This is a genomic window from Aquimarina algiphila (assembly GCF_007489275.1).
Lineage (GTDB): Bacteria > Bacteroidota > Bacteroidia > Flavobacteriales > Flavobacteriaceae > Aquimarina > Aquimarina algiphila.
Genome location: NZ_VLNR01000008.1, coordinates 57,672 through 115,342, shown reverse-complemented (window position 1 = coordinate 115,342; position 57,671 = coordinate 57,672). Strand labels below are relative to the sequence as shown.

Annotated in this window: 37 protein-coding genes (2 of these 37 cut by a window edge); 23 read left to right on the top strand and 14 right to left on the bottom strand. The window is 33.0% G+C overall.

Annotation, left to right across the window (positions count from 1 at the left end; translation table 11 throughout):
- Positions 1 to 1,594, bottom strand: the 5' portion of a protein-coding gene (locus FOF46_RS05725) for a tetratricopeptide repeat protein (protein ID WP_143915790.1). 416 nt of this gene lie to the left of the window's left edge; the window shows 1,594 of its 2,010 coding nt (coding positions 1–1,594); it begins with the start codon at positions 1,592 to 1,594; its stop codon lies beyond the left edge, outside the window.
- A gap of 645 nt (positions 1,595 to 2,239) precedes the next feature.
- Here FOF46_RS05725 and FOF46_RS05720 point away from each other — a divergent pair.
- The 6 genes from FOF46_RS05720 to FOF46_RS05695 all read left to right on the top strand — a co-directional run bounded on the left by FOF46_RS05720 (position 2,240) and on the right by FOF46_RS05695 (position 10,738).
- Positions 2,240 to 3,046: a glycosyltransferase gene (locus tag FOF46_RS05720; protein WP_143915789.1), complete on the top strand. Its 807-nt coding sequence runs from the start codon at positions 2,240 to 2,242 to the stop codon at positions 3,044 to 3,046.
- Positions 3,047 to 3,154: 108 nt separating this feature from the next.
- Complete coding sequence (locus FOF46_RS05715) at positions 3,155 to 7,177, top strand: DUF6923 family protein (RefSeq protein ID WP_143915788.1); 4,023 nt, start codon at positions 3,155 to 3,157, stop codon at positions 7,175 to 7,177.
- A gap of 114 nt (positions 7,178 to 7,291) precedes the next feature.
- On the top strand, positions 7,292 to 8,545 hold the full coding sequence (locus tag FOF46_RS05710; protein ID WP_244299575.1) for an oligosaccharide flippase family protein: 1,254 nt from the start codon (positions 7,292 to 7,294) through the stop codon (positions 8,543 to 8,545).
- A gap of 110 nt (positions 8,546 to 8,655) precedes the next feature.
- Entirely contained in the window at positions 8,656 to 8,952 is a 297-nt protein-coding gene (locus tag FOF46_RS05705; RefSeq protein ID WP_109433973.1) for an STAS domain-containing protein, read from the top strand.
- 28 nt (positions 8,953 to 8,980) lie between these two features.
- A complete protein-coding gene (locus FOF46_RS05700) occupies positions 8,981 to 9,280 on the top strand; it encodes an STAS domain-containing protein (protein WP_143915786.1) in 300 nt (99 codons plus the stop codon).
- Positions 9,281 to 9,520: 240 nt separating this feature from the next.
- Positions 9,521 to 10,738, top strand: coding sequence for a glycosyltransferase (locus FOF46_RS05695; RefSeq protein ID WP_143915785.1), 1,218 nt, complete (start codon positions 9,521 to 9,523; stop codon positions 10,736 to 10,738).
- 95 nt (positions 10,739 to 10,833) lie between these two features.
- Here the strand turns inward: FOF46_RS05695 and FOF46_RS05690 are convergent, their stop codons facing one another.
- From FOF46_RS05690 to FOF46_RS05675, 4 genes are all read right to left on the bottom strand, one after another.
- Positions 10,834 to 11,661 (bottom strand): M57 family metalloprotease, encoded by an 828-nt coding sequence (locus tag FOF46_RS05690; RefSeq protein ID WP_109433976.1) that lies wholly within the window; start codon positions 11,659 to 11,661, stop codon positions 10,834 to 10,836.
- A gap of 415 nt (positions 11,662 to 12,076) precedes the next feature.
- The gene (locus tag FOF46_RS05685; RefSeq protein WP_143915784.1) at positions 12,077 to 13,624 is read right to left on the bottom strand and encodes a cellulase family glycosylhydrolase; all 1,548 of its coding nucleotides are present in this window, start codon (positions 13,622 to 13,624) and stop codon (positions 12,077 to 12,079) included.
- Complete coding sequence (locus FOF46_RS05680) at positions 13,621 to 14,847, bottom strand: hypothetical protein (protein ID WP_244299574.1); 1,227 nt, start codon at positions 14,845 to 14,847, stop codon at positions 13,621 to 13,623. Before FOF46_RS05680 ends, FOF46_RS05685 begins: the two co-directional genes overlap by 4 nt.
- Before the next feature lie 5 nt (positions 14,848 to 14,852).
- Positions 14,853 to 17,939 (bottom strand): hypothetical protein, encoded by a 3,087-nt coding sequence (locus FOF46_RS05675; RefSeq protein ID WP_143915783.1) that lies wholly within the window; start codon positions 17,937 to 17,939, stop codon positions 14,853 to 14,855.
- 173 nt (positions 17,940 to 18,112) lie between these two features.
- Here FOF46_RS05675 and FOF46_RS05670 point away from each other — a divergent pair, with 173 nt between their 5' ends.
- The 10 genes from FOF46_RS05670 (at position 18,113) to FOF46_RS05625 (ending at position 31,189) form a co-directional block, all read left to right on the top strand.
- A complete protein-coding gene (locus FOF46_RS05670) occupies positions 18,113 to 18,934 on the top strand; it encodes a dolichyl-phosphate beta-glucosyltransferase (RefSeq protein ID WP_143915782.1) in 822 nt (273 codons plus the stop codon).
- A gap of 413 nt (positions 18,935 to 19,347) precedes the next feature.
- Positions 19,348 to 19,905 carry an RNA polymerase sigma factor gene (locus FOF46_RS05665; RefSeq protein WP_143915781.1) on the top strand — a complete coding sequence of 186 codons (558 nt, stop codon included), beginning with the start codon at positions 19,348 to 19,350 and terminating at the stop codon, positions 19,903 to 19,905.
- A gap of 2 nt (positions 19,906 to 19,907) precedes the next feature.
- Positions 19,908 to 20,594, top strand: coding sequence for a tetratricopeptide repeat protein (locus tag FOF46_RS05660; protein WP_143915780.1), 687 nt, complete (start codon positions 19,908 to 19,910; stop codon positions 20,592 to 20,594).
- Positions 20,595 to 20,819: 225 nt separating this feature from the next.
- Positions 20,820 to 22,451 (top strand): S8 family peptidase, encoded by a 1,632-nt coding sequence (locus FOF46_RS05655; protein WP_143915779.1) that lies wholly within the window; start codon positions 20,820 to 20,822, stop codon positions 22,449 to 22,451.
- A 271-nt stretch (positions 22,452 to 22,722) separates the two neighbouring features.
- Positions 22,723 to 25,500, top strand: coding sequence for a CHAT domain-containing protein (locus FOF46_RS05650; RefSeq protein ID WP_167571753.1), 2,778 nt, complete (start codon positions 22,723 to 22,725; stop codon positions 25,498 to 25,500).
- 146 nt (positions 25,501 to 25,646) lie between these two features.
- Entirely contained in the window at positions 25,647 to 26,486 is an 840-nt protein-coding gene (locus FOF46_RS05645; protein ID WP_143915777.1) for a DUF2490 domain-containing protein, read from the top strand.
- A gap of 43 nt (positions 26,487 to 26,529) precedes the next feature.
- Positions 26,530 to 27,573, top strand: coding sequence for a P-loop NTPase family protein (locus FOF46_RS05640; protein ID WP_143915776.1), 1,044 nt, complete (start codon positions 26,530 to 26,532; stop codon positions 27,571 to 27,573).
- Positions 27,574 to 27,603: 30 nt separating this feature from the next.
- Entirely contained in the window at positions 27,604 to 28,065 is a 462-nt protein-coding gene (locus FOF46_RS05635; RefSeq protein ID WP_143915775.1) for a hypothetical protein, read from the top strand.
- Positions 28,062 to 29,396, top strand: a complete 1,335-nt coding sequence (locus FOF46_RS32490; RefSeq protein WP_244299573.1) for a DCC1-like thiol-disulfide oxidoreductase family protein — start codon at positions 28,062 to 28,064, stop codon at positions 29,394 to 29,396. Before FOF46_RS05635 ends, FOF46_RS32490 begins: the two co-directional genes overlap by 4 nt.
- Before the next feature lie 119 nt (positions 29,397 to 29,515).
- Positions 29,516 to 31,189 (top strand): ABC transporter transmembrane domain-containing protein, encoded by a 1,674-nt coding sequence (locus FOF46_RS05625; protein WP_143915774.1) that lies wholly within the window; start codon positions 29,516 to 29,518, stop codon positions 31,187 to 31,189.
- Between the two features lie 123 nt (positions 31,190 to 31,312).
- On the opposite strand, the gene FOF46_RS05620 is transcribed toward FOF46_RS05625, so the two are convergent.
- From FOF46_RS05620 to FOF46_RS05605, 4 genes are all read right to left on the bottom strand, one after another.
- Positions 31,313 to 31,567 carry a hexameric tyrosine-coordinated heme protein gene (locus FOF46_RS05620; protein ID WP_244299571.1) on the bottom strand — a complete coding sequence of 85 codons (255 nt, stop codon included), beginning with the start codon at positions 31,565 to 31,567 and terminating at the stop codon, positions 31,313 to 31,315.
- An 83-nt stretch (positions 31,568 to 31,650) separates the two neighbouring features.
- A complete protein-coding gene (locus tag FOF46_RS05615) occupies positions 31,651 to 32,493 on the bottom strand; it encodes a helix-turn-helix domain-containing protein (RefSeq protein WP_143915773.1) in 843 nt (280 codons plus the stop codon).
- A 117-nt stretch (positions 32,494 to 32,610) separates the two neighbouring features.
- Complete coding sequence (locus tag FOF46_RS05610; protein ID WP_143915772.1) at positions 32,611 to 34,116, bottom strand: aminotransferase class V-fold PLP-dependent enzyme; 1,506 nt, start codon at positions 34,114 to 34,116, stop codon at positions 32,611 to 32,613.
- A 192-nt stretch (positions 34,117 to 34,308) separates the two neighbouring features.
- Positions 34,309 to 35,037, bottom strand: coding sequence for a LexA family transcriptional regulator (locus tag FOF46_RS05605; protein WP_109433990.1), 729 nt, complete (start codon positions 35,035 to 35,037; stop codon positions 34,309 to 34,311).
- A gap of 335 nt (positions 35,038 to 35,372) precedes the next feature.
- Between FOF46_RS05605 and FOF46_RS05600 the strand changes: the two genes are divergently transcribed.
- The 4 genes from FOF46_RS05600 (at position 35,373) to FOF46_RS05585 (ending at position 39,024) form a co-directional block, all read left to right on the top strand.
- On the top strand, positions 35,373 to 35,651 hold the full coding sequence (locus tag FOF46_RS05600; protein WP_143915771.1) for a hypothetical protein: 279 nt from the start codon (positions 35,373 to 35,375) through the stop codon (positions 35,649 to 35,651).
- Positions 35,652 to 35,910: 259 nt separating this feature from the next.
- Positions 35,911 to 36,411 (top strand): hypothetical protein, encoded by a 501-nt coding sequence (locus tag FOF46_RS05595; RefSeq protein ID WP_143915770.1) that lies wholly within the window; start codon positions 35,911 to 35,913, stop codon positions 36,409 to 36,411.
- A 128-nt stretch (positions 36,412 to 36,539) separates the two neighbouring features.
- Entirely contained in the window at positions 36,540 to 38,285 is a 1,746-nt protein-coding gene (locus FOF46_RS05590; RefSeq protein WP_143915769.1) for a tetratricopeptide repeat-containing sensor histidine kinase, read from the top strand.
- The gene (locus tag FOF46_RS05585; RefSeq protein ID WP_143915768.1) at positions 38,278 to 39,024 is read left to right on the top strand and encodes a LytR/AlgR family response regulator transcription factor; all 747 of its coding nucleotides are present in this window, start codon (positions 38,278 to 38,280) and stop codon (positions 39,022 to 39,024) included. The genes FOF46_RS05590 and FOF46_RS05585 overlap by 8 nt, the downstream gene beginning before the upstream one ends.
- 122 nt (positions 39,025 to 39,146) lie before the next feature.
- Here FOF46_RS05585 and FOF46_RS05580 read toward each other — a convergent pair whose 3' ends face one another.
- The 4 genes from FOF46_RS05580 to FOF46_RS05565 all read right to left on the bottom strand — a co-directional run bounded on the left by FOF46_RS05580 (position 39,147) and on the right by FOF46_RS05565 (position 52,397).
- The gene (locus FOF46_RS05580; protein ID WP_143915767.1) at positions 39,147 to 39,848 is read right to left on the bottom strand and encodes a fibronectin type III domain-containing protein; all 702 of its coding nucleotides are present in this window, start codon (positions 39,846 to 39,848) and stop codon (positions 39,147 to 39,149) included.
- 65 nt (positions 39,849 to 39,913) lie between these two features.
- Positions 39,914 to 47,368, bottom strand: coding sequence for an MBG domain-containing protein (locus tag FOF46_RS05575; protein WP_143915766.1), 7,455 nt, complete (start codon positions 47,366 to 47,368; stop codon positions 39,914 to 39,916).
- A gap of 1,036 nt (positions 47,369 to 48,404) precedes the next feature.
- Positions 48,405 to 49,103 (bottom strand): hypothetical protein, encoded by a 699-nt coding sequence (locus FOF46_RS05570; protein ID WP_143915765.1) that lies wholly within the window; start codon positions 49,101 to 49,103, stop codon positions 48,405 to 48,407.
- A 63-nt stretch (positions 49,104 to 49,166) separates the two neighbouring features.
- On the bottom strand, positions 49,167 to 52,397 hold the full coding sequence (locus FOF46_RS05565; protein ID WP_143915764.1) for a T9SS type A sorting domain-containing protein: 3,231 nt from the start codon (positions 52,395 to 52,397) through the stop codon (positions 49,167 to 49,169).
- 400 nt (positions 52,398 to 52,797) lie between these two features.
- Between FOF46_RS05565 and FOF46_RS05560 the strand changes: the two genes are divergently transcribed.
- The 3 genes from FOF46_RS05560 to FOF46_RS05550 all read left to right on the top strand — a co-directional run bounded on the left by FOF46_RS05560 (position 52,798) and on the right by FOF46_RS05550 (position 57,027).
- A complete protein-coding gene (locus tag FOF46_RS05560) occupies positions 52,798 to 53,319 on the top strand; it encodes an RNA polymerase sigma factor (RefSeq protein WP_143915763.1) in 522 nt (173 codons plus the stop codon).
- 118 nt (positions 53,320 to 53,437) lie between these two features.
- Positions 53,438 to 54,343, top strand: a complete 906-nt coding sequence (locus FOF46_RS05555) for a FecR family protein (RefSeq protein ID WP_143915762.1) — start codon at positions 53,438 to 53,440, stop codon at positions 54,341 to 54,343.
- 17 nt (positions 54,344 to 54,360) lie between these two features.
- Positions 54,361 to 57,027, top strand: coding sequence for a TonB-dependent receptor (locus FOF46_RS05550; RefSeq protein WP_109434002.1), 2,667 nt, complete (start codon positions 54,361 to 54,363; stop codon positions 57,025 to 57,027).
- A gap of 10 nt (positions 57,028 to 57,037) precedes the next feature.
- On the opposite strand, the gene FOF46_RS05545 is transcribed toward FOF46_RS05550, so the two are convergent.
- Positions 57,038 to 57,671, bottom strand: partial view of a tetratricopeptide repeat protein gene (locus FOF46_RS05545; protein ID WP_143915761.1) — the end only. 1,001 nt of this gene lie beyond the right edge of the window; the window shows 634 of its 1,635 coding nt (coding positions 1,002–1,635); its start codon lies beyond the right edge, outside the window; it ends in the stop codon at positions 57,038 to 57,040.

Below are 57,671 nucleotides of genomic sequence, written 5' to 3'. Positions count from 1 at the left end.
TAAATAATAGATTCCTTGTATTCTCATCTGTCTGCGAAGTGTAAATATATTGTGTATACCAGCCTAAATTAAAATTAGTCCCTAAATTATAATTTAGGCTATAATTGTTCATTACAATTTCTCTGTTTAATAAATCTGCATTAAAATTTTGCAATTCTCTCTTGTACCCTATATCTAGGTTTTGTAATCTAAAAGGTTTTGTTTTTAATACTACCTCGGCGACCAACTCTGTATAATCTGCTGTAAATCCATCTGCATTTGTCAATCCTACCTTAGATTGCAAAGAAATATTTCCGTTGAATTTATAAAGAGTTCCTAACCAAAAGTCATTCGAAGTTGCTTCATTTCTAGTGACTGTATTTTTTGTTGTTCTATAATCATATTGGGCTTCTGTTTTAAATCTAGTGGATAAGGGAACTTCTACTTTTAAAGTAATGTTTACCGCTTCATTGTCTCCATTATCAAAAGTATATGCCGTTTTCTCCTCTATAAAAGGAGTATGGGATTTTTTTAATGTTTTGATTAGTTTTTCGGCATCTGGTTGTTTAGGATAATACTCCAGGGTTTTAAAAGCATAGGTATAGGATTTGATATCATCTCCAACAGCTCTATATGCGTTTGCAATACCCAAATTACCATCAAAAGAACCCGCTTCTTTTTCTAAAATCGTGTTATAATTTTGAAGACTGGTTTTAAAACGACTAGTATACATCCCGTGAGTTGCGTATAATGCCAATACTCTCGAATGATCAGGATACAATAGTTGTAATTGATCTATACTTTCTTTAGCATCCTTAAATTTTTTATTCCATAGTAGGGCTTGTATATATCGTTCTGCGGTAGACAGATAAAGTGTTTTATCATCATCTTTAAAATGTGCTGCTTTATTTTTTGCTTGACCAGCAATGAATAATGCCTTTTTCTCTTTATTATTTTTATGAGCTACCAAAGCTAGACCATTTAAAGATATGATACTGTCCTTAGGGCTAACAGCTAATGCTTTATATGTGTTTTTTGCTTTTTCAAGTTTATTGGTGATCAGGTAAATATTTGCTTTATTTAACTGTGTATCTTTATCATTAGGAAAGTCAATCAGGTTTTGATCCAATAGTTGTAGTGCCTCATCATATTTTTTGTCCTGAGCTATTGCATTAGCATACCCCAAACGAACATACTTTCTGGATAACAACGCATTTGCATTTCCTTTCTGTAATTGTAATGCTTTATTCACTAATATTAATGCTTTCTCATATTTCTTGAGATTAGAAAGTGTATTAGCATATCCCAATACTGCCGGGAAACTTGTATCATCCTCTTGAGTTAATTTTTCATAGAAACTCTCTGCTTTGGTAAATTGACGATCCCAAAGTAGCGATTCTGCATAATTTAATTTAATCTCAAAATCATCTGGATATTCTTGTAATAATGTTGTAAAAATAGATACTGCTTGCTTAGACTCTCCCAAAAGTCCTACTGCTCTCCCATAACATAAACGGGCGGTTTTGTTTTGAGGATATTGTTTTAGAATGTCTTCAAAAAATGTTTTTGCGTTAGCATATTTACCTGTTTCGAGATACTTAAAACCTTCTTGCATATTTTGAGCAAACAAAGATGAAAATGATACCAAAAAAAGGAAACTAAAAAAAAATGGTTTTAAGTGCATTATTTTGTGTACAAGTTGATTAATTATCGTTAAAGTAAGAATAACTAAAAAAATAGCGGGTAAAAACTCAATAAGTTTTATAAACTTTATATTCTACTCAACTCCTTTCTTAAGAAAACAGGTCTTTGTATTAACACAATTTTAAGTAATTATGTAAAAAATCAGGGGAAAAACCCCCTTAATTTAACACAAAAAACCGTTATTAATCTTTCATTTTATTAACATTTGTAAGATTTTACTTTCTTAAAAACAATAAACAAATGTTAAAGTTTCAGTGAAAACCGCACGAATATCGACAAAATACACTGTTTTTGGGCTTCACATAAATATTTTGTGGTTTTACCGTATTTAACTTTCGAAAACTGGTATTACTTTTACACCGTATTGATCACTAACTATTTATGATCAATTCAAGTTCAAAAGTAAATTCGTCAAAATGTAAAATAGTCTTCAAAAATCCCCAGAAGAATGTTTAACATAATTTAAAAGATCAGGGACCTAATAAAAAGAAAAGGTCACTTTTAAAAATTTAATACTTCTACTACCCCAAGAAGTAGCCCTAAATTTAAAATTGATATGACGAAAATTACCGGAATCATTGTTCCTTGTTATAATGAATATAACAGACTACCAAAGGAAAAATTTTGTAACTTCTTAACTAATAACCCTTCTTACCATTTATGTTTTGTAAACGACGGCAGCTCTGATAATACTTTAGGGATGTTAAATGAACTTAGACAATTCAACCCTCAAAAAATAACTGTACTCAATCTAGAGGTCAATCAAGGTAAAGCTACTGCAGTTCAAACTGGAGCTAATTATCTTGCAGATCTTGATTTTGTAGAAAACATTGCTTTTCTTGATGCTGATCTTTCTACATCATTAGAAGAAATGGATAATTTGGTACAAAAACTAAATAGTAATCCACAATTAACCATGGTCTTTGGATCTAGAAAAGCAGATGAGTCAGCTAACATCGATCGAAATATTATTAGAAAATTCTTATCTAATTTTGTTGGATTCTTCATTCGATTTATTCTTCAACTTCCTATAAAGGATACGCAATGCGGAGCCAAAGTATTTAGAAAAAGTATTATCGAGAATGTGTATAGCCAAAAATTCATAAGCAGATGGTTATTTGATATTGAGATTTTCTTAAGGTTAAAAAAACACATTGGATTAAAAGATCTTTTAAATACTATTAGTGAAGAACCACTGGATAGTTGGATCGAAGTAGAAGGTTCTAAAATCACTTTAAAAGACTCTCTCTTGATTCCTATCAATTTATTAGTAATCTGGTTTAGTTACTTAAAAATCAGAACTCGTATCAAAAGTGCTTCAACTATCTTTAATCTTAAAGCAGAATACAATATGGTAAAATAACTACTTTCTTCTTTTTAAAAACCGATTCAACCAAAATTCTAAATCATAAAAAACTGTCTTTAGTTAGTAATCTAACAATTACAAAAAAGACAAAAATCAATATATACTATGAAAAAGACCATCATCCTTTTGGTAATTCTTATAGCAAACATTACTTATGCTCAACAACCTTTTGATTGTAATGAAGGGAAGTTTTATCAAGTAATCTCTGGAGCATTGCGATCGTATGACCCTATAACAGGTACGTATTCTGACCCACTCCATACACATTCTGCGTACAATGCAGGAGGATATAACCCTATAGATAACTTTTTATATGCGATAAGAAATAGTGACAAGCATTTATTACGTATCGGAACTGACCTTATAGTAGATCTGGGATCAGTAGCGCCTAATGGAGGTATCAATTTTGGAGGCGGTTATGCTGCCGATGTTGATAGCGAAGGAAATTTATGGGTCTTTCAAAATTCATTGGATAAACAATCTTTTCATAAGATTATTAATCTACAGAGTTATGATGGTTCATCCTCTCCTGTATTTGAGATTGTAGTTTCTGATCAACCATCGCCAACGCCTTGTGCCGATATTGTATTTATTGATGGCAATCTATATGGTGGTGCCAAAGGAAAAGTATTCAAATGGGATCTTTCCTCGAATACCCCGACTTTTAGTAGTAAAACTGTAACTGATTTACCAAATCATACGTTTGGTGCATGCTATACTGATACCAGTAACAGGTTATACGTATCCAGCAATAATGGAGGATTACATCTGGTAAATGACTATGAAACTGTTACTCCTTATGCCACATTATTAAATAATACCGAGGTTACTAATTCTAATGATGGATTTAAATGTGCTAGTGGTGTATCCCCTATTGATGCTGATCAAGATGAAGTTCTGGATCCTTATGATAAGGATACTGATGGTGATGGAATTCCTGATATCGTAGAAGGTGGTGGTGTTGATCCATATGGAGATGATGATACTGATGGGATTTTTAATTACCTGGATCCTGATTTTGGGAATACTTGTAATAGTGGAGTTTCTCTTGCTTTTGATACCGATCGGGATGGTGTCCCAAATGTATTAGATCTTGATAGTGATAATGATGGGATATTTGACATTGTCGAAGCCGGTTTGGGTAGTTATGATACTAATGGAGACGGTTACTTTAATGCTCAAGATGCTAATTTTGTAGACTCTGATCTCGATGGAATAGCTGATATTGTAGATATTGATCAAACTGGAGTTGCCTTCTATCCCGCTGATACAGATGGTGATTTAATTTATGACGCCTATGATATTGATGCCGATCAAGATGGTATTATTGATCTTATCGAAGGACAAAATAGCCTTAATTTTATCTCTCTTTCTGGTTTAGATACAGACAGGGATGGTATGGATGATGCTTTTGATCCTGATCAAGGAGGTACTCCGCAAGGATATATAAATACAGATGGCACAGATAATCCAGATTTTTTAGATACCGATTCTAACAATGATGGCATATTAGATATTGTAGATGGATATGACACCAATAGTGATGGCACAGCCGATACAGTTGCCATAGGAAATGATTTTGATCAGGATGGTTTAGATGATAATTTTGATCTCAAAGAAACTGTATTCGATTCTGATAATGGTAATCAAACTCCGAGTAGTTTTCCTGTATTGAGTATTGGAGAACGATACCAATATCCAGGGACATATGATGGTAATGGAACTCCTAATTATTTAGGAACAAATGAAATATTATCTACAGATTACTTAACGCGAATCAATGACGCATTACCAGAAGGAAATTCTGTCCCTAATCTCAATCCTAACTACATTTATTCTGGATATGATACTAATATCATCATAGAAAACACAACAAATATTTCAGTTACTTTTATCGGTGAAAACACAACTTATAAGAATACACTTGGATTTTACACTTACAACATTAATAATCCTTCTACTACCGCACCTAACCCCGAAGACATAACCATTGTTTTTCCAAACACTTCTGAAGTAGGAAGCGATGGTGGTTTAAATATCGGTAACACTGTGAATTTGGGTAGTTTCCCAACTGATACTGGTATTGCCTGGGTATTACTCGCAGATGGGTGGAATGGCACAGCTATAGATACCGGATTATGGCAAATTTACTCTAATCCAGATTATAACCCAGAATGTGATGAGACATTACGACCGCACAATATCTTATTGGCAGATACTGCTAATGAAACTATTGTTCTTGGTTTTGAAGATACAAGAAGGGACTACCCTGCTGCTGACCATGACTTTAATGATGTATTGTTTCATGTAAGCGCTGATCAATACTCGTCCCTAAAAACTACAAACATCCCCGAACTAACCGAAGAAGGTGTAGTAACATCAGGTAATGATGGTGGGCTAGAAAGTAATGGTGATCTTGCCAACTTGATTGCTAAGAGAAATTTTTTAAGATCAAAAACGAATACAGTATATAATCAAAAGAAATTACAACAACGTTTCGCTCCAGGTGCAAAATCATATAAATCCGGTAGCAAGGACTTGAGTATCTATTTCCCAAAAACTGGCGCTTCAGGAACCGAAACTTCTTTTGTATCTAGTCCAGATGATTTAATTGGTATCACCAATGCAACCTCTGTTTTTTCAATTGATTATTACAATCAAGATCAAAGAGTTGGTGCAGCCTTAGCGATGGCTACCAATGGATCAGTTTATGATCACTCAAAAACGATATGTGATCGACTTAATGGTTCTGTTTTAGAAGATATCAGGACTTTAAAAGTGAGAAATCATACCTTGGTAAACACCAAAATCAGAAGAGTTACCGGAGAAATTGAACAAGCTTTACATTTCTCAGTGAGAATAGACGAATTTCAAAATGAACTCTATAGTTTATGGAATATCGATCAATATCCTGAAGGTGATTATCTCAACTTCCAGATTTGGGGTGGATCTATACCACAAGTAGCTACTATTGCAAATAGCATCATCGACAAATTAATCGATCAAAAGTCATTAGGCAAAACATTTATTCCTATTAATATCCCATCAGTATTTGTACAAAAGGGATTCTATAAAGATGGAAAGCTTGTTCTGGACATTGTAAATAAATCTCAGGTAAGTCAATTTAACTTTAGAGGGAATAAAAGAGCTACAGAATTATCAAATGAAGAGTTAATTATAAAAACTGTAGCATTATCTGGTAAATACAAAGAAACGACCACTATAGAGACGGGGTACTTATTTGATATTGGTTTTGCTATTACTGGTGACGATCCCAATAAGGCAGATGTATTATACTTAGCTGATGGCCCATGGGGAATCGACTTCTTAGAACAAGGAGCAACCATAACCAATTTTGATATTGGTAAAAATACCAAAACTCAAAATAAAGAGAACGAGTATACCGTAGAACGAGATGTTAAGGTAAGCGGTAACCTTAAGGAAACTATGAATTTGTTTAGAAACATCCTTGGTGGTGATCTTACATTAAATGTTTCTGAGTATGAAGCTGTACAATTCGAATTGTTCTCTGATCAGGATGTAGAAGTTATATTAGTTACCAAAGACCTTACTGATTGGAATGAAAGGCTTAGATATACTATAAAGGCTAATGATACAAAACAAAAATACACTATTCCTTTTTCAGACTTTTATAGTAAAGCAAAACAGACTTTTGCAATTGAAGATTTAAGAAGTGTTGTATTCTCTATTCAGGGAGATTATGCAAGTTTCACTTCTTTTGATCTAGAAGTAGCCAAACTTAAGTTTACTACTGATGAAAAAGAACTCGAAGAGGTTACCGATCCTGTTACAATCAATAATAATAATAATAATAATAATGACATTGAAAACATTATAATAGATGATAGTGAAACTTCTATAATCAATTCTCCAAATCCATTTAGCACACAAACGACAATAAAGATGCCTAAAGCAAATCAAAAAATAACAATTTCTGTAATTGATATGTTAGGTAGAATTGTGCAAGAGGAGGAATTAGGAAGTATAGGAACCCCATCAAAGAATTTTATTTTTACAGCAAAAAATTTAAGACAAGGAGTATATAAATATATCATAAGAGGAGATAACTTCAAAAAGAGGTACGAAGGAAGTTTCCTAATAAAATAACAATCAAAAATTACTATGCTTTATAAAAACATAAGGCATAGTAATTTTATAAAAAAAGAAAGTATCTTTAAGAACACCTATACATCCCCAAAGAATAAAAATCAAACCTAATCAATGGTAATTAATAGCTCTCTTCTAAAAAAACTAAGCGCTGAGCAAAAATTTATGATCAGTGTTATTATCGTTAATGGAGGGAACTATCTATACAATCTGCTTTTAGGTAGAATCTTAGGGCCTGAGGAGTTTGCTGATGCTGCATTATTAATTACCTTCCTTCTAGTATTATCATTTGTAGCGATGACATTTCAATTATCAACTGCAAAATTTTCTGTGATTTTTGAAAAAGAAATATTCAAGAGTTTTATTAATATCACTTATAAATATTCGAGTATTACCGGAATTATTTTTGGAGTTCTCATGATTGTTTTTTCAAAACAACTTCAGGCAATTTTTAATACACAATCTTCGACCATGTTTATCCTCTTTGGAATTGGTGTTCCTATTTATTTTATCATGAGTGTAAATAGAGGTGTTTTTCAGGGAAGTAAAAAATTTGATAGCCTCGCCATTACTTATCAGGGTGAGATGATAAGCAGGCTTACTATTACTCTTATTTTAATTTATACAATTACTTTTCAATCTTCTGTTTTGGTAGCTTCAGGTATCGCCATTTCCTTTTTATTTGGTTTGATCCCTTTTCGTTCGAGAGATATAGAAGTAACCAAAAAACACAAATTACCAAAGGCAGAGTCAAAGTACATTACCAAATTTTTTATCTTAACGGCATTCTACGAACTCACCCAGATCATCATTAATAATAGTGATATTTTGATGGTTAAACACTATTTTGAGACCTATGAAGCTGGATTGTATGCTTCGTTAGCTCTTATAGGCAGGGTGGTATATTTTGTAGCCTGGATGTTTGTCATGCTGTTATTGCCCAAAGTCGTACAAAAACAAAAAGATGGAGAATCTCATGCTCCGATACTATTTAAATATGTACTTTATATCACATTATTGTCTGCAGCAATTGTACTAGGATGCTTCCTATTTCCAGAGTTTGTAATTAATATCATGTTTGGTCCAGAATATATAAGTGTTGCTCCACTACTTTGGAAATATGCTATTGCAACCTCTCTTTTTGCTATTTCTAATATTTTTGCATATTACTTCTTATCCTTAGATCAATATATACCCGTCATATTATCGGCTTTACTTGGAATTTCTCAGGTAGTATTGATCATATTCTTTCACAACACATTATCAGAAGTTGTTATTATGCAAATCATAGCCATGGCTATTCTTCTCACATTTCAATTATTCTTTTTTATAAGCTATCAAAAATTATCTAAAAAAGAGCTCAACTAACGATTAAATCAATTCGTCGAAAGATACCTGCAACTCAACAGAATTGCATCAATAAAAAGAAAAGATTGATCGATCTTTAAACATAACAGTAACCTTTAAAACAAGATATTATGGCCTTGCAAATTACTAAGAACCACGAAATTTTTGAAATCAAAGGAAGTATAGTTGCAGAAAATGCGCAATCTCTTCAACATCATTTTGAGCAGTTGTTATTTAATTGTGATAAAGTAATATTATGTATTGATAAAGTCAAAAAAATTGATGCCTTTGGTGTTACTGTGCTCACCAAATTATTTAGGAATGCTATGAAAAATAATAAGATATTTTTCATCATAGGAAAAGGAAACAAAAAAGTAAGTAAAGCTTTTGGTAGCGTAAGTTATATCTTAAGAAATGACTTTGTATAAAATATAACCTCCCCAAAATACCCATGTTATGAAACTACAAATTATAAATGCTTCAGGAAAATTTGAAATCATAGGAAACTTCACCTTAGAAAATACCGAAACAGTAAAAGATCATTTTAACTATTTACTAGATCATTATGAAGAAGTAGTCATGTCACTAAGAAAAGTAAAAAAAATTGACCAAAAGGCGATAAAAGTTTTAAAGGATATTTATGCAAAAGCAAATAGAAGAAGTAAAATACTCTTTGTACTAGGTAAAGAAAATAAAATAATTATCAACGCTTTTCAAAAAAATAAAGTAAGTCATATTTTTAGAGAAGATTATTAATGGTTCGTATGATAATAACTTTTTACAAAAGTTGTCTAAAAAACACCGAAGGTGCTTATTATTATAAGATTTCAGTTGCTTTTTTAACAAGGTTATTATAAATTGTATCTCAATTAAATTAAAAAAGACGTACTACCCCATTCGTCCTAAAATCTTGAAACCTATACTACCCCATAAGATTTCTTTACGATTTTACTTCGTCTCTGTCTAGTTCAAAAAAAATAACACAAACATTTACAGATGAAATTAGCTATTGTAACTGCCTACCCACCTAGTAAAGTAACCTTAAATGAGTATGCATATCACCTGGTAAAATATTTTAGACAGCATACCGAGGTTTCTGAAGTTATTTTATTAACCGATATTACTCCAAAAGAGGCTGATGTGCAGTTCGAAGAAAAAGGATGTAAGATTACGGTTAAGCAATGTTGGAAATTTAATAGCTATAGCAATATTTTCTCTGTAATGAAAGCTGTAAAGCAAACAAAACCAGATGCTGTATTGTTTAACCTTCAGTTCATGAAATTTGGAGATAAAAAAATAGCCGCTGCACTTGGGTTATTGCTTCCGAAACGATGTGTTTTAAAAAAAATACCTACCATAGTTCTATTGCATAATATCATGGAACAAGTAGATCTGGAAAATTCTGGGTTCACAAAGAATAAAATTTTACAGAAAATTTACAATGGAATTGGAACCATGCTTACACGGTTTATTTTATCTGCTGATATTGTTGCTGTAACCATTGATAAGTATGTACATATCCTAAAAGCAAAATATAAAGTTGAAAACGTAGTACAAATTCCTCATGGAACCTTTGAACTCCCTGAAGAGCCAAAATATATTCTTCCTGAGGGACCATTACAAATAATGACCTTTGGAAAATTTGGCACCTACAAAAAGGTTGAGATTATGATCGAAGCGGTCGAAAAAATCCGTTCAAGAACAGATGCTAATCTCGAGATTGTAATTGCAGGAACTGATAACCCAAACGTTCCTGGATATTTAGAATCAATGAAAAAGAAGTACGCTCATGTACCTCAACTCACATTTACTGGTTATGTAGATGAAGTCGATGTACCTCGTATTTTTACTGAAAGCGCTATGGTTGTATTCCCTTACACTTCTACTACCGGTAGTTCTGGAGTATTACATCAAGCGGGGAGCTATGGAAAAGCTGTAGTGATGCCAGATTTGGGTGATCTAAGTATTTTAGTAAAAGATGAAGGGTATCAAGGAGAGTTTTTTGATGCCGAAAGTGTAGATAGCTTAGCTGATGCTATAGAAAAAATTGTTTTAGATCCCGAATATCGGAATGTATTAGAAAAAGCAAATTATAAAGCAGCAACAGCCTATCCAATGAGTAAAATTACTAACATGTATATAGACCAGTTTACATCTATAAAAGAAGAAAAAAAACCTAAGGTTAAAAATACATATGAACAAGCATCCTTGTAAAATATATCTTTAATTATAATATCCAAAAAGCAGAAAGATCTTCGATACTTTCCGCTTTTTCAATAATGTAAATAAGTTTATATACTGTTGTCTATTTAATACACAAACCTCAATGCTGTTCTATCCGAAGCTGTAAATGGACGATCAGTTCCTCCACTACATGCTAGCATCCAAGAACCAGCTTCTGCTCCTCTAGGTGTCCCTGGAACAAATAATGCTCCTAAACGACCTTCTGGATCAAAATCTCCACCACAACTAAAGGAGCGATCTGCAAAATCTGTATGACGAAAACCAATGGCATGACCAATCTCATGCGCAATAACGGTAGGAGCATCTGCACGTACACTTGTACCTCCAAATACCCGAGAATTTAATACGATCGGAGTAGCAGGTCTTTCATTTCTTGGAAATCCAGCACTTCGACCTAAAACAGTACCTCCTCTTGGGGTATTGGGTATGTTTTCTGATAATATTGCAATATCAGAACTACCTTCCTGAAAAGTTCTTCTAAATGTAAGATTTAAATCCAACTCGTTATAGCGAAGTAATGCCTCATTAAAAGCAGCTACCATCGTTGAACTAAAATCGGGGTCCAAAAACACATCAATGGTAACTGCCCTATTCCTTGGTAATAGATTAGGAGTTACATAGTGCTTTTGATTCACTCCATTAGTTTCTGCCTTTTTGTTCTCTAAAAGGTCATCAATCATTTCCTTATTTAAGAAAATATCTCCTTCTATAACAAAACCATTTTGTCCATTCATTTCAGTTTTATACATACCTTCAGTACTAAAACCTAAAGATTTGATTTGAGAAGCAACTAATAGTTGTTCAGTTTCTTCTACGTTATCTTTTTCTGATTCACAAGATACCAAACCTAGGGTAGCTAAACCTAGACAGGCATAAAAAGCAATTTTTTTCATAATGTAAAAAGTTTGAGTTTATGTTTAAATTATGAGTCGAATATATGGAAATTCAAAAAACAAAAAAATTAACAACCCCAGTAATAGCGGGTGGTTTAAGGTGTAACAAAACCTTTTCGTAAGAATGGATATCCCGTAAAAACATAACAATCCTATAGAATTACTATAATTGAAAAACTAACAATCATCTATTTGATTACTGATAAGTTAGGCAGCATAAAATAAAGTTTTGAAAAGGAAAAATATTAAACTTTAAAAAATGTTAAAAAAAGGGTTAGCATTATTGTATTCGGTAGAATTCCTAGAACAAAATTTAACTTTCTAACTTAAACATTAACATATAATTTTGTTAATTTATATTCAGATTCTCAAACCCCAGGTCTTTTTACATAATTTAGATGAGTCTTTTATGCTTTTAGTTTGCAATAAATTCAAAAGCAGGTTTCTTATTTCCATTGCGATCTATAAACCCAAAATGCTTTTGTTTATGTTTTCGCCAGGGTAATTTTCCGACAACAGCACTCGGAACTTCTTCAAAATCATATAATGTCCAAGAAAGAAAGTGTATATTTTCTTGTTTAATTATCTCTTGAAATTGTTTATGATACTCTGCTTGTCCTTTTTCTGAAGGACCAAACGGACTCCAAAACCCTCTGCTTGACGGTAATCCAAATTCTTGTAATACCATCGGTTTATTTATTTGGGTATTCAATTGATTATAGGCTTCGATAAAATTATTGATATCTCTATAGTAATGAAAAGATACAATATCTATTTCTTCTTTCAGTAAACTTGCAGATTCTACATCAGACCACCCGATTGTAACCAGATGATTTGGATCAAATTGCCTTATTTGTGATATCATTTCCTTTAACCATGCTACTACATTTTCTTTCCCTCTACTCTCAAAGTCTAAATTAGGTTCATTCTTTATATCCCATGCAAGAATAGCTTCATGATCTGCCAAAGCAGTTACAATTTGTTCTGCATGTCTATGTGTTAATGTCCAATCTAACACAGAATAATTTCCGTAAAAATCAAATAGCGTAACAATAACTTTAAGTTTTTTATCCTTGGCTTTATCAAGTACTTGTCTTAGTTTATCTAATTTTTCGGTTTCAACTTTTGCTTTACCAAAAACCTCATACGGCACAAAAATTCGAATCGTATTTAAGCCCGAATCATTAATAATATCAAAATCCTTAGCGATCACATCAATATCAAAATCATCTCCAAACATATTCCATGGTGTTTTCTGGGGATAATAATTTATTCCTTTAATTTGATATTCTTGATTCTCTATAACAATCTTACCCCCTATCACTCTGGCCAAAGTTTTGTTTTGTAATATTGTATCTAATGGTCGGGGTTCTTCTTTTACCATATGACGGATACGCCAGAACCCATCTTCTAACATTAACATAACCTGATAATCTGATCGTAGTTCTGCTTCGAGCAGTACTTCATCACCTTTGTAAACTCTTTGATATTCTTTTACATTTGTATCAGATAATACTGCCAATTGCCCATCTGCACTATAAAAATCTAATGCAATGTTGTGATGAATCGTTGTACCATGTATTGCGATATCTTTCTTTTTATTAGAACCTATTGATTTTAAGAGGTTTTGCCGAGCACTTTTGGTATAATAATCTTCTATTCCTTCTTTTTTATTTGTTTGATATGCCGCATTACGTATATACCAGGCATTAAGATAATCGTGTTCTATATCGAGCAATGTTTGTTTTTCTATTGGACGTCCCGGGTTTATGGTATCCTTCCATTCTAATTTAGGTAAATACACCTGCTCTTTGCTCACTGCTAGATGAAGCATAGAAGTTCTATCTGCTCCTGTGTTAAGATATGATAGTACTTGGCTAATTCCGAAAAGTACCAAAACAACAATACCTATAAAGGAAATGATAATAAACGATCTATATATATTTCTGTTCCAACTTGTCATTGTAGTATTGTCTTCTTATATTCTTTTTGAACTCCTAAAGCTTTAATTTGAATATCGTAACTACCAGAAGGATAAAAACCTTCTTGAAGTAAAAATCTAACTATTCCTTCTGAAGTAGTTTTGATCTTGGTATCGATTTTTTTTTGTTCCTTAAAAATATCCATCCTCACCATAGCTCCATCTGGAATTAATTGCTCCATAAAACTCTGTAATGGCCCTATGATAATCTCACGATTATTATTGTTGAATTGCACGTTAAAATCCTCCAAAACCTGGGTATATGTTATGCTTAGCGTATTACTTTCTGCCATTCCCTGCACATAAGCTTTAACCTCCCAGGTTTCTTTTTTATCTGGGTGTAACATTTTGGCAATTGCCTGTCCATTAATTGTACTTCCCTGGGTGTGCAACATTACTCCCTTTGTATCCTTAATTACAAAATCCACCAATGTACCATCGCTTATAACGTTATCATATTCGTCCTTTATCTCAGAGGTAATAAATTGAGTAATTTGATTTCCATCAGCATACATATGTTTACGTTTACTGCGTATTTGAAAATTTTCGGGTAACGCAGGGAATACATCAACAGAAAATTCTTTAGAAACTTTTTTATTTACCTTAGAAAATAATAATAATCTTCCCGATGGATTGTATGAGAATATATTCGTCCATCCTATCATGTCTTTACTATATATGATCCTTTCTTTTTCTGTCTCTAAGAATTGATGCTTCATCACTATTGCAGTGCTATCTGGTAATGGATTATCATAAGCATCTGTCGGGACAACCACATGCATCGTATAATCTTTTCCACCTGCTATGATACTTGGCGGACCAATATAAGATTCTAGATATATTTGGGTTGTTTCATTTGAAGTAATTTGTATTTCTCCTTGAGTAAGTATTTTGGATTGATAAAACAATGTATACGTTACTATTCCTTTTTTATTTGCTATAAACGAAGGAATTGTAAATTGACTCCCTTGGTGTGTATCTGGATTGATAACTGTGCTTCCATAAGATGAATGTACAAAAAGCTGAGTTTCTGAAGGTATATTAAGTTTAAACTTAAGCATAATGATGCTTCCTGCATTAAACATCGTTTTTTTTGTGATTAAAGCAGCCGAAACCTCCTCTGTCTTCTCCAAAACAGCTGTAAACGCTATACTTATACACAGTACCAGTACAATTAAAAGAGGAGTTATATGTCGTAGTTTCACCTTCATTATTTAGGGGCTCCTATATATGTATTGATTTCTAATTTTATATAACTAAATCCTTTTCCATCTACTGGTATCATTGATGCAAATTGATGATCATATTTTCGTTCGGGTACTACTTTATCACTAATGACAGTATTTGACAAGCCATTTACAAAAACATTCTTTAGATTGTTTTCTCCTTTTTCTATTTCTGACAAGTTTAAAAATCTATAGTCAAAATACTGTTTTCGCTGTGGTCGAATACCTTCTGGAAGATATTGGTGATCTACCCATATTAATTCTTTATTTTCATCATAGTAGGAGATTAATAATAAGGGGATTGTAACTTCTTGCAAACCCGAATTAAACAAAACTCCTTCAACATGATCTTTTTGAACAGAAAGTTCATTAATCGCAACTCCCTTATATAAGTCTACAGTGGCTACATTTCCTGCACATTGTAAATCAAATGTATTTGGTTTGTCTTCAAAATCCATAGGGGTAAATTCGTCTGGATTAAAGGTTTCTGGCTTACGTTCTTTTTGATCCACCCATGCGATTCCTTCAAAATTAACACGAAAACTAGTGGTCTCTTTTGGCATCAATTTATGCTTCATTTGATGTTTGGCATTATACCTTGCCAATAGTATATCGTTTTCATATAGTGTACCGGTTATAACAACATCTGCCGGTACATTATCAATATTTTGCAATTCACCTATAATCACATGTCGCCCCTCATAAGTGACAATCTTTGCAGACAACACTTCTAAAACTGGTTGTTTTAATACATCTTCATGATATGTTTGCTCTGAGCTTATTCTGCGTCTTCCGTGGTTATGATATTCTGCAGTATTTTCTACAAATAATTGATCTGGAGGAATATCCAAATCATAGAGAGATGGTTTTACAAACCATTTTTTATTCTTTTTCACCAATTCATGATAGAATGTTTTATCTATCTTTTCTAAAGGCGTAATCCAACTCGTTAGCGCTTTTACTTTGGCTGTACTATCAGTCTTGTCTGTTATATTTACTTTAATCTCATCCAGTTTTGCATACGAACTCAACAAACCATCAGTAACAGCAATCTCTAACATAAATTGATCTTTGGTTTTATCACTACTGGGATCCAGGTAGGAATACGCACGTTCAAATTCCTTAAAATCTAACGCATCATAATAGGATTCTGTTACGTTAACCGGACTAATTTGCTTTGCATTTTTTATATATAATTTATAAAACCCTATTCCAAAAACAATAATCATTACACCTCCCCATAGATGAGATATTTTTAAAATTCCTTTATGAAACCCTTCATAAGGAATTCCGAATTTAAAATAAACAGGAAAGCTCTTTTGTTTTGATTTTAATCCATGAATCCAAATCAATTGTATATTAATAATGAATGCAAATAACACAGTTCCAACAGGAATAAGGCCCCACATCAGTTTTTGAAACATCGGAACATCTTCTTTGGGTAAAATACTGGATAATGGAGGTACATTTAATTTTTCCCAAACCATAATTCCATTTTCTAACTGTCGTAACCTTTGCCATCCACAGAAATACAAAATAGGATCATAAAATTTATCATTAGAGAATACATACTTTAAATTGTATTTCTCGGGTACGGTAAGAAATTGCTGTAAAGAACCTATTCCTTCTACCCCTCTAAACTTAGAATTCTCTAGTCGTTCTACTGCTCTTGTAGTTAACTCTGGCAATCTACGTGCAGAGTGATAATTTCCATCAACCGTCATTGCATTAGTCTGAGCAGATAGCCATGCCATTTGATCTCCGAATCCCAAAGGTAAATACCTCCAATGATCATGTTGATCTTGTTGTAAAAAATTAAGAATGGGTAGCATTTTAATTTTTTGAGGCTGAAAAGGTCTAAAATACCCAAGACTCATAGTAAAGAAAACAATGAATACAAAAGTCCCCATAAATAAACCTCCTAAAATTCTGCGATATACCCCACCATATCTATCCTGAATACTTTTTTTAAGATCACCCTCTATAAAACGATAACCAAATTCCCCAAAAATAGGTAATGCCATAATCGATGCCCACAATGTAAACCTGTCCAGTGTAAGAATATTAAAGGCATTTTCTCCTAACATCATTCTAGGTATTGGTGTTGTTCCACCTGTTCCTAAAATTGTTAAAAGGGTAAATGATAAACCAAAAAACAAATATCGTTTACTATAAAATCGATACCATACATAAGGAAGAATAAACAATAAAATTCCCCATGGAATTAAAAAAAACACTAGCCCAGAAGAAGTAACTTCAAAAAAATTATCTCTTGAACCATGAGGGATAGGTACCTGGGTAATAGGATTGTTTTTAGTGTTAATCCAATACGGAAGAATACAAATTATGATTAACAATAATGATCCTAAACCAAAGCTTACAATTCTTTTAAAAAGAGACAGAAATGTTTTAAAGAACAATAAAAACCTAACTTCTTTATATGAATTTACCTGCTCTCTGGATGCATCCATAATGATCATCCCTATTAACGGGAAAATAAAAAATACCATCCCAAAAATTGGAGTCACATGATGAGAAGTAACTGTTACTGCAAGAAGACTTAAAGCATTTACTAAATACTTATACTTACCAACTTTTATCCAAAGATAAATTTCTGGCAATGCATGAAGTAAAATAGAAAGTCCGATTATACTAGGGAGTTGACCAAAAACGTGTAGTGTTTCTATAAAAGTAGAAGAAAACACTGCAAAGATAGCTGTATACCCGGCAACATTCCTATTTGATGTTAGCACCAAAGCAAAACGATATATTCCTGTTATAAAAAGAATAATCCCAATAATAGCAACAGTAAACAGACCAAACTTTAATCCACCTATGTATGACAGTAATCCAATACTTTGATGTACCAAAGGTGGATATCCCATGACAGTAAACCCAGTATACCAACTATAATTCCAAGGTTCGAACCAGTTATTTGCATAATGGTTTCCAAAAAAAAGATGAATCAGTGCGTCATAGGTAGACTCTAATGTAAAAAATATTGAAGTACCATGAAAGATTACTCCAACCAGTAATGCACTAATTAAATACTTATTTGTGGATTTATCCATAAAGACTCGCCGTAGTTTTCGATTTAAATATACAACAAAGGTTTGGGTTTAGACGAATGGTATGTCTTTCGATAAAAACCATTCGTCGATAGCAATTTTCTGCTAACCGAAATACCTGTTTTTAAGGCCCAAGACACTACTACATTTGAAACATAATCCCAAAATAATCTATTATGAAAACTGGAATCATCATACCTTGCTATAACGAAGAAAAGAGATTAAACGTGGCTGCCTTTGTTAATTTTGTTCAAAAAGAAAACAATTTTCATTTATGTTTTGTGAATGATGGAAGTAAGGATAACACATTAGAAGTGTTAAAAGATATTCAATCTTATAATTCCCATAAAGTGAGTATTATTGATATGAAAAAAAATTCAGGTAAAGCTGCTGCAGTAAGAGCAGGTGCCAGATATTTACATAGTAGAGGAGATATGGAATTTATTGGTTTTATAGATGCAGATTTATCAACAGATTTTGAAGATTTTGACGGGCTTTTAAAAACGTTGAAAACAAATAGAAGATTAAATTTTGTTTTTGGTTCCAGAGCAAAGGAAGCTTCAAGAAACATCGAAAAAAACGGAGTTAGAGCTATAATATCAAAATTCATCAATATTCTTATTGTATTGATATTGGGATTATCCATTCAGGATACACAATGTGGTGCTAAAGTATTTAAAGCTGAATTGGTTCCTGTGATTTTCAATAAAAGCTTCTTCAGCAGATGGTTATTCGATGTAGAAATGTTTATCAAAATGAAGAAACATTTCGGAAAAACAGAAATCATGAATAAAATATATGAGCAACCCCTTAAAAGATGGGTTCATATGGAAGATTCTAAATTGGGGTTAAAAGATTCATTAGAAATTCCTTACAGACTAATATCCATATGGTTTAATTATAATGTATTAGAATCTTTACAATCTTCTTTTACTGAGGATACCCTAGAACCTGCGATAGAAATATATGGAATGCCTACCAGGGTATTAGCTGCATAATACTACTCAAAAGCATTTAAAATATTATCCATAAAAGATAATCTAAGTAAAACCCTCTTGTTATTTCAAGAGGGTTTTACTTACATAGAAGCCTGATTTACATATACCATACCTAAATATGCGAACCTTATAAAATTAAACTCAGCCTAAATTTAGGAACATAACTACATTTTTTTTCATAATACAGTTAGGGTAATTTCTTTTTGAACTGTTCATATGTAAATGAACAATTATTTGACTAAATGAACTGAAAAACACGGAAATAAAAAAACTTAACAATTTTTAACTAAAATTTGTCACGTTTTACATTTTCGCACCTTATATGGATACATAATTCAATAATGAAACCGTTTTTTTCTTAGTAAATTAGTCTTATATCTTATGTACCCCTTTGGAGACTAAACCAAATAAGAATGAAACATAAAAATTTTGGACTAAGTGAGACATCATTTGAAAAACTGATAACAGATCTAAAAAGAAATGATTCGCATTTTTTTGAACAAGTCTTTCTAAAACAATTTGAAGAAACCATGAAGTATCTATGTAGAGAACACAAATCAAGCCGTGAAGATGCATATGACGCAACAATGGATGCCTTAATCGAATTTAGAGCACGATTTGTAGATGGAAAATTAAAATACGGAAACCTTCGCTTCCTTTTCACAAAAATGGCTTCGCAAATGTTATTTAGAAATCTTAAAAAAAATACATCCAATATTGAAGGCGTAATTACTTTGGCTCAAGAAACCGAAACAGAATCAATCGATTCAGAAGAGTTAAGCTTACTAAATAATGCTTGGCAAATATTAGGAGATTCTTGTAAAAAGCTACTGACCTGGCATTTTTATGGAAAAATGAAACTGTCAGAAATAGCCACAGAAACCCAAAAGAGTCCAGCAACAATAAGAAAACAAAAAGAGCGATGTATCAAACAACTCAAAGAACAATTTAGTTTAAAAAAAATTGTATAGTCATGAAGGATAAATTAAATAAACTTTTAGACCCTGATATCTCTAGAGAAGAAGAAGATCAAATCTTTGAAGACATACTAAAGCAGAAAAATGATAATGATTTAAGAGTCAAATGGAAAAAAATACTAGCTAATGATTATGATATACAAAGAAGTAAAAATGGAAAAAGAAAAACGACATCATCCTCTAAGTACATAAAAATCTTTTTGGCAGCAGCAGCCTGTATCAGTTTAATTGTAACCTTGCAGTTGTTAAGTACACCTTCTATAGATTCTAATGCAATGGCACAGCAATATCTGGATAAACAAGAAATATTGCACCCTGGTGCCTCTAAAGGTTCTATAGAAGAAGATCAAAATAGAATACTGGCGATTCAGGCATTTAATAGTAAAAAATATCAGCAATCAGTTAAACATTTCCAAAATCTGAGGATTGCGAATGAAGAAGATCAATATTATTACGGATTAGCTTTACTATTAAATCAGCAATATACTGAAGCTATCCAAAAATTTGAGGAGAACAACCTTAACAACAATAGGTTTAAACAAGAGCTAAATTGGTATCAATCTTTGGCATACATACTCAACAAACAAAATGAAAAAGCAAAAATACAATTGAAGAAAATTCGCAATACCGATTGGAAATATAAAGATGCACAACAATTCTTAAAAAAACTCAATGAAGAATAACTAAACACGATTATACATTCTTTACATAATAGGATATTCGACACCAAATGTAAATTCTAATTTTTAATAAACAGTACCTAACTAAGTCTACAAAAATAGCGCTAAGACTAGTTAGAAACTGAAATTATCAGGCACAGAATAGTCACTCTCTATTTTGAATGCCATGCTATAGTACACTTTAAAAAGACCATTTCACACAATTAAAAACCATTAACTCACTTGAACATGAAAACTCTAAAAAAAATTTTAATCCTAATTCTTTTATTATTGTTTCAACTCCCAATTCTAGGTCAACAAAAAAACACTACACAAAACCATGTGCCCAAATCAGTGGATATATCCAAAAATAATGACGACGACAATGACGAAGATGATGATGATGATGATGAAGACGATGATGAAGATGAAGATGAAATTATTAAACACCCTACTTTATATTTTGTAACACTAGATCCTTCAATTAATCAAAGTGCAGTTAATGACTTATTAAGTGAATTAAATTCTGAAGAAATTTGGTATCGAAAAGAAATCAATCTAAGATTGTGGAATACTAACCGATTCCCATATGTATCTACACATGGCCAAACCGTTACGAATATAGATGGACAAGTACAATCTGCAGAAGGAAAAACTGATATCGATGGGGTTGAATTTAATATTGGTCATATTGTACCCAACCCTCCTGTAGATATACAAAACTTCTGTTTTAATACTATAGTCCCCCAATATTCGCTGGGTACAAATCCTATAAAAATTTCTATTTTCGATACGGGAATTAGTACGCAATCAGATGCAAATTTCCCAGGATATTCTTTTAATATAGATAAGTATACCGGATATGATTATATTGACAATGACTCAATACCCAATGATCAAAATGGTCATGGTAGTCATATTGCAGGCATTATACAACACCTTTTACATCATCAAGGAACTACAAATTCTCCTATCTCGTTCGATATTAGGAAAACTCATGATCATTTAGGAAGAGGATATGTTTCTAATCTCATTCCTGCTATTTTAGATGCTGTAAACGAAGGTAATAATATTCTAAATTTTAGTTTTAGTTACCAGAACTACAATGTAAACCCAACAGATAAGCCACTAAAGTTAGCTATCGACTATGCAGAGCAAAACGGTGCTATGATTATAGCAGCCGCGGGTAATACAAATGAAAATAATGATACAGATAATATTATTTCGTTTCCTGCCTCCTATCCTAACGATAATATTTTATCTGTAGCATCCACAGATTGTGATAATAAGCTAAGCCAATTTAGTAGCTATGGGCAACAAAGAGTAGATGTAGCCTTATTAGGTGAAAATATTCCTGGCCCTGGTTTAAATGCAGCTATAACCAGCCAATCAGGAACTTCTTTTTCTTCTGCAAATGTTACAGCACTTGCGGCAATTTTAGCCACACATCAATCTCCATTTAACTACCAACAAATTAAATGTTCTTTAATTAACACTTCTACTACCTCATCAGATTTATTTGAAAAAGTAGTTTCCAATGGTGTTATTAACTTTCAAGCAGCATTCGAACAACTTAATAATGCTTGTCAACTCCCAATAAATAAATCTAGCGGATCTACAATTTCCAAACCAAAATCTATGTTTTTCCCAAATCCTTTTAAAGAAATACTTCAATTGCACCTTAAAGAAGATCCAAAACAACAAATCACCGTTTCAATGTATAATCAAAACGGAATATTAACATTAAAAAATCAATTTCATATCTCTCCAGGAGAAAATCAAATTGACTTACCACAAACTGATCAGCTACAACCGGGAATGTATTTTATTAAAGTAAATACAGAAAGTAATACAACGATGCATACTATAATAAAACAATAACCACAACGTTCTCATTACCTAAACCCGCTGTACGTTCTGGGTATTTTCAAATCTAAAATTCATTAATTCTTGCATCCAACAGCATGGATACAAGAATTAGTGATTTTTTTAATAGTAAAGCTATTGAATTCGCAAGGTATTAAGTGATTTTATTAATACTATTTTTCCCTAAAAATTACTCGAAACATATACTCCTGGCACTAAAAGAGATTGAATTATGATTTTAAAAATACCTTTCATTTGCATTTTCATTTTTTATACTTCAATGTCTATGGCAACTGTGCAAAATGATGATTTTTTTAATAAACACTATCAAGAAATTAATCAGAATATCAAACAGAAGCGTTATGAAGATAATCTACAATTGATTGAGAACCTAGTAAAACAAAAAGGTTACAAAATGTTGGATTGTTATTACAAAGGAAAGATATCGCACAAAATTGGTGTATCTTATTATCTTCTCAATAGAGAATCAGAAGCGATAGCTTATTTTAAGGAAGAAGTCTTAAATACTTGGGAAAATTGTGCTAAGGTTCCTCCTTCAGAAAGAGCTAATACTATATACAATATTGGGGTTTCTTACCAATATCTTAATGATATAGAAACAGCTAAATTATATCTAGATGAAGCTCTTTACATTTTTGAAAACGACACACTTTATTCTAGCTATAAATTAGCAAATAAATATCATGGTATTGGTAAATTTTATAAGAATAAAAATGATCTTTTTCGTGCTGAATTATATTTTAAAAATGCAATAAACCTTTATAAACAACAAGATAACACTAAAGCTAAGCAATTTGAGGTCTTTAATAATCTTATTGCTATGAGCAAGGAGTTCAAAGAATATGAAAAGGCTAAAAAGTATATTGATGAAGCTTTATCTATTCATGAAAACTTTCCCGAAACAATTCCAAAACTTAATTTAGCCTGGGTATATCTAAATGCCGGAACAACCCATCTAGAGCTCAAGGAATATAAAACCGCAAAACAAATGGCGCAAAAGGGCTTAAACTTATTAACTAATGAAAATAAACCCTATTACTTTGCAATCGGCCTCGAATTAATGGCAATGATATATTTAGAAGAAGAAAAATTTAATCTTGCCGAAAAAAACCTCATGAGATCATTAGATATCAGAAATACTATGATTGAAAAAGGAGAAAGCAAATTGTCAATAGTTCATGCCTATGAAAATCTTAGCGATATATTTATTAGAAAAGGAGATATAGAAAAAGGGAATCATAATCTAAATAAAGCCTTTGACATATTAGTTCCTAATGCGAGTTTTGACAAAGAACACTTACCTATTATAAAAACATCTAAATCCCTAGATAACAAACATTTAATACGACTAATTGAATTAAAAATAAAAATATTTAAAGATAAATATAAAAGATCAAAAGATATAAAATTTCTTAAACAAGCTTTGAGTACCCAACATAAGATTGATTCGGTAATTAATAGAAGCTTGGTTTCTTTTCAATTTGAACAATCCAAATTAGATTTTTTAAACCTGAAATTTGAACATTATGGCAAGGCTATTGAAGATGCTTTGGAACTACATCGAATTACCGGAGATCCTTTTTATCTTAAAGAAGCGTATTATTTTTCCTCCAAAACTAAAGCAATAGTTTTGCAATACGAACTTAATCAAGCAGACGCATTTCAATCCAATGTTTCTCCAGAAATAGTGAAGCATGAACAAGATTTACGAGCAGAAATGCATGCCCAACAAGTATTACTTTCTGAAGCCACGGATGATAAAGATTCTCTTCTACAAGTGTATACCAAAGCTCAATATGCATTAGATAGTTATCTTAAAGAAATTGAACAAAAAGAGCCCACCTATTTTAAAGAGAAATATACTTTTATCCGGCCTCCAAAACTGAAAGATATACAAGGGGATTTACCAAGCAATATGGCGGTAGTAGAATACTTTCTTTCTGAAAACAATATCTATAGTTTTTGGTTAACCAAAAATGATTTTTTTTCAATTACTACTCCTTATGATCCAACTATTATAAAAGCGCTGGATAACTTTATTGCACAATGCCACGATCCAAAGTCAGAAGTATCAGAAAAGCTTTCTCAACTCATATTCGAGAGATGTCTCAAAAAAGGCATTAAAAAGATTGGAAAAGACATAAAACGTCTATGTATAATTCCTGACGGCCAGTTACACAAACTCTCTTTTGAAGCACTAATCGATAGCGATAACAAGACTAAAAAATATTTAATTGAAGATTACACGATCTCCTATTCCTATTCGGTAGCTTTACTATTTCGAAAACAAAATTCGTCATTTCTGGAGAGTTATATCGGTTTTAGTTCAAGATATAGTGGTCAACTCAATCAAAAATTAAAAGCCCGTAAACGTTTTTTTGGAAGTGAAAACCTGATGCAACTTGTTCTTTCTGATGAAGAAATAAAAAGAGGAGCAGCTATTTTTGATGGAGAAATGTATATTGATAATGAAGCTTCATTAGAAAATTTTTTAAAACATAGTTCTGATGCAGATATTATTCATCTTTCCCTGCATGGCTTAGTCGATTTGGATGATCCAGGTAGATCTTGTATACTCTTTGATGACAACCAGAAAGAATTTATTCTTTCTGCCCAAAATCTATATGGAAATCGGTTAAATGCAGATTTGGTACTTCTTAGTACTTGTCATTCTGCAAGCGGAAAAATATACAGTGGAGAAGGAGTTCAAGGAATGAGTAAATCATTTTTATTAGGAGGTGCTCACAACATTATGTCTAGTTTATGGAATGCTACAGAAGCAAGTTCTATAGCCATCACTACATCTTTTTTAGAAAACATACATGACGGTTTACCTAAAGACCTTGCATTACATCAATCCAAACTGGATTATCTTTCCAGAACAGAGCCAAACAAAAAACACCCTTATTATTGGGCTAATTTTATTTTATTGGGTGAAATTGACAAAACCAAAGAGTCCATAAGTCCAACTATTTGGATAGTAATAGTGGGGTTATTTGTACTTTTCTTTTTCATATGGCACTATTCAAAACGATTAAAATAAGTATCAAAATTATGTTTTCACAGTCCTCCTCTTCTCTTTTTTAGACGTTTCTAAAAAAAAATAAAAATAGTCTGTCACACTATTACCCTTTCTCTCTTATAAGGGTAACATATCAACAAAGTATTAACTCATTAGATATTACTGCTGTGACTAAACTAAAAATAATAACTATACTCTTCTTCTATTTTTTCGTTACCGCGACCATGGGACAAGAAGATCTTAAGGTATGGACTGGACATAGTGCTCAGGCAAAACTTACCAAAGAATGGAGGCTTAACGTTGGTCAATTATTATTATTTAGCCAAGAACCATTCGAATTGGCCTCTCTGCAAAATAGCGCCAATATTTCCTACAGATTGAATAAGAGAATTCGGTTTGGAGTAGGTTACCTTAGATCGTCTGACCCTTCTGACCCTGATCAGGAAGCCAGAAATAGAATTACAGGTCGTTTTAGGTTAGATCTAAAATTAGGCAAATTTCGTATTGCAAATAGCCTTAGAGGAGAATGGCATTTCCCCGAACGAAGTAAATTCGAATACCGCTTACGTTATGGATTTCGAGTTCATCGTGGTAATTGGGGTTTACCTTTTAAAACCACTCCGTTTATCACAAATGAATTTCATTATTACTTATCCGGAAGACCTCTACAATATAGAGATGAATTAGGAGAAAAAGTAGTTAAACAATCTCCTAACGGCCTTCATGCTCATAGAATCACTTTAGGGGTTCGTTTTAGACCTTTTAAAAGAGCAAATGCTAGTCTAAGTTATATGAGGCAAACAGAATTTAATATCGGGAATAAATATCGGGAAATTAATGTAACAGATCCAAGAAACGGTAAAATCCGTAGAGCATTTAACCATTTTTCTGTTGTGATGTTTCGATTTTCTTATCAACTCGATTTAAGAAAAAAATCATCATCGACATCCGTAGGAAGTCATTTCTCCAAAATCAATGCTTTACAAACAACACTAGCCTCTAAATAAATTTAAACACTAATTAGATATTAATTTTTAACCAATATGTATTATGAAAACAATCAAAAAATCTAACATCTGTAAAAATATTGTCAATTATAAAATTGACCAAACCATTGTCAAAAACCATCAACCAATAGCTGGAGATGTGGCGATATTTGAAGTCATTAGTATTGGCTCTTTAAATGCAATTCAAGATTTTGAAGGAAGAAACTGTTATATTTTCGAAGGAGACAAAATAATGCTGGCATTTGGCAATCGTTATGCTAGCAATCAATTCGAAGGATATGTTCCCGAAGGATATCATCAAGAATATGATCTTTTGGGTAAAGGCGGTGTAGCCGGCATCGTAACCTCTATGTTTTACAAATTAGAACTTAAAGGTCCTACTAAACTAAAATTAGTTGGATATGTTACCCAACAGCATGGCAAAGTAATAAATACTATTTATCATCATAAAAAACCAGTAAAGTTCAATGCCAAAAAAATAAGAAACTTTAAAACTATCTTATCTATAGGTTCTAGTATGGATAGTGGTAAAACTACTACTGCAGCATACCTTTGTAGAGGATTAAAGTCCTCTGGATATCAGGTAGCATATATAAAACTTACCGGAACTGTTTTTAATAAAGACAGAATGTTAGCATATGATTGTGGTGCAGATATTGTTAGTGATTTTTCAGAATTTGGTTTTCCTTCTACGTATCTCTGTTCTACTACTACCATAATGGATTTATATGAAGGATTATTATCCGATGTCGCACAAGCAGATCCAGATTATGTGGTCATTGAAATAGCCGATGGATTGTATCAACAAGAAACCAAAGCACTATTAAACCATTCATTATTTACAGAAACCATTGATCATGTTATTTTATCCTGTTGTGATAGTCTAGCAATACATAGTGGTATACAGATGTTATCTCCAATTTTTAATGACCGTTTATTTGCTTTAGCAGGCCTGTTTACTGGCAGTCCTCTTCTAGTCGCTGAGGTCCAGAGTCAATTTTCAACTCCTGTTCTTTCACTTAGTAAATTAGTACAATCTGATATATTGATTGATCTGTTATCACAGGATGTGAATGTTGCTGTATAAAAGAATAATTCATCAAAAAAACTCTTCACCATGAAATATTCTCAAAAACAAGCCATGTGGGTAAGTATATTAATTATTGCTTTGATTTTATCACCTGTTGCAGAAAACTGGGCTAGTAAACCAAAAGACAATTTTCCTTTATCGTATTATCCAATGTTTTCTAAAAAAAGAAAAGCGACCTATGGTTTATATTATTTTGTAGGGTATGATACTACTCAAAAACGACATAAGATCTCTTACAAAATTGCAGGAACAGGAGGTTTTAATCAAGTTCGAAGGCAAATAAGAAAAGCGGCTCGATCAGATAGAGCTCAGGCATTCACACAAAAAGTTGCAGAAAAAATCGCCAATAAAAAGGGGGATCCTTATTCCAATTTAGTGCGAATTGAATTAGTTAAAGGATATTATCATTTAGAGAATTATTTTCTAAAAAAAGATACACTCCCTGTTCATGAAAGAAAAGTGGCTTTTTATAAAATTGAAAAACCATGAATAAGTATTTAAAAATCATACGAGATCACTGGTTTATGACCGTGACTCCACAACGTCTTGCTCTATTACGTATTGCCACAGGCTTATTTAGCTTATGGTATTTACTTTCTCGTTTTGATATGCTTCAGAAGATGGGTAAAAATTTAGAAGCTTTTGATCCTATCGGAGTATTAAGTTGGATGAAACACCCTATATCTCCAGAATTATTCTGGTGGATAAGTATAGGAGTAATCCTTTTGAACATACTCTATATTATTGGCTGGAAATTTAAAAGTACCGGTCCTGCATTTGCTATTGTGGCCCTATTATACTTTACCTATCGTAACTCCTGGTCCATGATTTATCACAATAGAAATGCTCTCATTCTACATATTATCATATTAGGATTAGTAGCATCTGCTGATGCATGGTCATGGGATTCCTGGAAACGATCGAAAAAGGGTTTTAAAATCCCCAAAGCCCATTGGCAATATGGTTGGCCAATTCAGCTCATTTGTACCGTCACTGTTGGTTCATATTTTCTTTCAGGTATTGCTAAGCTTGCTGGTGATCTTGCGCTAGAATGGGCTAATGGAAGTGCTATGCGTTCGCAAGTAGCTGTAGATGCAATACGCAAAGAAATGTTAGGCTCAGAAAGCGCCCCCCTTTTCGACTTTTTATTTGAGCACACCTGGTTATTTCTAGGAATGGGTATTTTGACCTTTGTCCTAGAGCTGGGAGCACCACTGGCTTTGGTGAAAAGGAGATGGGGTATGGCTTGGGCCGCCTTAACCTGGATGATGCATTGGAGTATCTTTTTTATCATGGGTATAAGTTTTCGCTATCAAATGAGTGGATTGATCTTTCTATCATTCTTTGATCTGGAAAAACTATGGAACCCTTCCAGAAAAGAAAAAGTCAGTGAATATGCTAAAAAAGAGACAAATAATGGAGTTTCAAAACCCGTTATTCTCTTTGACGGAGTATGTAATTTATGCAACGGATGGGTTAAATTCATTCTAAAAAGAGAAAAAAACCAGCAATATCTCTTTGCTTCATTACAATCAGAAACCGCTAATAAACTACTAGTTAATAAGAATATACCCCAAAACCTATCATCCATCATTCTTATAGAAAATAACACTATTTATCATAAGAGTGATGCGGTGTTGCGTATCTGCAGAAACCTCAATTCACCATGGCATTTGGGAAGCTTTTTTGGGGTCATCCCCAAAATACTTAGAGATTTCATATACGATATTATTGCCGCCAACAGATATCGATGGTTTGGCAAACAGCAAAAATGTGAGCTACCACAAACAGATCAAAAGATGAGATTTCTGGAATTATGAATAAAAATTCAAGTGGCGGGTCAAAAAACAACTCTGAAAAGAGATTTAGAGTGTCCTTTTCAGGGTTTGGCCTTCCGCTTATTTATTTTCTTAAAAAAGAACCTATTTAAATTCATGCTATGTTAAGCAATAAATGGAGTATTATCAAAAATTTTGGGCGTAAGAATATAACATTAGTAATCTTCGCTTTTCTTATGGGGCTTTGTTATAATATCCTTACAATTATGATTCCAATCAGTATTGGAAAATTTTATGAACTTAGTTTTGGTTTTTCTTCACATCGTTTGGCCGCTTTCAAGTTCATTCCTTTTATGGATGCTCCTGACTTTAGCTCTTTTCTTGTCTTTTTCTTTTCATTAGTCTTGTTACGATTAGTATTCGAATACTTTAATCGATATGGCATTGCTCTTGTCGGAGAACGTTTTACCAAACGATTAAGAGAGCAGCTTTTTATCAATCAATTACAGCTAACAATGGGAGTATATGATAATAAAGGGATCGGAAAATACCTATTGAGGTATAGCGGAGACCTTAAGAGCATTCAAAATTATATGAGAAATGGATTAATCAGGTTTTTACAAGATGTATTCTTATTACTCATTGTAGTTATTGCTATTGGTTATTTTGATGTGTATTTGGCGTTGATTATTGCTGGATGTATATTCATTTCCTCTATACTACTTTGGCTCATTAACAAAGCGTTATATGAGGTTTCTCTTGATAGACGAAATAGTCGTTCTGGAATGCTAACTTTTGTTAACACCAGATTGAGAGGGATCTTAACCTTAAAAGCTTTTAATAAATATCAGCCCGAGGAAAAGCGATATCAAAAAAGATCAGATCATCTTTATACTATAGGAAAACGTTATGCCAAAATTGTATCATTGCTACAAGCTATCATCCCTGCCATTACCTATGCTATGTTAGGAATTATTATGTTATATGTATTTATATCTGCAAAAAACCCTGATAAAATTCTGAGTGGATCCTCATTATTAGTACTTATATTACTGATCATTTCTATACTTCCTGTATTGAGAAGAAGTTTAAGAGTAAGCATCGTCTGGAAATTAGGAGAGATCTCTTTTTCTAAGCTTATAGATATCTTTAGCTTACCAAAGGAAAATCAATTACCATTTGCACACTTAGTGCTTAATCAAGAAGAAATTGTCTTTAAAGATGTTTATTTTGGCTATCCTAATGCTTCAAAACCCGTATTTAAGAATTTTGGCTTATCGATCTCTGCAAAAAGCACTACACTCCTGCAAGGTAGATCAGGAACAGGAAAATCAACTTTCATTCGTCTAATACTAAAATTAATGTCACCATCTAAAGGAAGTATTTCTATTGGAAATCATTGTTGTAGTAAATTATCTGAAAAGACAATTAGAAAGAACATCGCTATTGTATCTAAGGATTTTCCTTTATATGGCAAAGACGTATATGAAGCTGTTGTTTACAACAGAAAAGATCATAACAAAGAAAAAGCAGAGCTCTTACTAGAACACCTCCAGCAACACGAAGACAAGCAAAATCAATTACAACTAGAAAGTAAAATAGGAGACCTTGGAGCTAACCTAACCTCTGGCCAACAAAAAATACTTATGTACTGTAGGGCACTGCTCACAAAAAAACCAATTCTTATTCTTGAAGAACCATTAAAAGAATTGAATATAAAAACTCAACAATTAATACTTCAATTATTAAAAAGCATCCAAGATCAAACCACACTTATTTTATTAGATGACCATGAGGTAAAAGGGTTTACTATTGATAAAGTACATTACTTATAATCTGTTTTTGAACGTAGTATTTATTCAAACCAAAAGCCTCACATTATTATGAGGTTTTTGGTTTTTTGAAGTTAGTATATAAACAGTAATAATTACTTAAAATCATTTTTCATTTCTAAGATACTACCTCCAATATCCATTGGCAGCAGAAATAGTTTGAAAGTTCAATGCTATAACATGAGAAGCTGCTGTAAGTCCAGAAGCACTATTTGCATAATCTGTGCGCAATCGTTTTAATACTTCTATATCTGGTTGAGTTGATTTTACTTCCATTCTAGAAAGTTGTATAGCCAACTCGTATCCTTCTTGCGGGCTTTCTGTAATCAGACTTTTTAACCATATTTCTTTTTGTTCCATATCTAGATTATTTGGTTTCATAACTATTTATGTTTTAAGTTTTAAACAAAAATAGATCAGTACTCCTATTAGAAATAAGGAGTATATAACCAAAACATGGACAATTAAACCAACCTATTGTTTTTCAATTGTTTCCTAAACTCTTTTGGGGAAACTCCGCAATGCTTCTTAAAAACTCTACTAAAATAAAGAGGGTCATTAAAACCGGTTTCATAAGCAATATCTTTAACAGGACTATTGGTTAAGAACAGCTTATTTTTTGCGATTGCAATTCTTTTTAGATTTAGAATAGTAATAAAACTATTTTGAAAATATTTTTTACATAATCGATTAAAAGTAGTTAATGAAATCTCTAGCTCTTTTACATAAAATTCTGGAGAAGACTCCGTAACAAAATTATTTTCTATTAGCTTTTCGATTTGGTGATGTACATTATCTTTGGAGGGAAGTTCTTTCTCTTGTTTTCCTTTTTTAATTCTAACAGCATTAATCAAAAATATTTTTAACTGACTTGATACCATGTCTAACTGCCCTATTTCTTTCTTTAGTAGTTCATTTTTTATGAAGACATGAAAATCAGATAACTTATTAAATTCTTCTTTAGCGCATCGCAACAAAAAATCATTAAAAAAATTATTGAATAACAATCCTTGACAACCAATATCTTTAGCATGAATATCTATACAAAAGAAATCAGGATGAAATTGAACAAAAGTTCCTTCAAAAACTCCTTCTAAGGATAGTTTCTGATATGGATAATAAAATAAGATATAGTGATCCTTAATTTCAATTTGTTGCTGATCAATAACTAATACTCCTTTTGCTTTGGTAAAGAAGAAGACTCCATAAAAATTAGGTCTTTCAAATACAGAAAAAAAAGAGTTTTTAGAAAGAGAAGTTATTGTTAATACTTTTTCTCTTTTCTTATTGAATAAAACATACTCCATTATCTATTAAAAATATAACTTTTGTAGTTCATATATATGAAACTAACCATCAATCCCAGCAATTCATTTGAAGTTATCTTTTCAAATTGAAATCGGTATAAAAATATACCTCTTAGATCATATGGTAAACCACTCTTTTATTTCTTTCAAGATATTATCATCCCCAACTCCCTCTACTTCAAATTCATTGGTTTTAGGATTGTATGTATACGATGCACTCCAATCGTCTATATTGTCTACAATTTTATGTATCGCGTTACATGTATAAATTAGTTGTTCATCTGTCAATGTTGGATGTAATGACAATCGCACCCATCCTGGTTTATTTGTCAGGTTATTATTTAATAGATCCTGGATCATCTCTTTTGAAGAATCAGTTTCAATATTAAATAAATGATGTCCATATGTGCTGGCACAGGACCATCCTCCTCGCACCTGTATCCCAAAACGATCATTTAACAAACGAACCATCAAATTATAGTGGATGTTTTCTACTCCGAAAGAGACACAACCAATTCGTTTTTTATTGGTATTTCCCAAAACATATAGACCTGGAATCTCTTTTAACTTCTCAAAGCATAGTGCTAATAGCTCCTCTTCCCTTTGAGCAATTTCTTTCACTCCCATTTTTTCTTTCAACCGAATTGCCAATGCAGTTCTCATAACTTGTAGAAACCCTGGTGTACCTCCATCTTCTTTGGTTTCTATGTCATCATAATATCCATATTCTCCCCAGGGATTTGTCCATTTTACATTTCCTCCACCAGGAACATCAGGGCAATTAGTATTATACAATGCTTTATTAAACACTAAAACACCACAAGTACCTGGTCCTCCCAAAAACTTATGAGGAGAAAATAAAATTGCATCTAACTGTTCTTCTAGATCCTTGGGATGCATATCGATCTGCACATAAGGAGCTGAAGCCGCAAAATCTATAATACACAAGCCATTATGTTGATGCATCACTTTGGCTAACGTATGATATGGTGTTATAATTCCTGTTACATTTGATGAAGCCGTAAATGCTCCAATTTTTATAGGTCTTTCTTTATATTTCTCAACTTCTATTTCAAGAAGATTAGGGCAAACCAAATTATTTTCATCACAAGGTACAATGACCACATCTGCTATAGTTTCCATCCAGGGAACATGATTAGAATGATGTTCCATATGTGTAATAAAAACAACCGGACGTTCATTTTCTGGAATATTGATTTTATCTTTTACTACATCTGGCCATCGCAAACCCATGATACGTTGTAATCTTGACAATACTCCTGTCATCCCCGTACCTGCCGTTACAAGGATATCATTTTTATTTGCATTTACATGCTCCTTTATGATTTGACGTGCATGCTTATAGGCATATGTAGAGGCTTTACCTGTTTCACTCGAAAAAGAATGTGTATTAGCTACCATTGGACCAATCGTATCGCGCATTATATCTTCTATCGGGCCATATAATCTTCCACTAGCAATCCAATCTGTATATAATAGTTTTTGATTCCCGTTTATAGAATCAAAGGAATGGTTATTCCCTATAATATATTTTTCAAACTGTTGAAAGTGAACCGCCATTGTAGAAGGTTCTTGTTTTTTACAATCACTATCTAATTTCATAAAAAGAAGAGTTTAATTTTTTCTTTTATTCTAAAAGCACAAAGTTATTTTATCAAAACAACATCCTGTTTTTATATTTTCACTAATAATTAATGCAAATAAAACAGTATTTAATAAAAAATAGAGGGTTTCTTAGTTTATTTTAACGATTCTTTATTTTGAGAGTTAAATCTCTTCAGGGAAAATGTATAGCTATCTTCTGCTTTTGTTTCTTCTTACATCAACCACATTAAAAATCTTGGCAATATCTTTTATATGTACTTTACTATCTTCATAATATTCATTTAGGGAATGGAGTGTAAGTACTCCTTCTTCTACATTATGATCTGTAATTCTCTTTAAAAGTATCCCTTCTGTCTTATGAACAATTACAAAATCCCATTTATTAATATGTAATTTACTCATCCAAAAGTCTTGCCGTACATCTCTACAGAGAATAAGATCACCCTCAAGGTAACTTTCATAGCTTGCATTATCCATCGAATCTCCTTTCACCTCAAAAAACACATAATTACCTTTATATTCTCTATCTGCCAAATATGGTATTTTTGGTAATTCTTCTACATAACTTTCATCTTCAAATCCTCCCAAATATCCAGCATACGCATATTGATTCACCAAAGGAATCATCATAACATTAACGTTCTCTGGTACTTTTTGAGCGATATCTTTATTTGGCCCAATCTTTTCAAGAAATTGAGCAGCCTTAGCATCGAGTTCAATATTTTGAACAAAAGAAAGCAGCTCTAAGGAAGAAACCTGTAAAACTTCTGAAATTTTTAAGAATGCTTCTAAGGTAATAGGAGTTTTTCCTTTCAAATAATTAAATAGCGTTCCTTTCTTTATTCCTGTCTCTTCAATTAAATCTTTTATTTGCTTGCCCTTTTTATCGGCTAACTCCTTGATTTTATGTAATTCCATAGTAAAAATAAAAATTCAAAATCTAAACTTTGATAAAATACAAATGTGTTAAAGTTCAAAATATTAATTATTTAAATTTTACAAGTTTAATATTTTGAACTATATTTGTATTCCTAACGCTAAAATATACAAAAAAATGAACACTGACAACATTCTCATCCTTTCCATGCAATATCTATATTATATAACCACTTCGGCATTTTATACCTATAGGTTGTATAAAATCTTAAACTCTCAGTCTAAAAAACAATAATAACTCACAACGTACCCATAGACATCGTCATATCATATAAATACAATCAAAAGTCATTACTAACAACAAAGGGATAAACTATATGAATATTATTATTAAACATGTCGAAATTATAGAACGAATTGATCAATTTATTAGACTACAGGCTACAGGTTCCCCAGAAGAATTAGCTTCTCGTCTACGAATTTCCAGAACAAAATTGTACCGTATCATTGATATTATGAAAAAATTAAATGCTCCTATTGAATATGATATAAGTACACAAAGTTATGTGTATGTTGAAGATGTAGGATTTAGGTTTGGGTTTTATTCAAAAGAAAAAAACATCAACAGATTAAGTTCTAGAATCTCATCATTGTAACTGCAATTTGAATGTATTAAAAAAATGGAAATAATTTCTATACTATATTTTCACCATTTCATACCTATAATCTCTGGTCTTATTCCTTTTTTTTCTAAATCATGAGGTTATTCTGTTTTCTTTGTAGTGTTACTGCTAGTCAGGTAGCGGTAATTAAGAAGAATCTACTTGATTATCAATAATGAATCTTTAACGTATTATTAATTATACATAATTATATTGCTTTACGAAATAAATACTAACCCTAAAATAAATTATTATGTCTGATAATATTAAAACACAACAAATATTCAAAAATACTCTCCCAGATTGCGCACAACAATTCAAAACAGTTGTCAAAGCAACTCCTTACCCTATTCAGAATCCATTTGTTCTAAGTAAATTTGGTTCTTTATCAAAAGAAATTTTACCTCCAATAGTTAAATCAACTCGTGATAACAATAATATTTTGATAGATACAATAGTTTTTATAGATTCTTCAATTTCGCCTGATTATTTTTGGATTTTTTATCAACTTACTACTTGTGAAGCGGGAACACCTCAATTAACCATTTATATATGTTATATCTTTTGCGGTGCTGGTTCTGTTTCTCCTAACCCATTTACTAATGATTATACTGCCTATTCAGTGCCATTAATATTTACTAACAAAGAAATAAAAAATATAAAAGCCATTAATAATATAAAAACTTTTGTAAGGAATAGTGATCCAGAAACCTCAAGAGGCACAGTAACTACTGTCCCTCCTCCTACAGAATAAAAAGAAAATTGAATACAACATATCAAAAAGCGTTGGGGGGGGGCGGTTTTTGAACCAGAAGCAGAGGGTAATATATCCTCTGCTTTTTTTATACTTCAAAATTAACTAAATTGCTCATAAATTAGTATATGGGCATTAGGACTAAAGCAATATTCTTCCCTCTATTTCTTACCATTTCTACGTTGCTTTTTTCTCAACAAAAAACAAATACAAGTCTTTTTGAAAAAGAAATCAAAAAAAGGAGTACTCAATTTAGTGACAAACCAAATTTTAACAAAGCGCAATCCTTCTACTTAGCAAAGGAATGGGACTCTACTTTGGTGTATACCATGAAACAGTTAAATGTCACTACAAATACTGAAGAACTTAAGAATTATTGTCACCTTTTTAGAGGACATAGCTTCTTCCAAAAAAAGACATTAAAAGAAGCAAAAAGAGAATTATTGATGGTCTCTAAAACATTCTATTTCTACAATCGGGTAAAGATGATTTTAGGGACAATCGCATTAGAACAAAGCAAATTTAAAGACGCCACACACTATTTTAAAGAGATCGAACACCTAAGTACTTATGAACTTTATGGTATCAAAAAAAGTAACATCGAACATAATTTAGGTATTTGTTATTTACATCTTAAAGAATTTGATGCCGCAGAACCATACCTAATTAAAAGTCTAAAATTACAAGAAGAACAAAAAGACACTTTAGGATTAATAGGGACTTATGGTAATATTGCCAGTTTATATTATGAACAATATAAGGACCAACAGGCAATCCCTTATTTTGAAAAAGCATATCGCCTTTCTAAAACAACTACCGATTATACTGCTAAACAAAATACTGCACGTAATATGGCTGTGGTCGAAGAAAATCGTAAAAACCTCTCTCAATCTCTTGTCTATAGAAAAGAATATGAAAAATGGAGAGATTCATTAAACGACCAAAACAAAATTTGGGAGGTAGCAGAACTCGAAAAACAATTTGCTGTCAAACAAAAACAGAAAGAGGTACAGGTCCTACAAGCAGAAAATAAAATAAAAATAGCCGAGAGAAACGGGTTCTTGTATTCTGCTATAGTATTATTAGTGGTATTAGCAGCAGGGGTTTATTTTTATAGGGAAAAAGTAAAAACCAATGCCATTATCACCAAACAAAAAGAGACTCTAGATGAGCTAAATGCTACAAAAGACAAACTCTTTTCTATTGTGAGTCATGATTTACGCTCTTCTGTACATGCATTAAAAACAAGTAATACAAAATTAGTAGACAATCTAGAAAATAAGAACCTGGAAGTATTAGATGGCTTATTACAAAATAACAGTGCTATTGTAAATGGAGCCTATAATTTACTCGACAATTTATTGCATTGGGCCTTATTACAGACGCAACAATCATATTTTGAGATCACATCTATACGTCTATTTTTTATCGTAGAACAAATTGCCTATAACTACAAACCTTTAATGCTAGAGAAAAATGTAGATTTTAAGAATAAAGTATCAAAAAGTGATATGGTTTATGCCGATCAGGAATCTTTAAAAATTATTTTAAGAAATCTAATAGACAATGCCATCAAATTTTCTAATCCTGATGGGGAAATTAAAATCTATTCCAGAAATACAGATGATATCTATTGCGAATTAATAGTGGAAGACTCAGGAGTAGGTATGAATGAAAACACTCGTTTAGATTTGCTTAAAGATTCTGTTTTGCTTTCTAAAAAAGAAAATGAAAATACTATTGGAACAGGTTTAGGTTTGCAATTATGTAAATCAATGATTAAAAAAAACAAAGGGAAATTTTCTGTTAAAAGTGAATTAGGAAAAGGTACAAAAATGATCGTATCTTTACCTAAAACGCCTCCTAATGGATAATGTAAACATACTTATTATAGAGGATACTCCCGAAGAAAGTGATGCTTTATCAAATGTACTCCTGGCTAATAACTACAATATTGTAGGTGTCGCCAGAAGTTTAAAGGAAGCACTGACCATGTTTTACAATGCTAAAGTAGACATTGCGATTGTAGATGTTTTTCTAGATGGTACTCCGGACGGAATTACTTTTGCAGAAACTATTAATATTGTCCCTGATGCACGAAGACCATTTGTGTTTTTAACCAGTTCTACAGATCGCCAAATCTTTGAAAGAGCAAAACTTACACAGCCTTTTAGCTATCTTATAAAACCATTTAATGAACTAGAAATTTTATATGCTATTGAAATGGCCGTAGAAAAGTTTTATGGACAAACTGATGTGTTTCTAAGCGAAGAAGAAGATACTGTAATAAGTACTGAATATTTATTCATAAAAAAAGGAAAAGCTTTAAAAAAAGTATTTCTCTCTGATATTATATATATCGAAGTAGAAGAAAAATACTGTAACATCATTACCGAAAAAGAGAAGTTTGTGATTCTAATATCACTCACAAAAATTTTAGAATTACTGGACAATTCAGATTTCTGTAGAACACACAGAAATTATATTGTTAATATAGAAAAGATAACAGAAATAATTCCTGGTGACAATCTTATTTTATTATCAGGAAACCACAAAGCTACATTAAGTGATACGTATAAAAATATTATAAAAAAGGTACGCACACTCAAATAGAAGTGGTTTAAACCTTTCTGATTCTTACTAAAAAGATTTAAACCACATCCTTATATGAATTTAACAAATGAGCCTAAATAATCTACTTTTTTATTTAGGCATTGCATTTATTCTATATATATCTACATATTATTTCTTCTAAAACTCCAAACTCGGCCAATCGCAACTCCTTGTTTATCATCTTTGACCACAACTCTCCAATAATATGTTGTATTTGGAGATACATTAACGTCTAATGCGGATACAGAGATATCCTGAGCTAATAATACCGGAGGATTTGTAGTTCCAAAATATACATCAAACAACAATGGATCATCATCAGTATCCGTAGCATCCCAATCCAATGTTATGATATTTCCTGATACTTCTTCTCCTGGTTTAGGAGATATTACTGAAGGTGAAAAAGGAACATGATTAACTCCTGCATCGGGTTCTGTAAAAAATGCCTGAACCACAGAATACTCACTTTCACTCTGCTTACTATCAATGGCTTTTACTCTCCAGTAATAGGTGTTTCCTTTTTCCAGATTAAATGCCCTGGTAGTCTCTGAAGTAGTTATAGAAAACAAAATGTTTTCGAATGTATCATTTGTAGCAATATCTATTTGATAAGCAATAGCATCTCCATTAGCGTCTGATGAGGCTTCCCAATCAAATCCAAGCTTAAAATTAGTACACACTTGGTTATTAGCTGGAAAGATTAAATTTGGTATGGTAGGAGTTTCATTTACAGGCTCAGGTTTTGGAGCTTCATCTACAAATTCTTCACGGCTACATGATAGTAGTACACATAAACTGAGTAGTATAATATATATTTTTCTCATTGTATTTATTTTTAAATAATAATGCTCTCCTATTTTTTTTAACAGGAGAGCGTATTCTATTCTACTTATTCTTTTATGATTTTAAATGTTTTTGTAGTCCCTCCCTTAAGGGTTACAAAATATATCCCTGCTGGTAAATTTTCCATTGGCAATATTACTTTACTACCTGTAACAGGGTATCTTCTTGCCGATACGTTTACTCCTAACGCATTATAAATCTCTACCGTTATTGCATCACTACCTGTGTTAGGAAGCGTAAGTGTTACACCTGCTCTGGTAGGATTAGGATATGCAGTAACATCTGCAAATGCATCAATAGTTTTGGATAATTTACCTTCACACTCCCGACTAGAAGAAACCTCAACAGTATCTCCACTTTGAGCCTCTATCATAAAGCGCTTAGCATTATATTCTCCTATAATAGCATCATTAACTTTAACCGTAAAGGGAGCTGTCCCTGTCGCTATCTCAACAAATACTTCTTTTGCACTATTGCCATTCGAGTTTATCGTCGTCTTACCGTTTAATACCGGTGCTTCTTCTATAACTAATTCAAAACATTGCTCACAATTGGTAAATCCAGCTATAGCAACACATACAGGATAAGTTCCTGGGGCTAAATCTGTCACAGTAAGATCAGATGTAAAGTTATAGGTTTGACTGTTTATCGTTGCTATATAGTTCTGAGCTTGACCAGCATTTATGGTAATAATTCCATTATTTTTATCGGTACAGGTTTCGCTAGAAGCTTGTACTTGTATATTATCGGCAGGAAGGCTAGCCATTGGACATGCTTCTACTACAGTTAAGGTTTGCATAACATCTATCGCTGCATTCCAATTGGCATCTCCGGTTTGCGACGCTGTAATCGTTGTAGTTCCTATACCTAACACAGAGATCGTATTTCCTGTAACTGTTGCCACCGCTGGATTAGAACTCGTATAGGTCACTCCTAATCCAGAAGTTGCCGTTGCATTTAAGCTAAAGGCAGAAGCTTCAACACTTACATCACCTAAAGATGCAAAAGTAATTGTCTGATCTCCCTTATTCACAGTTAAAATCTGTTGAACATCTATTGCATCTGCATAAGTACTATTACCCATCTGAGATGCCGTAATAGTTGTAGATCCTGCTCCTACTATAGTTATTATATTTCCAGATATGGTAGCTACTGCTGTATTAGAACTTACATATGTTACAGGGTTTCCTGATGCACCACCTGTAGCCGTTAATGCAAAATCAGCATCTCCAAAAGTACGATCAGATAACGCACCAAAAGTAATCGCTTGTGGTATTAAATTAGTAATCGTTAAGTTACCCGGTACAAAAGTCAGGTTGTAATTACTCCCAACACTTAATGTCCCCTGATTAATACCATAGTTCCCAAGGGTTTCTCCAGCTACTCGTGTAAGATTTCCAGTTACCGCATCAAAGAATTGTAAAGCTCCTGAAGTTACTTGATAACCAAATATCGGATCAGCGGATCCTATAACTTTGGTAAGGTCATCTGCCGTGATCTCGACAGCTCTTTGACCAATTGTAAAATCATTACTAATATAAGTCAATGTATAATTTCTACCAGCACTTAAGCTTCCTTGAGTAATAGTATAGTTTCCTACAGCTTCTCCAGTTACACGGGCTAAACTTCCTGTAAAGGCATCACTAAACTGTAAAGCACCATTAGTAATTTGATAACTTAATGCTGGATCTGTATCTCCGTACACTTTGGCTTGCGCATCTGCAGTTACCTCTATAGAACGAGCTGTAATGTCTAGGCTTACGGATCCTCCATTAGTAAATGTTATCGAGTAAGAAGACTCTCCTCCGTTGTTGGATGTAAATCGAGCAGATAACCCTCTTATCTGATATCTTCCTATATTTTCACCTGGAGATCTAAATGTTCCGTAGGTTTCTAAGGTGTCATCAAAAGCTAAAGACCCTTGTGTTATAATATATGGCCAGGTTAAATCTGGGTCTGCATCTCCATAGGTTTTTGAAATAGGAGCGACAGGAATTACTCTTATAAAACGATAATTAATAAATAAATTACCAGGTACAAAAGTTAAATCATAATTGGCTCCCAAAGACAATGTTCCCTGGTTAATGGCATAATTTCCTTGTGCTTGTCCAGCTATTCTATCTAGAGCTCCTGTAAAGGTATCACTACCGGCTAAACTTCCGGAGGTAATTGCATATGTAAATGCAGGATCTGCATCTCCATAAATTTTGGTTTTACCATCAGCAGTAACCTCTATAGCTCTTGTTGTTATTTCAAGATCATTTGAAACCAATGATATTGCATAATTAGGATTTATTCCTAAAGTTCCTTGATTAATTGCGTAGGTTCCTACATTTTCTCCTGCTGCTCTTTCTAAGATCCCTATAATTGCGTCACTACCCATTAAGTTTCCAGCAGTAATTTGATAAGTTAAGACAGGATCTGCATCTCCATAGATTTTGCTCTTGGCATCAGGGGTGATTTCAATTGCTCTTTGATTAATAGTTAAGTTATTGCTTACATAAGTCAACGTATAATTTGCATTTAAAGCTACGCTTCCTTGGTTAATTGCATAGGCTCCTACATTTTCTCCTGCTACCCTAATTAAATTTCCTGTAAAGGCATCACTACCTACTAAACTTCCTGAAGTGATTTGATATGTTAATGCTGGATCTACATCACCAAATACTTTGGTTTTAGCATCTGCAGCAATTTCAACGGCTCTTTCCCCAATAGTAAGATTATTACTCACATAACTTAAGGCATAGTTGGGATTTAATGCTAATGTACCTTGATTGATGACATAATCGCCAACATCTTCTCCATCTACTCTTGAAAGACTTCCCGTAAAGATATCGCTTCCAACAAGCGTTCCAGAGGTAATTTGATACGTAAGTGCAGGATCAGTATCCCCATATTGCTTATTCAAAGCATCGGCAGTAATTTCTATGGTTTTTGAACCGATGGTGAGATCATCGGATATATAAGATATATTGTAGTTAGGACCGACCGTTAAAGTTCCTTGCTCAATAGCATAGGTCCCCACATTTTCTTCTGTTACACGAGATAAACTTCCTGCAAATGCATCACTAAACTGTAGCGCACCCGCAGTAATTTGATAGGTGAAAGTTGGGTCAGGATCTCCAAAAACTTTGGTCTTTGGGTCGGCTGTAACTTCAATAACTCTTTGAGTAATTCCTAAAGTACTTGGGTTAAAAATTATAGTATAATTGACTCCTAAAGTTAGTGTACCTTGATTTATTCTATAGTTTCCAACATCTTCTCCCGCAACACGAATAAGCTCACCACTAAACATATCTCCATTAAGTACATTACCTGCTACGATACTATGTGTTAATGTTGGATCAGTTTCACCATACACTTTAGTTTTAAAATCAGCAGCTAGTAGTATAGGTCTAGCCGTAATCCCTAAATTACTTTCTACAAATGAAATACTATAATTGGAATTATTTAGTGCTCCTTGATTTATAGCATAGGTCCCTATATCTTCACCTATTGCTCTTTCTACGCTTCCTACTAAGACATCACTACCTAATAAACTTCCATTAGTAATTTGGTATGTAAATGCCGGATCTGCTTCTCCGTATACTTTACTTTTAGCATCGGCAGTAACTTCAATAGCTCTTGTATTTATAGTAAAGTCATAAGTATCATTTCCTTGATACGTTGGGTCTGCTGCATCTATGGCTACTGTTATAGTATAGTCTCCAGCATTTGTAGGTGGTACTGTAGTTGGCCCATATGTGTTTCCGTCGTAATCTTCTCCATCATACGAGATGGTATAGACTGGAGTAGGAGTAATAACAACATCATTACTATCTGTAATACTTACAATATTGACTCCTTGTGGTGTCCCATTATAGGTTAAATTTCCAGAACCAAAATTAAAGGTTACGTACTCTTTATCAAAGATGGTTAATGTTGCACTTGCACTCCCATAGAAATTGGCATCAGCTGTATCTACATAGGCAAATACTTTGTACTCTCCAGTATTCCTTGGCGGTGTAGTAGTCTTATTATAATTAGTTCCATTAATTCCTTCATAAGTTATGTTTATGGTAGGCGTTGGTGTTGCAGCTACTCCTGGACTCGTTTCAATACTACTTACTGTAACAGGTTTTTGAGTATTATCAAATTGTTGCGTAAGATTTGCAAGAGTTATAGTTACCTCTGAATTATCGGTAATAACTAAGGTTCCTGCCGAATAGGAAACATTATGATTTCCTGTTTCGGATGCGTAAACTGATACCGGATAACTTCCTATTTCTATAGGTGCTGCTTCACTAAAATAAGCTCCGATTCTATATGATATTCTTAAAGGAATATTTTCTCCGGATAATCCTGTTGCGGTAGCTTCAAAAGTTTTAGGACTACCATCATATACTTTTGTTTGCGGCGTATCTGGAGTAATAGCGATATATCTTTGATTAATAGTAAAGTTACCCGTTACAGATCCAAAATAATTAGGATCGGCTGAATCTACAGATGCTATTACCGTATAATTACCTGCATTTGTTGGCGGCGTTGCTGATGGGGCATATGAGTTTCCTAATATATCATTTCCTGCATAAAATAAATTTACTGTTGGTGAAACAGGACTTCCATCAGAAGTTAATACAACACTAGAAATATCTACGGCACTTCTTGGATTAGCAGTATAAATAGTTGCATATAAATCAAATCGATCTAACGTAATGGTTACTTGTTCTTTACTAGTAATGGTAAAGGTTCCTGTGTTTGTTTGAATAGTATAATTATTAGTAACTGAAATATCTTCTCCTTCACCAAATGGATCTGGATCTGGTGCTACTATACAAACTCCAGGAGGACAAGTACTTAAACGATCAAAACTAGCAGGGGCCTGAGCAGTTGGATCTAGAGAAATAACATACGTCCCTTCCGTTTCTCCTGGTACTCTTGTGAAAGGTGCCCATATTTTATGACCTAGGGCTAAAGCACCACTAGTTATTGCAGAAGTTAGCGTTGGATCTGCACTTCCTATTGCTTTTATAATATCGTTTGGTGTAATTTCAACACTAAGACTACTACCCGAACTTGTTACAGAGATTAGAGTACTTCCTACAGCTACATTATAATTGGTATCATTAGGAATGAATCTCGTATAAATTGTTGTAGGGAAACCACTGCCGTATGGTAAGGTGGTGACTCCTTCTGTAATTCTTCCTGAAAAACTATTTATAAAAGAATTATAAAAGGTATAATATTCAAAAGTACCTGGTACATTGGCTGTCGCATTTAAGTAAGAAGCATCAATAGGTATACCTTCGCCAATTGTTGCTGGTGCATTCCAAGTGATTACTGGGGTAGCTTTTGTGATCGTTAAACTATAGTCCTTTGAAATAGCTTGGTAAATACCATCTGCTACTACCGAAACTCTTAAAGTTGTACTACCTACTGCTCCTGGAGTAAAATCACTTCCAACCAAAGTTGCCCCTGTAGTATCATTTATTAAACTATAAGAAATGGCTCCTGTACTAGTGGTTGTCGAACTTAGTGCAGTAGCAGGATCATTATATGTTAATGTAGGCGATGTAAAATTCAACCCTAAAGAAGACTGCGAAAAGGTATATCCTGTTTGCTGATATACTGGTGTACCGTTACAATCTTTATACGCATAAATCGTAAAGAAATATTGAGTTCCCTCTGATAGTCCTGTAATATTAAGATTTGGAGTAACCGAAGTTCCCGAATAGATAACTTGTTCTCCTCCGGCATACACCGTATTTCCTGTCAGAATAGCTACGCCAATAGCCAAAGGTGAAAAGCTATTTACAGTATTCATTTTAATTACATATCCGTCAGGTGCATTTACTGTCGCTGTTGGAGCCGTAAAAGAATTCAACTCCATAGAGCTTGTGTCAATATTATTTAGAACTGCACCTGATGCTAATGCTGAAGTTACACCACAAGTAGTTTGTTGACTGTAAATACCGGTTGGATAGAAATAATAAACACCATTACATATTTTATAATTGACTGCCGCATAATAGTAGGTAGTGTTTGGAGATAATCCTGTAGTTGTAACTCTAAACCCTGTAGCTGCGCCAGTATAAATAGCTGTTTGACCTGTTTTTCCTGAATAATCAGTACTTACGTTGGGTAAAGATGCTACTGGTAACGTAGTGGGTAATGTGAAATTATTTTCATCACTCATATAGATAATCTTACCATCAGCATTATTACCTCCGGTAAAATTTACAACGCCAATAGAGTTATGTAAATTGGTTGGTTCTGCATATAGATAAATACCTGCATTACTGTTTGGTGGTGAACAAACTGGTGTTATTGATGAGTTCACTCCTGTAGATTCAAAATAGTAATTTCCACCGCATAATTCTGCGGTATATACCTTAAAGAAATATTCTGTTCCAGTAGTCAACCCTGTTATTAACTCATTTGGAGTTGCAGAGTCACCTACATATACCACTTGCTGTCCTGCACCATATACTGCGTTTGCAGTTGGTAATGTTGTACCGTTTGCAGGCGCGGTAAAACTATTGGTTGTGTTCGCTTTTACAACATATCGTATAGATGCTCCAGTTGTTCCGGTAATAGAACTCACATAACTAGAGCTTTCATTGTTCGCTGCTAGGTTTAATGCTGTGGCAGTTGTTGGAGTTGCGCCACAAGTAGTAACCGTAAATACGTTACCTGCATTTAATTGTAAATTTCCTCCACAATCACTATAGTTAAACACCTTAACATAATATGTTGTATTTGCTGTTAGTCCTGAAATAGTAACATTGGGTGTAGTAGAATTCCCCATATAAACTGTTTGTTCTCCCGATCCTGAGTAAGCAACATTAGTAGCAGTAGTAGCAGTTGGATACGTATAACCAGAACTAGGGTCCGTAAAACTATTTACAGTATTTATTTTTATTAAAGAGATATTTGTACTTCCCGCAACACCGGTTATAGTAAAATCATTTTCAGTAGGGTCCGTAGACAATACCGTTGTTAAACCGGGAATATCGCACCTAGGGAAATGAGCCCTATAATTATAACCACCAGAAAGATTTCCTCCTGCTCTTACCAAATAGTATTCGTTTGCTGCGGTATAGCTCAATGTCATGGGTCTGTTCGATTGGTCAGTACCAGGATGTATTAGCGTATTAGAGACTAATGGGCCATCATAGCTTCCGGTTCTTTTTTCTAGCCAAATCTGTGGCTGCGACGATCCACTATTGGATTGAATAGCCATTCCAATACTACCTAGTACAAAGGGAGATCTACCGATTTTCCAATAATCCTCGTCAGAATCAACGGCAGTACCACCGCTAAAAATAGTAGTCGTATTGGTGGTTGCAACAGTAAGTGTTTGTACACCACTATCATTAGTAAGGTTATTTGGTTCTGTTTCAGATGCAAAGTCAAATTGAGCGTAAGAAATAGTAGTAACCAAAAAACAAAAGGTCATAAAAAGAAGCTTTTGCGTGCTTCTTGTAATTCTTGAATTAGTTTTGGGTAAAAGAAGTTTCATAATAAGGGGGTTTATTAGTAATTGATTTTTTTATATAAAATGGCAGTAAGATTATCTGAGCAATTGCATGAATTGCACATACATTGCCTAGATCAAGATTTAATTACTTTGTTCGTTGTACTTATAAGAATTGGAAATAGACTCTACCATGAGCAGGTAGAAACTTTCTATAGAAGTCATTAAAGACTGTTACGCATATCAAAGGAGTAATTTTTTTCATGGTACTAGGGGCTTAGTTAATGTTACTATTAAACTTTTCAGCAATTTTAATAGTGCTGCTTATAGGTATTACAGTTAAGTTTTAGAATACCCTATTTTTAATTTGAATTTTTTTTGAATTTTTTTGAATTGCTATTAAGTAAGCATTTTTGGAAGTGAAAGAAATTCGGTTAAAAGAGTTCATGTTATATAGGTTTTATTGATTTGGGTTTTGGGATTGCTAAAATAGGTTAGGACTTACAGGTATAAGCAAAAATGAACCCCTACAAACACCCCTACAAAAGCCTATATTATTATTTTGACCATTAGCTGAACTGACTGATTAGCTTGCCCTTTGCAATGTGTTATTGAGAACACCTTCATGTTATAAGCTTTGTTATTAGTGGTCCGCGCGCCGCTGGAGCCCCAATTTGTACCGCTGGTCGATAAAAGTAGTGCGCAGAAGGGTCACCTATCTGCGGGGGAGGATCACCTAATGCCGCTGATCGGTAAAAGTAGTGTGCTGAAGCCTCACCTATATGCGAGGGGGAGAGAGTTACCTAATCTTGCTGGTCGATAAAACTGCATGCTGGAATCATCTTTATACACACCTGAACATTAACCTAATTTCTTAAAGTATTATTATATATCTAGAGTAAACTTTATTTAAGAATAGACTTTGACTTTATATTAAAAAAATGGTTAACATAAATCAAGGAAGTGATGGAAGGAAAAAACCACTCAGTTTCCTGAGTGGTTTTTAAACAAATCAATTACGACCCCTTACTTTCGCAATGTTAATTTTTATGATTCTATAGTATTATGTAAGCATTATTCTTTATTGAGTACTAAAATTCCAAACTCGACCAATAGCTACTCCTTGTTTATCATCTTTGGCAACAATTCTCCAATAATAGGTTTTATTGGCTTCGATCTGAACATCTAATGTTGTTACATCAATATTTTCTGCAACTAATTGAGGAGGGTTGGATTCTCCAAAATATACATCATATACTAATGAGTCCGCATCATGATCATTAGCACTCCAGCTTAATGTAGTCGTATTTCCCGTTACTATTGCTCCTGTAATGGGTGTACTCGAAGAAGAAATTGAAGGAAGTATATTTGTATTTCCCTCGGGTTCTGTAATAAAGGTTTGAATACTTGAATACAAACTTTCATTTCCTTTATTATCTTTGGCTTTTACCCTCCAGAAATAATAGGTTCCTTTTTCTAAGGTAAAGTTACTTTCTGTTTCTGAGGTCGTAGTAGTAAACAATAAATTTTCAAACCCTCTGTCGGTTGTAATTTCAATAACATAATCTAATGGTTTTTTATAAATGGATGTAGATCTGTTCCAGTCAAACTCAAGGTTAAAATTTGTACATACCAAATCATTGGTAGGGTATATTAAACTTGGAATCGTTGGCTCTAATCTTAGGTCTCGTAGAGATTCTACAAGTATACTTTCATCCTCCTCTACACTACAAGAAAATAATAATAGTGTACTTAAAATAAAAACATATATATATTTCATGGGTATTTATTTTTTATGATTTTATACCCTTTGCCTTAAAAAAGGCAAAGGGATTATTTTTTTCTATTGTTTGCTTATTCTTATGGTTTTAGATGTACCTTTTATACTCACAAAGTATATCCCTGCAGGTAATGAGTGCATCGATAATTCTACCTTATTGGATGTGACGTTATACATTCCGGAAGATACGGTTATTCCCAATGCATTATGAATTTCAATGCTCACAGTATCACTACCGGTATTAGGTATGCTAAGGGTCACATTATCACGGGTTGGATTAGGATATGCATTAATGTTTACTAATTCGCCAATAGTTGTTGATAATTTACCCTGACAAGCAGCTTTACTGGAAAATACTTCTATTATCCCTCCATTTTTAGCATCGACCACAAAACTATTAGTATTGTATTCACCTACTACTTTATTATTAATAATAACAGTATATGGAGCAGTACCTGATTGGATATCAACAAACATTTTATTATTGATCTCATCCATTGTTGTTTTACCTTCTAACACTGGAGCCTCTTCAATCACAAACTCATAACATTTTTCGCAGTCCGTAATTCCTGAAATAGCAATACATAGTGGGTAGGTTCCCGGGACTAAATCAGGTATAACAAGAGTAGTGTTAAAAGGATAATCTTCGCCATTGAGCGTTGCTATGTAATTAAGGCTTTCTATTGCGTCGATACTTAGAATACCATTGTTTTTACCAGCACAGGTCTCACCAGACGTCTGAATCTGGAAATTAGTATCGGTTAAATTATCTATAAAACAATCTCCAGTTATGTTTACTGTAGCGGTTTGTTCAGATACATTACCATTAATATCAGTAATACTAAGTGTTACGATGTTGTCTCCAATATTTCTGACATTAAAGGTATTAGGAGAAATTACCATGGTATCGATTCCACAGTTATCAAAGGCACCATTAGTCGGCACAAAAGCCACATAATCGTTGTTTGTTGTCCAAACGCTAGCATTACGTCCAGGAACCACAACTGCTGCCGTACCATCAATATTTTCTATTCCTTGTATTTTATCATTATCCGAATCAAAAGTACTAGTGGCATGTATTTCGATACGATTAGTACCTTCAAATAACTTTATTTGGGTGGTCGTTGCATCTGGTGTGGTATCATAATAATGTACAGCATCAAAATCTATAATAACTATTCGATTAGGAGCTGTTCCTATGGTAGTGTATCTTATGGTTCCACCTTCTAGTGGATTAAGATCAGTCATGTCGAAAGCAATGAGATTACTTGGTGTAGAAGCATCTGGAAGAGGATCCCAACCACAACATCCATCTTCTCCTTCATCAGAAAAAGTGATAAACCCATTTGATGAGACATAAAACTCTGTGTATAAATTTCCATAAAAACCAAACTCAAATCCTAGAGGTAATGCTTCAGATACTTCGTCATCACTCAGCGTTACTTCGGTTCCTGAAGTACTAATATCTACACGATCAAATGTGCCCGAAGTTTCTACGGTATAGTCGCGAGCTATTGGGTCTGCACCTATAATGTCTTGTGGAGTAACGGTAACCGTATCTTCAAAATTTCCTAGTGCAAGTGTCGTGTCTTTAGTATTAAACAATGGGGCTCTGGTGTCAACCACACTAACATCATAACTACATTGCACCGTATTACCGTCATTATCCAAAGTATCATAAGTAAAGGTTGTTGTGCTTCCAATAGCTAACAACGTTCCACTTGCAGGTCCAGAGGTAATATTACTGGCACAAGGATAATTATATACAGCTCCACAGGCAGTAGGATCACTTTCTAAAGTGAAATCTGAAGGACAGGATGGAATAGTAACAGTAACTGTGGTTGAGCAACTTACTAAATTTCCACCATTATCTCTTACCCTTACCGTTACTACATTATCCCCGATATCTGCACAGGTAAAAGAACTTTTACTTAAACTGATACCTCTGACTGTACAATTATCTGTAGCACTCAACACTAAATCGTTTTCTCTAATGGTAGCACTACCAGTTGCATCTAATTCTAAAGTAATTGGAGCTACGCATTGTACTATAGGGTCTATTTGATCTTGAACAGCTACACTTACCTGACTGGTACTTACGTTTCCATTAACATCTGTAGCTGTTAGTGTTACCGTTACTGTACGAGACGCATTAGTACAATCAAAATCTGTTTGGTCTAGTGTAATACTTTGTAATCCACAATCATCGGTTGCACTAGCATTAAGGTCTGCCAATGTAATGGAACCATTACCTGTAGCATCCAAATTAACACGTGCAAAATTATCTGTGGTAATTACTGGTGCAGACTCAACGATTACAACAGTAACATCAATAGATGTGTTATTGTTTTGATCATCGGTGGCAGTGAATTGGATGATATTACTACCAACATTTGTGCAATCAAAGTCAGTTTGACTTAAACTAAGACCAGGAGTAGTACAATTGTCTATAGCGGTTAATCCAAAATCTCCTGGTGCGACGGTTGCATTACCTGTTGCATCTAAATTCACTGTAAGCGTTGTCAGACCCACTGGCGAAAGGTCACCACGCACCCATACACGGTGTATAGTACTTTGTGTATTATTAGCAAAATCATCTACTTCCCAACGAGAACCTCCTCCACGAATTCCCCAATGATAATTCCCTGCAGTCCAAAACGGGAAATTGGTTAGTGCGAGATCTCCTTGATCTACCCATTCATTATAAGCTTGAGCCGGAATATTAGCAGAATGGTTTGATAATACCGTGTGATTTGATACTTCATTAATTCGATCAAAAGAACCTGTTCCTGTTTTTACACAATTTAATACTCCTTGAAAGCTTGTCTTAAAGTTGATTACACGATTATGTCCCGTGGTTACTCCATAAAGTCGCATTTCTTCAAAATCAATAGCAGCTGCCAAAGCATTACCTATATGTCCCCAATTAGTGGTTCCAGCTTCATTATCGCCTAGGGTAGAAGATCCTAATAAAGGTAAATCGTTGTTTCGTACTGTTAGGTTAGAATTATCACCAGCTATATGTACATAATTCAAAATCATTAACCAGCCACCACCATCGGTATCATTATCTAATACTCCTTGGAAAGTGCTGCCGTTAAAATTAAAGTAGTAAGTCCCGCTAGGAACACTTCCTACAGTAGCTTGTAATAAATTTCGAAAAGGGTGAGCAAGGGTTCCATCTCCTGCACTGTCAATTACAGGTGGAGTGGTATCCTGTCCAGGCCCACATTGTGCTTGTAGGTTATAAGCAAAACAGAAAGATGCTAATAACAATAGTAGTAGTTTTTTCATAAATAAGGGGTTTAAAAATTTAATTTGTTTTGATCGTCTTTTATGTAATACAGCCAAGTTTGGAGATACCCTATTTTTATTTTTTATAAATAGAGATAAAATGATATTGTAATCTATAATCTTCTAAAAAAGATGATATTTAAAATACTCAGGAAAGAGGTCGATGAAATAGGTAAACATAATCATAGGTTAAAAGATTTGAAGTTTGGGAGACGCAAAAAATATGTCGGGCTTTATACTTTTAAAGAAAAAAACACCCCTACAAACACCCCTACAAAAAAACACAAAACCCTGTAAAACAGTTATTTATTCATTCTTAAGAAACTGTTTGTATTAGGAATTGTCTAGGTTTTCCGCTTTTTTTTAATAGTTTTGAATATCCTATTAACTTTAAAACCCCATGCCCGAAAAAAAGCAATCTGTTTGTGAGGAAAAGAATTTTGACTCCCTGTTCAATACTCATTTTGAATCGGCGAGAAACTACCTATATTATAAATGTGGTGACTTGCAACAGGCAGAAGATATCGTGCAGGATGCTTTTGTAAAATTGTGGAAACAATGTGCTGATATCATATTTGAAACTGCAAAATCCTTAATTTTTACCATATGTAATAATGCACTCTTAAATGAATTCGCACATAAAAAAGTGGTATTACGTTATGAGGCTATACCAAGAGATGATAAAAACAACGAAAGTCCGGATTTTATAATGGAGACAGAAGAGTTTAAAGATAAATTAGAACGTTGCATTGCTAAATTATCCTCCAAAGAAAGAGAAGTCTTTTTATTAAGCCGAATTGATAAAAAAACCTATAAAGAAATTGCTGAAATCACCGACATCTCTGTAAAAGCCGTAGAAAGAAGGATGAGTAATGCCTTTATAACTATTAGAAAATTACTCGGTAACGACTTAAATATTTAAAAAAAATAGGGTAATCTTATAGTTACCTGTATTATAATTATATAGAGAAGTTCAATTCGATCAACTCTTAATAAAGATAATCTTATAATCACCGAAAGTTTTAGGCTTTCTTACTATTATGGAAAAATACGAATCAGATGAAACATTTATAGCGCGTTGGGTAGCTGGTGAGTTGAGCGAAGAAGAATTATCTGAGTTCAAAAAATCAGAAGCATACCAGGGATTTCATCGTATTAATGAAATATCTCAAAACTTTAAGGCTCCGCCTGTTGACCATAGACAGTCGCTAATAAAAACAAAAGAAAAAATTACTTTTGGGAAGAAAACCAAACCAACATATACTACCTGGTATGCCGTTGCGGCTTCTATTGTGATTATTCTGGGAGTATTTGGATTATTTAAATCTACCAAAAGCTATACAACTTCCTACGGAGAACAACTAGCTGTTACTTTACCTGATGGTTCTACTATACAACTCAATGCAGATTCTGAAGTAACGCACAAACGTTTTTTTTGGTTAAATAATCGCAATGTCAGCCTAAAAGGAGAGGCCTATTTTGAAGTAGAAAAAGGAGAAGGTTTTGCAGTAGAAACTACTTATGGAACTATATCTGTTCTAGGAACCAAATTTAATATTAGAGCACGATCTAAATCCTTTGAATTAAATTGTTATGAAGGTGTGGTTCGCTTTGATAAGCTAGTTACAGAAGAACATCGTATTCTGAAAAAAGATGATCGAATTATTATTTCAGATGATAAGCTCGTAGATCAAAAAACCAAGGAAAACATACCCAACTGGATGAATGGTATCAGTATATTCAAAGGAGCTCCTTTACATGAAGTTCTGGATGAAATACGCATTCAATACAATATTACTTTTCAGGTTAATAATGCTGATCTATCTAGGTTATTTACGGGAAGTTTTTTACATAACGATTTAGAAAAAGCATTAAAATCTACACTCGCTCCAATGGGCATTTTGTATACACTTTCTGAAGATAAAACTGTTGTATCTTTACAATAATTGCACAATTAATTTTGATGAACCAACGACTATTATTTGTATTCACATTCCTTGTTTCTATGGTGTGCTATACTCAGGAAAAATTGACTATCTCTTATACCAACAGTTCTCTGAAAGAGGTATTGACTGATGTAGAATCAAAAACAACTATACTTTTTTCTTATGCCCAAGAAGTAATAGCTTCTAAGTCTATCACCTTACCTCAACAAGAAATTACTATTGACAATTTACTTCCTCTTTTGGAAACGCAGACAGGACTTATTTTTGAAAAAGTATCTTCTCAACAGGTAATTATTACCCAAAAAAGAATCATCTGTGGTTATATTATTGATGCCACTACAAAAAAGCCAATTCCGTTTGCTACAGTTACCATTGATAATGATCAATCCATTGTTAGTGATGATAATGGATATTTTAATTTTAAAGATATTAGTTCGACTACAGGAAATATACGTATCAGTTTTATTGGATATGATGAAAAAAACATTACTCTCTCTATTGGAGAACCTTGTACATCAATTGAATTAAATCTTTTATCCTCGGTACTTGATGAAGTCGTTGTATTAGGATATGTTACCTCTGGGATTGACAGAAACAAAGATGGATCGATAGCCCTTGATTCTGAAAAATTAGGAATTTTACCGGGATTGGTAAGCCCCGATATAGCACAAAGTATTCAATTAATCCCTGGTATTTCAACCTTAGATGAATCTGCAACGGGTATACAGATTCGTGGAGGATCACCCGATCAAAATTTGATATTGTACGATGATATCAAATTGTATAATACAGGTTATTTCTATGGAATGTTTTCTTTATTTAACCCTTTTGCTACAAAAAAAGCAACCATTTTCAGGTCTGGCACAAGTGCTAGTTATGGTGATCGTATTTCTGGAATTATCGATATTTCCAGCGGGGAACTAATTCCTGAAAAAACAGAAGGCGGATTTGAAATTGATGGTTTGTCGGTAAATGGATTTGTAAAAGTTCCTTTATCCCAAAAAACTGCTGTATATGCCTTTGCAAGAAGGTCATATTCTGATATTGTAGAAACTCCTACATATCAAAGTTATGAAGATAAAATATTTACAAACTTTGGAATAGCCAGAGATAGTAACGGTAATGTATTAGAACTTGAAACAGATGATGATTTTAACCCTGAAACAAGTAATAATGATTTTTCTTTTGCCGATGTTAATGCAAAACTTATTCTAAAACCTAATGTCAAAAATAGCATCTCTGTTAGTGGGTTGTACACAAGAAACCGTTTGGACTTTGACTTTACAGGAGGAGAAGAACTTGTTGTAGATTCATTAATTACACAAAACAAAGGGTTAAGTGTAAACTGGAAACATAAAACCAATGAAAAACAACAAGAAAAACTTACTGCATATTTTTCTGAATACAATTCTTTTTATCAAAACGATGAAATAAAAGATGAAACTGGTGATGGTATTTTGGACCTGGCAGAGGTTAATATTCGTAAAAATGACATTACAGATCTAGGTATGAAATTTACTTCTACTTCTAGCATTAAAGAAACACAAAAACTCACGCTAGGATATGAACTTTCATATACCGATTTAAATGTGATTATCAGTAAAGAAAACCCTATTGATGCCGAAATAGAAAGCTCAGAACAAGATGATGATAATCTTAAAAATGCTGTATTTGGGGAATATACCTTCAATTTTAAAAATAATGGATTTATAAATACCGGTATTCGACTCGTACATTATAGTTCTTTAGACGATTTTTTAATCGAGCCTCGTATCAACCTTGAATATCCTTTAAACAATCGTTTTAGAATTAAAACAGCTATTGAAAGAAGAAATCAGCCCGTTTCTCAATTGGTAGAATTTAATCACACAGAATTGCGTTTAGAAAATGAATTATGGCGTTTATCAGATGATGAACAATTTCCTTTGTTAAGTAGTAATCAAATTTCTGGAGGTATATTATATCATTATAAAAATTTAAATATTGATGTTGATGCATATTATAAAGAATTAGATGGATTAACGACGTTTACTAACGGATTTAGTAACCCCTTAGAAAATTTAGAAGAAGGAAAAAGCACAATACAAGGTTTAGATCTTTTGGTAAAATATAGATGGGATAATTATAAAATATGGGCAGGGTACACTTATAATAATATTACATTTCAATTCCCTAATTTACAGGATACCCCTTTTAAGTTCCCCGGAAATAATGACATAACTCATTCCTTTAGAATTTCTAATACATTGCAACTCAAAAAATGGCAATTCTCACTAGGATGGCAATTTAGAACCGGAAAACCTATTACTCCTGTAAATAGTTACGAAATTAAAATTGATGCTGATGGCGAAAATGCCGGTGTAGTTAATTTTGGTTCTGTAAATAGTGCCAAATTACCAGATTTTCATAGGTTAGATGCCTCTATATTATATGATCTAAATATTAAATCAGGTAATAAAACATTAAAAGGACAATTAGGGTTATCATTCTTGAATATTTATAACAGGGTAAAACCTTTAAATTTGATATATAAAGCAGAACGAAAGCCTTTAGACGATGGTGGAATTCCTGTAGAAGGTACCACCGGATCTACTCCCGAAGAACTAGAATTAATCTTAGAACAAGTAATTCAACGATTTTCTCTAGGTTTTACACCAAATGCTGTGTTTAGACTATCTTTTTAAATATTCAAAATTATGAAGCTTTAAGATACTCGAGGATAGGTGCTCCTTTGGGTGCATTAATCTTTTTACGCAAACGATAACGACTCATCATTACGCTATCTTCAGAAATTGCAAGCATATTGGCTATCTGGTTTGTATCTAGTCCTAGTTTTTCCATAGCCACCAAGCGTTCTTCGGATTTAGTAAGTTCATAACCCTTATCTTTTATAGTGCTAAAAAAATTGGGATATACCGTGATAAATTTTTTTCTAAAGATATACCAATCCTCTTTAGTAAGTATCCTGGTAGTAGTTAATTCCTGAAGGTTTTTAATAGATTGTTTTTCTCCAAATTCTGATTTTAGTTCTTCTAACTCATTACGCAAGGCTTCTTGAGCATTACTTTTTTCGATGAGTTGTTTTGTAAAATCTGCCAATTCTTGCTTATTCTTTTCTAATTCTATAGAAATTATAACTGCTCTATTCTTATAAATCCTCCTAATCAGATATCCTATTATTATTGCCGCGAATAAGGTGATCATTAACAGTATGAAGTACATCTGTTTTTTAGAGCTTTCAGCTTCAGTAATTAATTCGAATTCTCTTTTTTCTTTAGAAAACTGCAAGCTATCGGCTAATTTTTCCTGATTAAATTTATGAGTTAAC

Bases quoted from the DNA above. Each gene is read 5' to 3' on its own strand.
- FOF46_RS05610 (WP_143915772.1), bottom strand. From the start codon at position 34,116: ATGAAATTAGATAGTGATTGTAAAAAACAAGAACCTTCTACAATGGCG.
- FOF46_RS05640 (WP_143915776.1), top strand. From the start codon at position 26,530: ATGAAAACAATCAAAAAATCTAACATCTGTAAAAATATTGTCAATTAT.
- FOF46_RS05660 (WP_143915780.1), top strand. From the start codon at position 19,908: ATGAAGGATAAATTAAATAAACTTTTAGACCCTGATATCTCTAGAGAA.
- FOF46_RS05705 (WP_109433973.1), top strand. From the start codon at position 8,656: ATGGCCTTGCAAATTACTAAGAACCACGAAATTTTTGAAATCAAAGGA.
- FOF46_RS05570 (WP_143915765.1), bottom strand. From the start codon at position 49,103: ATGAAATATATATATGTTTTTATTTTAAGTACACTATTATTATTTTCT.
- FOF46_RS05700 (WP_143915786.1), top strand. From the start codon at position 8,981: ATGAAACTACAAATTATAAATGCTTCAGGAAAATTTGAAATCATAGGA.
- FOF46_RS05615 (WP_143915773.1), bottom strand. From the start codon at position 32,493: ATGGAGTATGTTTTATTCAATAAGAAAAGAGAAAAAGTATTAACAATA.
- FOF46_RS05710 (WP_244299575.1), top strand. From the start codon at position 7,292: ATGGTAATTAATAGCTCTCTTCTAAAAAAACTAAGCGCTGAGCAAAAA.
- FOF46_RS05605 (WP_109433990.1), bottom strand. From the start codon at position 35,037: ATGGAATTACATAAAATCAAGGAGTTAGCCGATAAAAAGGGCAAGCAA.
- FOF46_RS05595 (WP_143915770.1), top strand. From the start codon at position 35,911: ATGTCTGATAATATTAAAACACAACAAATATTCAAAAATACTCTCCCA.
- FOF46_RS05580 (WP_143915767.1), bottom strand. From the start codon at position 39,848: ATGAGAAAAATATATATTATACTACTCAGTTTATGTGTACTACTATCA.
- FOF46_RS05555 (WP_143915762.1), top strand. From the start codon at position 53,438: ATGGAAAAATACGAATCAGATGAAACATTTATAGCGCGTTGGGTAGCT.
- FOF46_RS05715 (WP_143915788.1), top strand. From the start codon at position 3,155: ATGAAAAAGACCATCATCCTTTTGGTAATTCTTATAGCAAACATTACT.
- FOF46_RS05575 (WP_143915766.1), bottom strand. From the start codon at position 47,368: ATGAAACTTCTTTTACCCAAAACTAATTCAAGAATTACAAGAAGCACG.
- FOF46_RS05720 (WP_143915789.1), top strand. From the start codon at position 2,240: ATGACGAAAATTACCGGAATCATTGTTCCTTGTTATAATGAATATAAC.
- FOF46_RS32490 (WP_244299573.1), top strand. From the start codon at position 28,062: ATGAATAAGTATTTAAAAATCATACGAGATCACTGGTTTATGACCGTG.
- FOF46_RS05655 (WP_143915779.1), top strand. From the start codon at position 20,820: ATGAAAACTCTAAAAAAAATTTTAATCCTAATTCTTTTATTATTGTTT.
- FOF46_RS05685 (WP_143915784.1), bottom strand. From the start codon at position 13,624: ATGACAAGTTGGAACAGAAATATATATAGATCGTTTATTATCATTTCC.
- FOF46_RS05585 (WP_143915768.1), top strand. From the start codon at position 38,278: ATGGATAATGTAAACATACTTATTATAGAGGATACTCCCGAAGAAAGT.
- FOF46_RS05650 (WP_167571753.1), top strand. From the start codon at position 22,723: ATGGCAACTGTGCAAAATGATGATTTTTTTAATAAACACTATCAAGAA.
- FOF46_RS05550 (WP_109434002.1), top strand. From the start codon at position 54,361: ATGAACCAACGACTATTATTTGTATTCACATTCCTTGTTTCTATGGTG.
- FOF46_RS05635 (WP_143915775.1), top strand. From the start codon at position 27,604: ATGAAATATTCTCAAAAACAAGCCATGTGGGTAAGTATATTAATTATT.
- FOF46_RS05695 (WP_143915785.1), top strand. From the start codon at position 9,521: ATGAAATTAGCTATTGTAACTGCCTACCCACCTAGTAAAGTAACCTTA.
- FOF46_RS05625 (WP_143915774.1), top strand. From the start codon at position 29,516: ATGTTAAGCAATAAATGGAGTATTATCAAAAATTTTGGGCGTAAGAAT.
- FOF46_RS05675 (WP_143915783.1), bottom strand. From the start codon at position 17,939: ATGGATAAATCCACAAATAAGTATTTAATTAGTGCATTACTGGTTGGA.
- FOF46_RS05620 (WP_244299571.1), bottom strand. From the start codon at position 31,567: ATGAAACCAAATAATCTAGATATGGAACAAAAAGAAATATGGTTAAAA.
- FOF46_RS05560 (WP_143915763.1), top strand. From the start codon at position 52,798: ATGCCCGAAAAAAAGCAATCTGTTTGTGAGGAAAAGAATTTTGACTCC.
- FOF46_RS05665 (WP_143915781.1), top strand. From the start codon at position 19,348: ATGAAACATAAAAATTTTGGACTAAGTGAGACATCATTTGAAAAACTG.
- FOF46_RS05600 (WP_143915771.1), top strand. From the start codon at position 35,373: ATGAATATTATTATTAAACATGTCGAAATTATAGAACGAATTGATCAA.
- FOF46_RS05565 (WP_143915764.1), bottom strand. From the start codon at position 52,397: ATGAAAAAACTACTACTATTGTTATTAGCATCTTTCTGTTTTGCTTAT.
- FOF46_RS05690 (WP_109433976.1), bottom strand. From the start codon at position 11,661: ATGAAAAAAATTGCTTTTTATGCCTGTCTAGGTTTAGCTACCCTAGGT.
- FOF46_RS05670 (WP_143915782.1), top strand. From the start codon at position 18,113: ATGAAAACTGGAATCATCATACCTTGCTATAACGAAGAAAAGAGATTA.
- FOF46_RS05590 (WP_143915769.1), top strand. From the start codon at position 36,540: ATGGGCATTAGGACTAAAGCAATATTCTTCCCTCTATTTCTTACCATT.